Below are 55,984 nucleotides of genomic sequence, written 5' to 3' on the forward strand. Positions count from 1 at the left end.
AGCCCGAGGCCGGGCAGCTGACGGTCCTGTCCGCCGACGGGCTCGCCCCGCTGGTCACCGCGCCCGTGGGCCGGGTCCCGATCACGATCCGCACCACCCCGGACGGCGACCGCGCGTTCGTCGCCAACCTCCGCTCGGGCACCGTGCACGTCGTCGATCTCGCCGATGGCTCCGTGCGAACGGTCCTGGACATCGACCCGGGGGACCCCGACACCACGCAAGGCGCCCACGGCATCGCCTACCTCCCCTGACGCGCCCGCAGCTCTCACCGAACGGAGCACGCTTCGATGACTCGCAGTCCCCAGGAGACCTTCCGTGACCACGTCCGGGCGCTCGACTCCGGCGACCTCGACGCGACCGCCGCGAACTTCACACCCGACGCCGTCTTCGTCACTCCTGACGGCGTCCTGCACGGACGCGACGGTGTCAAGCAGGGCATCGGCGCCGTCCTGGCCGATCTCCCGGACGCGCAGTGGAGCCCCAAGGCGCCGCTCTTCGCCGACGACGTCCTGTTCCTCGAATGGGCAGCGACCGCGGGCGAAGCGCGCGTCGAGGACGGCGTGGACACCTTCGTCTTCCGCGACGGCCTCATCCGCGCCCAGACGTCCGCTACACCCTGCTGACCGGCCCTGCGGCCTGACGGCACGGCGGCCCGGCGGCCCGGCGTCGACGATCGAGACGCCGGGCCACCAGCCACACACCACGAACACCGGGTGCGGCTCGCGCACGAGTGAACCGCACCTCTTCACGTACCGGAAGGACGGCCAGATGACGCAACGACCGGCCTCCCCGATCCCGACGCCCACGCCCACGCCCCCGCACCCTCGAGGCGTCACACTCGTCATCAGCTGGGCCGTCGACCCAGGCAAGGAAGAGCAGTTCGAAGCCCTTACTCACGAGATCGCGGCCCACGCGCGCCAGTTCTGCGGCCACGACGGCGTCACGTGGTTGCGCCCTCCTGCAGGCCGGGGGATCTACCACAGCGTCCTTCGCTTCACCGACGAGGAACGTCTCACGCAGTGGGTCCGCCTGCCTCAGCGTCAGGAATGGCTGCAGCGCGTCCACGACATCGCTCACGAAGTGTCCGCATCACCCCCGCAGACCACGGGAACCGAGACCTGGTTCAGCCTGCCCGACCAATCGGTCAAGGCGCCACCGAAGTGGAAGGCCACGCTCGTGACGATGCTCGGCGCCTACCCCGTGGCCTTCGGCATCAACTGGCTCCTCGCCCCGCAGATCACGGACTGGCCCCTACCCCTGCGCGCGCTGGCCTTCCCTCTCGTGGCGGCCCCGCTGCTGACCTTCCTGATCATGCCCTGCCTCAGCAGGCTCTTCCGGAACTGGCTCTATCCGGACGCCCACCGCTGACAAGAGCAACCCACTCCAGCCCACACCCACCACGGGCAGCGGGAGGTCGTCCCTACACTGAGCTGCCGCACCTCGCGTACCGGTGGCGGGCGCCGCGGGCAACGAAAGAAGGAAGAACGCGTGCCGAGCCTGGACCTGCTGGCCACATTCCTGGAGATCTACCGGGCAGGCTCCCTCTCCGCAGCCGCGCAGAGGCTGGGCGTGACCCAGCCCGCCGTCACCGGCCAGCTCGCCCGCCTGGAGGACCAGATCGGGGAGCCGCTCTTCATCCGCTCCCGCAAGGGCGTCACCCCCACACCGCGCGCCGCGGCCCTCGCGGCCCGCGTGAGCCTGCACCTGGACGGTCTCCGTGACGCCCTGGGCTCAACGGAGACCGAGCCGGCACTGCGCGGAACGGTACGCATCGGTGGCGCGGCCGAGATCATGACCCTCCGGGTGCTGCCCGCGCTCGCCCCGCTCACCGGCCGCGGACTGCACCTGCGTGCGGCGTTCGGCCTGGCCCAGGATCTCCTCACCGAACTGGCCGCAGACCGGCTCGACCTGGTCGTCTCCGCCATCCGGCCCCCACACCAGGAGCTCTTCGCCGTCCCCCTGGTCGACGAGGAGTTCCTCCTCGTCGGCCCGCCGTCCATGGCCCGCACCGTGGACGACGACCGGCTGCGCACCGCCCCGGCCGACGCCCTGGCCGCACTGCCGCTGGTCACCTACGGAGAAGAGTTGCCGATCCTGCGCCGTTACTGGCGCAGCGAGTTCGGTCACCGCCCCGCCAACCCCGTCGCGCTCGTCGCCCCCGACCTGCGTGCGGTCCTGGCGGCCGTCGAAGCGGGCGCCGGGATCTCCGCGCTACCGCGCTACGTGGCCGAACCCGCCCTGGCCGCAGGCCGCATCACCCAGCTCCACCACCCCGAGGCGCCTCCGCTCAACACCATCTACCTCGCGGTACGCCGCGGCGCGCCGACCAACCCGGCCCTCACCGTCGTGCGCGAGCGGCTCACTGACGCGGCAGCTGGTTGGGGAGGGCTCTGAGCCGGCGGTGGCGCTGGACTCGCGTCACGGCGTGAGGGAGGTGAGAGTGCCTCCTTCGACCTTCAGGGCCGCGCCCGTGGTCGCCGAGGCGCGGACGGAGCTGGTGAACAGGATCAGATCGGCGACCTCGGACGGCTGGATAAGGCGCTGGATCAGCGACGTCGGCCGGAACCGGGCGATGAACTCGCGCTGCGCGGCGTCGAATGTCTCCGCCTCGGGGATGAGGGCGGTGATGTACTCCTCGATGCCTTCCGTGTGCGTGGGGCCGGGAAGTACGGAGTTGACGGTGACACCGGTGCCGGCGGCGGCCTTGGCCAGGCCGCTGGCAACTGCCAGCAGGGCCGTCTTGGTCATGCCGTAGTGGACCATGTCGAGCGGTGTGTCGATGGCCGTCTCGCTCGAGACGAACACGATGCGGCCGAACCCGCGCTCCATCATCCCGGGCATGTACTGGCGCGCTAGCCGGACACCGCTCAGGACGTTGACCTCGAAGAAGCGACGCCACTCCTCGTCCTGGATCTCCAGGACCGGGGTGGAAGCGAAGATGCCGGTGTTGTTGACCAGGACGTCAACCTCCGGTACCGCCTCCAGAAGCGTCTGAGCGCCCTCGGCGGTAGAGACGTCGGCGGCGGCGGTGACGATGTCCGCACCCGGCACCCGGGCGCGTATGCCGTCAGCGGCCGCCTTGAGCCGGCCCTCGTCGCGCCCGTTGAGAACGGTGCGGGCCCCCGCCCGGGCGAAGGCTTCCGCGGTGGCCAGGCCGATGCCCAGCGTCGAGCCGGTGACCAGGGCGGTACGGCCGGTGAAGTCGATCTGCATGAGTCTTCCCTTGGTAGTGCGGCGCCCCGAACCGGCAGCGCCCGGCGACCCGACCGATGAGACGGATCGTTCTCTCCGAGAATGAGACGGAACGTTCTCTCTGTCAAGCCGTTGCTGAAAAGAACGATCCGTCTCATAATGGGTCGGAGGACTTTCGCTCACCGAACAGGAGGCCCCAGGTGCGACGATCGGCCGAGGAGACGCGACGGCACATCCTGGACGTGGCCGGCGACCTGTTCTACTCCCGTGGTGTCCGCGCCGTCGGCATGGACCTGGTGATCGGCACGGCAGGCGTGGCCAACGCCACCCTCTACCGCCAGTTCGCCAACAAGGACGAACTGGTCACCGCCTACCTGGTCACCCGCAACGAGCACTGGTGGGAGCGGCTCCACGAGGCGGCGGCAGCGGCGCCGGATCCCCGTGCCCGCATCAAGGCCCTGTTCGACCTCACCCGTCAGGACATGGCCACGCCCGGCTACCGAGGCTGCGCCACACTCAATATCACCAGCGAGTTCCCCGACGCGGACCATCCCGCCCACGCCGCAGCCGTCGCGCACAAGGCCGAGGTGCAGACCTGGCTCAGCGAACAGCTCCGCGAAGCCGGCGACGCGGACCCCGACGACACCGCCGGCAAGCTCCTGGTCATCCTCGACGGCGCCCAAGTCCTCGCAGCGGCCATGGCGACCGACGCCCCCGGCGACCACATGATCCAGCTGGCGGAACAGCTCCTCGACGCGCAGCTGCCCGCACCTCGGTGACGGATGACGGCGGTCATCACTCCGGTCCGGCGGTGCGGAAGGCGAGACGGCGGGTGCCACGCCGCCGGCACTTCCTCAGGCAGGAGGCGGCGCAGCGCCGCGTCAAGGATGCGTCGTCACTATCGCCCGCGCGGTGGGCATACCCACGATTGAGCGGGTCATGGATGCCTGGGCCGCGGGCGTTGATGAGGTTGAGTGGTGGTTCGGCAACGGAGACCACGCAGACGCTACCGCCTGAGCAACTCAGCGGGCGGCCCAACCTCCCGTCCCGGCACCTCGCGGAGAAGCAACCCCCGCGCCCGCGGTGGTGGTTCGTTGATTGCAGGTCATCACCCACTTCGCCGACGCCGCGCTCCGCCTCGGAACCGTTCCGGCGCTCGCCACCCTGCCCGCCCACGCGGCCGCCGTCTACGCCGCCGCCCTGGACCTGACGACCACCGAACCGCCGCTGCCCGTGCCCGAGTACACGGTCGCCGCCCTGTGGCACGGCGCGGCGACCGACGACCCCGCACACCTCTGGCTCCGCGAGGTCGTCGTCGGAGCCGCGGACCTGACTCGCTGGTGCGGCGGTCTCCGCGGTGGCTCTCCCGTCAACTCTGCCGCGGCGGCAGGGCCTCCCGTATGGCCCGTGCGGTGGTGGTCGGGTCGTACCCGTCGGGAACCCCTTCCACCAGGATGATGTCGCCCATGATGTGCCGGGAACGCAGCGGTGCGATGTCCTGGTAGGCGGGTGAGTCCCACCACGCCCGCGCCTCGGTGATCGAGGGGAAGCCGATCACCACGACCGCCCCGGGCCAGTCGCCCTCCTTCGTCTCGTGCCGCGTGCCGTGCACCAGGAAGCGTCCGCCGTACGGCTCGAAGGTGCCGGTGATGCGCTCGATGTACTCGGCGATCTCCGCATGCGGGGCGGCGTCCTGAAGGTGGGCTATGGCGTAGGCGGTCATGTCGTCCTCCGAGTCGGTCGGGCTCTTGCACGGGCAACCTTGCCCATTCGGACAGGGCGGGGTCGATGACCTGTCAGGTAATGGAGGGCCGGGTGGCAGGAATGGTGGCCGGAGCCCGGGGCACACGAATCGCCGTATGGCTCATGTGAATGACAGTGACGAGGGAGGCTCACGATGCTCATGGCACACCCTGCGGTGCTGAAGAACCTGATCGCACAGTACGAGACCCTGCGCATCCTGCATGCCGAGGAGGGAAGCCCTCAGGTGCGCCAGAGGATGGACGACCTCGCCTACACGTTGTGCGTGGCGACCGGCACCCGTGACGTCGACGCCGCTCTCATCGCCGCCCGCCACCAGCTGCCCGGCGCCCGCCCCGAGGACGACTCCCTGCTCACCGCGTGAGCGATTGCTCCCATTGGGCCGAGCACGCTCGCGCCCTGCGCCTCTCCGATGCCCTCGGACGCCACACTTGACGAACCGCGGTATCCACTCGCGTACGAAGGGACTCGCCCGCCCATGCACATCGACCTGACAGGACGCACCGCACTGGTCACCGGCTCCACACAGGGCATCGGCGCGGCCATCGCCGTCGCCCTCGCCAGGGCCGGGGCCCGCGTGGGCGTCAACGGCCGCGACGAGCAGCGGCTGGCCGGCAGCGTCGAGTCGTTGGCCGGGGAAGCGCCCGGCGCCGACCTGGTGCCGGTGGCCGCCGATGTCACCACGGATGCAGGCGCGGCCCGGGTGGTGGAGGTGCTCCCGCAGGTGGACATCCTGGTCAACAACCTGGGTGTCTTCGGTGCCGCCGACCCGTTGGAGATCTCCGACGACGAGTGGCGGCGCTACTTCGAGGTGAACGTGCTCGCCGCCGTACGGCTGACCCGGCTGTATCTGCCGGGCATGACCGAGCGCGGCTGGGGCCGCGTCCAGTACGTCGCCAGCGACTCGGCGATCGTCATCCCCGCGGAGATGATCCATTACGGGATGTCCAAGACCGCGCTGCTGGCGGTGAGCCGCGGATTCGCCAAGAAGGCGGCGGGCACGGGCGTGACGGTGAACTCCGTCATCGCGGGACCCACGCATACCGGCGGCGTCGAGGACTTCGTCTACGAACTCGTCGACCGGGACCTGCCCTGGGACGAGGCGCAGCGTACGTTCATGCGCCGGCACCGCCCGCAGTCCCTGCTCCAACGGCTGATCGAGCCGGAGGAGATCGCCCACATGGTCGTGTACCTCAGCTCCGAGCAGGCATCGGCCACGACGGGAGGAGCCCTTCGTGTCGACGGCGGATACGTCGACTCGATCCTGCCCTGACCGCCTGCCCCCGGCCCACCTCGGATGGGCCATGACAGAACTCGGTTGGTTCGTCCGTCGGTTCGTGGTGATACTCCGGCATGAGCAGAATCGCTGAGGTCATCGTGCTGGCGCAGGACGCGGACGAGGTCATGGAGCCGCTGACACGGCGCGACGACACCCGCACCTGGAGCGGCGTCTTCTTCGAGATGCGGCCGGGCGGAAACTGGGGGTTCGGCTGGGGCGCGGAGTTCGTGTCGATGCGCGGCAGGTCCGGGCTGCTGAGACACCTGGAGTCGCTGCCGTGGCCTCGCCCGGAGACGGTGCAGGTGCTGATCCATGACGAGGAGGACGACTGCTTCGGGTTGTGGATGATCCACGACGGCAAGCTGGTGGAGATCCCCCTTCCCCGGACCCGGCGGGCCTACTGGAACGGACCGCACAACGACGAGTTTCCCCCCGACCCCGGAGTCCTCCACAGAACGGACGGCCACCCCATCGACTGGCCGGAGGAGACCGACGGCGATCCATCCCGGCCGCCGGCCTGGTGAGGGCAGGGTTGACCTGCCTGTAATGGCGCCAAGCTCTGAAGTTCCTCAATTGACGCTTGGCACGGTGATCACACGGGGCATCCCCCACGCACGGAACACACGCACGACAAACGCACGACAAACGGGGGTGCACATCATGGAGTTCGTGACGATCGTGGTCATCGTCCTCATCGCGGTGGTCGTCTCATCGGCACGGGGCGGCCGCCGGTCCTCGCGGAAGCGGTCCTGGGGAGGCGGCGACAGCGGCGGACACGGCTGTGGGGGCGGCGGCTGGTCCTGCGGGGGTGGCTCCTCCTGCGGAGGCGGCGGAGGAGACTGACCCGGGCCTGGGTGGACTGACGGCGCGTCGGCCCGTGCGCCGGTGCGGTCCCGGGGCAGCATGGTCGAGCGGCTCCGCTCAGCCCGGTCGCGGCGCCGGAAGGAGACGACCATGCTTCGGACACGGCTGTGCGACGTACTCGGTATCGAGGTGCCCGTCATCGGTGCACCGTACGGGCCCTATGAACAGGTCGACCTCGCCGCGGCCGTGTGTGGGGCGGGAGGCCTCGGCAGCCTGGGCACGGCGTTGCGCCCGGTGGCCGATCTGCGGCGCCAGTGGGCCCGTATGCGGGAACTGACCGACCGGCCCTTCGCGATCAACCACACCCTCCGGCCGCTGAACGAGGAGGCGTTCCAGGCGACGCTCGACGAGCGTCCGGCTGCCGTCTCCTTCCATCTCGGGGTGCCCGCCGATCTGGTCCGGCGCGCGCACGACGCGGGCATCCTGTGGATCCAGCAGGTCATGGACGTCCAGCAGGCCGAACAGGCCGTACGCGCGGGCGTGGACGTCATCATCGCCCAGGGCGGCGAGGCGGGAGGCCAGGGCGGCGAGGTGGCCACCATGGTGCTGGTTCCGCAGGTCGTGGACGTTGCGGGCGAGACGCCCGTCGTCGCCGCCGGCGGGATCGCCGACGGCCGGGGGCTGGCGGCCGCGCTCGCCCTGGGCGCGCAGGGCGTGGCCATCGGCACCCGCCTGCTCGCCTCGGTGGAGATGGGGATCGCCGAGGAGTGGAAGACCCGGATCGTCGCCGCCGACGCACGCGACACGATCAAGGTGGCCCACAGCGACAGGTTCATGCCGCCGTTCTCCCGGCCCGACGCCTACGGCTTCCCCCGGTCGCTGCGTACGCCGTTCCTCGAAGACGTCGAGGAACATCCCGAGCAGGTGCGACCCGCCGAGGTGGGTCCCCGCATCGTGGAGGCCTTGCTCACCGGACGGGGGCACGAGTTCGTGCCGTTCACCGGGCAGTCCGCGGCCCTCGTCCACGACATCCTTCCGGCCGCCGAGATCGTACGGCGGATGGTCGAGGACGCGGCGACGATCCTGCGCCGGAACGCCACGGTCACGCCGTGACCGGTGAGCAGCGCCACGCGTGAGAGACCCCTCGACGTCAGTGGCCGACCTTCGTCGCGATGCCGGCGATCCGTCCTTGCGCGTCGAAGTCCACCTCGATCGCGTCGCCGCCGGGCAGCTCGGCGACGATACGGTCGCCCTCGACGCGCTGGGGCACGCCGTGGTGGTCGAAGTACCCGCCGACGACCTGCCGAGCCGCGTACCCGATCAGTCCGGCACCGGTGAGCAGCGTCCGCGGCAGTGACACGGGATCCAGGCCGGTGCGCGGCACCCGTGTGTCGTCGGGCAGGAAGTAGACCTGCGTGGCCGGTCCCGCCGGAACGCCGATGTACCCGGGTGCTTCGGCCACTCCCATCCCGGTGAAGGCGAGCAGCTCCGCCGCGTGCCGCGGGTCGTCGAAGCCGGACAGCGGCAGGACCTCCTGGGTCAGCTCGGGGATCCCCTGCGCCCGCCCGTATCGCTCGACCGCGCCGGCCAGGGCGACGACTTCGGTGCCCTGAAGGCCCGGGTTGGCCCAGCCCCACATCCAGGACTGCTCGTCCATGTCGTACGTGCCCAGCACGGCCACGCGCAGTTCCAGGCCTCCCTGCCGGTACAGGCAGGACGACAGGTCGGCGGTCCACGGGCCTTCGGGCAGGAACTCGGTCAGGGCGTCGAGTTGTGCCGCGCCCCAGGCGGCATGCCGTTCGGCCTCCAGGAGGAACGGGTCGCTGAATCCACTCACCATGCCCTGACCCTACGGGGCGGCCACAACTGCCGACCGATCAGGGGTCCCGACTGCGGTGAACACGGACTGCCGGTCCTGTGCGTAATCCAGGAGCCGTTGGAGGCTTCGGCCGTACAGGATGGCCTTGTGAACCATGTCCTGTGCGGACTCGCCGCCAACCCGTCCCTTCCGTCCCGGCTGATCGACCGGCTGATCGACCTCGCGGACGCCGACCTCGCCGCCGACCTCGCCGCTCGCCCGGACCTCACGCGCGCGCAGGTGTGTGCCCTGGCTGCGGGGAGCGAGGAGGCCGCCGTACAACTCGCGTACGAGGGTCGGCTGACGGCCGCCGACATCGACCCCCTGACGCGGCCGCACGCCGCACTCGCCCTTCTCGATGTGGGTGCGGGCCCGGCCGAGTGGGCGCGTATGTTCGCGTCGGATCCGGACATCGGTCGCCGGGAGAAGCTGGCCGCCTGCCGTGCCCTGCCGGCCGATGTGGTGGAGACCCTCGCCGCCGACCCGGACGTACGCGTCGTCGCGGAGCTCGCGTTGTGGACGACGCCCGACGTCAGCGCGCGGCTCGCAGGGCATCCTCACGCAGAGGTCCGGCGGGCGGTGGCGGCGAACGAGGCGACACCGCCGGCCGTACTGGGCATGCTGATCACCGGAGAAGGACTCGCTCCTGCCCGACGGTGTCTGGTCTGCGACCGCGAAGAGACGCCGTTCGTGCACGATCCCCACTGTCCGCGGCTCGACTGCGACCTCCGTGCGGGCGCCTCCTGCGACGGCTCCCACCAGTCCACCGTGTATGAGACACAGCAGATGGCGCTGCGGAACCCGGCCACACCGACCGAGGCCGTCGTGCGCTTCGCCGACCACCCCTCGGCGCTGTTGCGCACCGAACTCGCCGCCCGGCCCGACCTGCCGCCGCACGTCGCCGGACGCCTCGCCGGTGATCCGATTCCGGGCGTCCGCGCCACCCTCGCCGAGAATCCGTTCATCGACGATGCCCTCATGCGCGCACTGGCCGACGACCAGGGCCCCGACGTGCAGCGTCACCTGGCGCACAACCCGCATGTCCCGCTGGACGTACTCACCCGCCTGGCCGGTGTCACCCGGATCGGCCCGACACTGCTGCCACGCGTCGCCGCCGCCTCTGCGGTGGAGATCGCGGAGCCGGCCGCGTCACGGAACCCGGCTGTGCGCATGCTCGTGGCAGCCCGCCGTGATCTGCCGGCCGAGATCCGCGACGCGCTCGCCGCCGATCCTGACGCGAAAGTCGTCAAGTCCGTGGCACCGCACCCGGGACTGTCCGACGCCCGGCTGCGCGCCATGGTGGACCGGCATGGGTCACAGGTCGTCGCCAGGGTGGCGGCCAACCCGGACGCGTCGCCCGCACTGCTCGAAGACCTGTCTCGTCGCCAACCCCCGGTGAAGAAGGCGCTCCGCGCAATCGCCCGGCACCGTAACGCGACGGCCACGGCACTGCTCGCCTGCCTCACGGACGACCGGGCCAGGCCCATAGCCGCCGGACACCCCACACTGCCGCCGCAGACCATTGTCGAGCTGCTCGGCGACAATGACGGGCAAGTGGCCCAAGCGGCGGCCGCCAACCCGTCCCTGCCTGTCTCCGTGATGGCGACGCTGGTGCCAGAGGCGGGGAGTATGGCCTTTCCCGCCGGACAGGATCACCGCCAGGTCTGATCCGGCGGGACATGACAGCTGTATGCCTTGGGAGCGTGGGTTGGTGGGTGCCGTGCACGAGCCGTTTCTGATGTCCGTCGAGGACGGCTTCGCCCAGAGCCACGGCAAGGTGGTCGTCGCGGCGGGCCGGATCGCACGTGGGCGAGTTGGCCGAGGCGACGAGGTGGAACTCGTCGGCTTCGGCAGCGACCTGGTGGCTCAGGTCACCGACATCGACGCGGGCGGTCTGCGCGTCGACGAGGCCAGGGCGGGCATGAACGTGGGCCTCGTGCTGGGAGGTGTGGCCACGGGGGCGGTTGAGCGAGAGCAGGTGCTCGCGGCGCCGGGTTCGATCGAGGCACACGACGGCTTCGTTGCGGACATCGCGGTGCTACCGGAAGAGGAGGGCGGTGCCGAAATGGTCAGTGGTCAGCGTCTTCACTTCTCCATCTGTGCAGCGGCCGTGGGCGGCGTGGTGACGCTGCCCCATGACATCGACCTGCTGCGCCCGGTTCATCAAGAGGCGTGACAGTCATGCTCGAACGGCCCGTCGCACTGGAAGTAGGCCAGTCCTTCGCTTTCCGTCACCACGGTCGCGCCGCCGGATCCGGGACGGTGACCCAACCCCTGCGCACACACCCCCATCCGGTTCGGCGTCCGAACTGACCGCATTCAGCCGTACTATCGCTATCTCACACAGCATGGCAGCATGTGCGGCCAACCGGCCTGAGGAAAGGTTCGAACGTCATGCCCGAAAACACCACGGATTCCAGCAACCTGGCATCGCAGTACGCCGCTCAGGTGACCACCGACCTCGAGCGCAATGTCAAAGAGCAGGAACGCATCAGCGGTGAAATCGCAGCCCTGCAGGAGCAGTTGGCCGGACTTCAGCGCGACCACACCGTACTGATGAACATGCAGCAGGCGCTCGGCCTCACGCCCGCGCTCACCGAGACCGCGCCGACCGCCGACGCGCCCGTGGTACCCGCTCCCCGTAAGAGGGGCTCCGCTTCCGGCCGGACGGCCAAGCAGACGCGAGCGAAGAAGACCACCACGGCCGCGCCCGGCAAGGGCAAGTCCGGCAAGCAGGCCACCCGCAAGGCTCCCGCCGTCGCCGCCGAGAAGGCGGACAAGCCCACGCTGGTCGACCTCGTGCGCAGCCACCTCACCGGACTGAGCGAACCCCGCTCGGCCGCGGAGGTCGCCTCCGCGCTCGAACAGGCCCATCCCGAGCGGAGCATCAAGACGACCGTCGTCCGCACGACCCTCGAAGGGCTCGTCGCCAAAGGCCAGGCACAGCGCACCAAGCAGGGCAACTCCGTGTTCTACACGGCCCCCGAGAAGGCTGAGCAGGAGTCCCAGGCTGAGGCGCCCACGACGCCTTGAGCAGCCCGGCGTCACAGGCCGGTGCGCAGGAAGGGCGTCCGGCGTCCGTACCCGAGAATTAGGTTGCCCGCCGTCGGAGGCCTGATGAGGATGGGCCCGAAAGATCGTCAACCTCGTGAGGGCCCATCCATGCACGTCACCGTGCCCACCACAGCAGGCCCGGTCCGCGGGCGCCGGACGGGAGACGTCACGGTGTTCGCCGGGATCCCGTACGCGGCCCCGCCGTTCGGACCGCGGCGGCTGCAGCCGCCCGAGCCTCCGGAGCCGTGGTCGGGGGTGCGGGACGCCTTCGGCTACGGCCCGTCCGCGCCCCAGCCCGGTTACCTTCCCGCGATGGCCGCTCTCCTCGCGGAGGCCGAGGAGCAGGGTGAGGACTGTCTGAACCTCAATGTGTGGACACCTGCCCCGGGCCGTACCGGCGGGCGGCTTCCGGTGATGGTGTGGATCCACGGCGGGGCGTTCCGCAACGGAGCCGGTTCGCTGCCCGCGTACGACGGGGCGCGGCTGGCCGCCGACGGCGTCGTGTGCGTCACCCTCAACTACCGGCTCGGCGCGGAGGGTTTCCTGCTGCTGCCCGACGGTACGTCCAACCTCGGTCTGCTGGACCAGATCGCCGCGCTGGAGTGGGTCCGGGACAACATCGCCGGCTTCGGCGGCGACCCGGACAACGTCACCGTCTTCGGCCAGTCCGCGGGTGCCATCAGCATCACCGCGCTCATGACCATGCCGAGGGCCCGCGGGCTGTTCCGCCGCGCGATCACGCAGAGCGGTGCCGGGCACCACAGTCACCCCGAGGACATCGCCCGGCGTGTCACCGAGCGGCTGGCGGCCCTCGCCGGCGCCGAGCCGACGGGTGAGGGGCTGGCCGCCGTACCGCCCGAGCGGCTCGTCGCCGCCGAGCGCGCGCTGGGCCGGGAGATCGCGCAGGCGGAGGACCCCGGGCAGTGGGGCGAGTCGGCGGGCGGCGGCACCACGGTGCTGCCCGTGGTGGACGGGATCACGCTCCCGCAGCGGCCGATCGACGCCATCGCCGGCGGAACCGGCGGGGACATCGATCTCCTCACCGGCACGACGACCGAGGAGTTCCGTCTCTTCCTCGTCCCCCTGGGTATTGCCCCGCACATCACGGACGAGGTGCTGCACGGCTTCCTCGCCGGGCTCGGGCTCGACCCCGCCGAGGCCCGTCGCGTCTACGGCGCCGCGTGTCCCGGCGCCGCCCCCGGCGATCTGCTCTCCGCGGCCATGACCGACCACGCGTACCGGATCCCCGCCCTGCGGGTGGCCGAGGCGCGGGCCGCGTGCGGGGCGGAGACGTTCGTGTACGAGTTCGCGTGGCCGTCGCCCGCCCTGGACGGTGCCCTCGGCTCCTGCCATCTCGTGGACGTGGGCTTCGTGTTCGGCAATCTCTCCGATCCGCTGCTCGGTTCCGACGCCCCGCAGGAGCTGTCCGACCGGATGCGCGAGGCGTGGATCTCCTTCGCCCGGACCGGCCGCCCCGGCGGGAGCGCCGCGTCCGGCGGTTCGCTGCCGCCCTGGCCGGCGTATGCCGAACGGCGGTCCGTCATGCGGCTGGGCGACGGCGCACCTGCCGTGCACGACGACCCCTCGGCCGGGACACGCGGACTCTGGGACGGTCTCCGTCTCCCCCGGCGGGCCCCGATCCGCGCCTGACGGACGGCCGTCCGGGACATACGTGGTGCGGCACCCTGCGGTCCTGCGGGATACGCGGTGCCGCACCGGAGGTGCGGGTGCCAGAGGTTCTCCCAGCCCGTCAAGACCAGCGCATCCAGCCGGAGTCGTGGCACCGCTCGGTCCGCCGCGCGCCCGCGGCGTCCGTCCTCACGCCCCCGCGAACGGGCTGCCCGCCCCTGGAGCGGACCCACCATGATTCATAGCCTCCTGGTGGACGCCCGCTCGCACGCTGGGAGATCCGCCCATGGTCCAGGCACTGACCGTCGCGGTGATGGCCGCAGCCTTCCTCGCCGGCCTGGTCGCCCACGGCTACCGTCACCGACGGGCCGCCGGCGACGGGGACGACAGCTCGGTCAGTGACCTGATCAGCCCCCTGGAGACGCTGGCGGTGGTGCTGGTCGCCTTCGTCATCGTCGTCGCCGCCGAATCCTACGGAACGGCCCGTCAGGCCGCCGACACCGAAGCCAGCCGGATCGACCACCTGTACGAGGTCGCCGACTACGCCCCCGAACCCGAGCGCCGGCACATCCAGGCCGCCGCGATCTGCTACACCCGCGCGGTACGCGCCCACGAATGGCCGCTGATGACCGAGGGCGGTGGCGCGTCCCCCGAAGTGTCGGTGTGGTCCTCCCGGTTCCGTGCCCACTTCAAGGAGCTGGCCGCCCTTCCCGACGACCGGTTCCAGCTCCTCGTCAGAGCCGACGACGACCGGTCCAAGGCCCGCCACGCCCGTATCGGGGAGGCCACGCCGGCGATCCCACCCGTCGTGTACTGGTTCATGGTGATCTCCCTGGCCGCGACCATCGGTGCCTTCGCATTCGGCCTGCCCGCCTCCCGTACCCGCGGCCACCTGGTCCTGCTGTCCGCCCTCACCGTCCTCTTCACCGGCTCCCTGCTGCTGATCCAGGACATCGATCGGCCCTTCGACGGCCAGATCCGCATCACGGACGCGGCGATGAGCGAGGCCGCCGCCGACATCACCGCCGACTTCCGCCACGACCACCCCGGCGCCCGCCTGCCGTGCGACGCGAAGGGGAACCCTCACTCCGGCCGAGACCGGCGTCCGTGACGCTCAGTGTGTGGCGCGCGGACCATGAACACGTCCACCGGGTCCTCGGTCTCCACGCTGAACCCGTGCCGCTCGTACAGCCGCCGGGCCGGGCTGCCCTGCAGGACGTTCAACCGGACCGGGGTGTCGGTGCGGTCGCAGCGCTCCAGCAGCATGGTCAGGACAGCGGAACCGATGCCCCTGCCCTGGAGGCCCGGGTCCAGGTAGAAGTGCTCCAGCCACTGGGCGTCTTCCGCCGGCCGCAGTGCCACGCAGCCGGCCAGAGCGCCGTCCACCTCGATCACCCAGGTGTGAGCCGGGGTAAACCCGTCCCGCAGCCGCTGCCGGACGCGCTGCTCGTCGTACCGTCCAAGACGTTCCAGATCCGCCTTCAGCACCACGGCCCGCAGCTCGGCCACCGCCTCGACGTCCGCGGCCGAAGCCGGCCGTATCGCCCAGTCCGCCATGATCGCGATGCTATCGCCGCATGGGCATGGCAACTCCGGGCCGTCGCCGAGGTTTGGCTCCACAGGTGAAACCTGCTCGACGATGACGAGCGTGCCCTGGCTGCCGGAGCGCACGGCATGCTCCACGCCCGCCTCGACGACGTACATCTCCCCCGCACGCAGTTCGATCTCAGTGCCGTTGGCCAGCAGACGCAGTGTGCCGTCCAGCACCAGCAGTGCCTCCGCCGTGTCATGGGATTCCGGTTCCAACGGGCGTCCGTCCATGCGCAGCACCTTCAGCCCCGTACGTCCGACCTGCCCGAGCAGGAGTGAACTCCAGGCCTCGGGCAGGTCGGCCGCTGTCTTCCGTAGGTCGACAACCTTCATGGCATGCCTCCTGGTCGTGATCAAGGAATGCGGTGACGTTATGACAGGGGGGCGCGGTGTTGGTCGACCGTCAGGTAAAACCTCCGGCTGTCCCTCCTGCCGCCTGGCATGATCAGCGCGTGATCACTGAAACGGCGCTGCCGATCCGTACGAGGTATGTCCTGTTCGATGTCGACGGCACGTTGATCGACGCGGTGGACAACCAGCGCCGCGTGTGGCGGACGTGGGCGCAGCGGTACGGGCTGGATGCCGACCAGGTCTACCGGGTGGCTCTGCGGACCCGGCCGATGGAGACGTTCGCTCAGGTCGCCGCGGAGCACGATCCGCGTGAATGCCTGGCCGCGCTGCACGAGTTGGAGGACGAGGACGTCCGGTCCGGCGTCTACGGGGCCTTCGACGGCGCGGCGGAGTTGCTGCACCGGCTGCCTCCGGGTTCGTGGGCGCTGGTGACCTCGAACTACGAGCACCGGGTGCGCGGCCGCTTCCTGCGGACGGGTCTGCCGATGCCGGAGGTGATCGTGGACGCGGCCGCGGTCGAGGAGGGCAAGCCCTCGCCCGTCCCGTATCTGCGCGCCGCCGCGCGGCTGGGTGCCGCGCCGGAGGACTGCCTGGTCGTCGAGGACGCCCCGTCCGGGGTGGAGTCCGGGTTGCGGGCCGGGATGACGGTGTGGGGCGTGAACACCGCTGCCGCCGTGGAGGGCGTGCATCGCCACTTCACGGAACTGCGTGAGGCGGTGCCTCACGTCCTGGCCTTCTTGTCGGGGCCTCGGGGGAACGCGGCGGCCTGAGCGCGGGCGCGGGCGTGGGAGATGGCTCAGCCGAGGACGAGTGGCAGTCTCGCGGCCAGTTCGCCGAGTTCGGTCTGCTCCGCGTCGGTCGGGACACGCCGCCCGGTGCCGACCAGCAGGGCGTCCCGGTCGGAGAACGACGCGGGGAACGCGGCCCCGGCGATCTTCTCCAGCATCTCGCGTGACCGGGCGAGCCCTTCCGCGGGTGGTCCCGCGACGTGCGGGAGGTACGCGGTCAGGTCGAGGTGGTGCAGCGTCCACTCCAGGACGTACGCGGAGAGGTAGTCGCCGGCGGTGAGGACTTCGCCGCGGGTGCCGACCCGGAGGCCCGGGTCGGCGAGTCCGGCCGCGCGACCGGCGGCGGAGCCGACGTCGTCGAGGTGGAACTTCAGCAGCCACGGCTCCTGGTACGCGGCGGCCAGCCGTACGATCAGCGCGTCGAGCGGGTCGTCACCGGTCGGCGGTGTCTCCGCGACCTCCCAGTAGGTCACCGCGTCACGGGTCGGTTCCGTATCGGCGGGGGTCACCAGGGTGATCAGGACGTCCTGCGCGTCGATGACCAGGTGGCACACCAGGTCCCGCACGAGCCAACCCGTACAGCCGGACGGCTGTGCGAAGTCCTCGTCCGAGAGCTCCGCGACCGCCGTGCGCAGCGCCGTCCACGAGCGTGAGAAGAGATCCACGTCGGCACGGTAGTGCGGTGCCGGAAGGGCGGACAAGCGGATATGCCTTCCGGGTCACCGACTCCCGTGCGGGGCGCGCGAGGCCGTCACCGCTTCGCCACGAGGTCCCTGAGCGCGATGTTCAGTTCCAGGACATTCACCCGGGGCTCGCCGATGAAGCCGAGGGTGCGGCCTTCGGTGTGTTCCTCGACGAGCTTGCGTACCTCGGCGACGGGCAGCTGGTTCCGGAGGGCGACCCGGTGCACCTGGAGGTCGGCGTACTGCGGGGAGATGTGCGGGTCGAGTCCGGAGCCGGAGGAGGTGACCGCGTCGGCGGGGACCTGGGACGGCCTGACCGTGTATCCGGGCACCGAGTTGTCCCTCACGACCTTGGCCTTGGCCTCCTTGACCCAGGTGATGAGTTCGGGGTTGTCCGCGCTGCGGTTGGTGGCCCCGGACAGGATGAGCCGGTATCGGGTGTTGATCGAGTTCTCGCCCAGCCCGTTGGCGGGGCGTGGCTGGAAGTAGTCCAGGCTGTAGCCCTGCTGGCCGATCAGGGACGAGCCGACGACCTTTCCGTTCGCCTCGATCTCGGAGCCGTTCGCCTTGTCGGGGAACAGTCCCTGGGCGATGCCGGTGACGACCAGCGGGTAGATGACGCCGGTCACCAGGGTCAGCGCCAGGAGGGCGCGCAGACCGGCACCGAGCAACCGGGCCGTGTTGGTGAGGGAGTTGTTCATGACGGTCAGCCGATTCCGGGGATGAGGGAGAGAAGCAGGTCGATGAGTTTGATGCCGATGAAGGGGGCGATCAGCCCGCCGATGCCGTAGACGGCGAGGTTGCGGCGCAGCATCTTGTCGGCGCTGACCGGCCGGTACCGCACGCCCTTCAGGGACAGCGGCACGAGCGCGACGATGACGAGTGCGTTGAAGATGACCGCGGAGAGGATCGCGGAGTCCGGCGAGGACAGGCCCATGATGTTGAGCTTGTCGAGGCCGGGGTAGACCGCCGTGAACAGCGCGGGGATGATCGCGAAGTACTTCGCCACATCGTTGGCGAGGGAGAACGTCGTCAGCGCGCCCCGGGTGATGAGCAGCTGTTTGCCGATCTCCACGATCTCGATCAGCTTGGTGGGGTTGGAGTCGAGGTCGACCATGTTGCCGGCCTCCTTGGCGGCCGACGTGCCGGTGTTCATCGCCACGCCGACGTCGGCCTGGGCCAGGGCCGGCGCGTCGTTGGTGCCGTCGCCGGTCATCGCCACCAGCTTGCCGCCCGCCTGTTCGCGCTTGATCAGCGCCATCTTGTCCTCGGGGGTGGCCTCGGCGAGGAAGTCGTCGACGCCCGCCTCCGCCGCGATCGCCTTCGCCGTCAGCGGGTTGTCGCCCGTGATCATGACGGTCCTGATGCCCATCCGGCGCAGTTCCTCGAACCGCTCCCGCATGCCCTCCTTGACCACGTCCTTGAGGTGGATGACACCCAGGACGCGGGCGCCCGCCGAGTCCTCGACGGCGACGAGGAGCGGCGTACCGCCCGCCGCGGAGATGCGGTTGGCGATACCGTCCGCGTCGTCGGCGACCGTGCCGCCCCGCTCCCGGACCCAGGCGATGACGGAACCGGCCGCGCCCTTGCGGATCCTCCGGCCGTCCACGTCGACGCCGGACATCCGGGTCTGCGCGGTGAACTCGATCCATTCGGCACCCGCCAGTTCGCCCTGGTGCCGTGCGCGCAACCCGTACTTCTCCTTGGCGAGTACGACGACGGAGCGGCCCTCGGGTGTCTCGTCGGCCAGCGACGACAGCTGGGCGGCGTCGGCCAGTTCGTCCTCCGTGGTCCCGCGCACCGGTACGAACTCCGCCGCCTGCCGGTTGCCCAGCGTGATCGTGCCGGTCTTGTCCAGCAGCAGCGTCGAGACGTCACCGGCGGCCTCGACCGCCCGCCCGGACATCGCCAGCACATTGCGCTGGACGAGCCGGTCCATGCCCGCGATGCCGATCGCGGAGAGCAGCGCGCCGATCGTGGTGGGGATCAGGCAGACCAGCAGCGCCACCAGCACGACCATCGTCAGGTGCGTGCCGGCGTAGGCGGCGAACGGCGGCAGGGTGGCCACCGCCAGCAGGAACACGATCGTCAGGGATGCCAGCAGGATGTTGAGCGCGACCTCGTTGGGCGTCTTCTGCCGCGCCGCGCCCTCCACCAGGTTGATCATGCGGTCGATGAAGGTCTCACCGGGCTTCGTCGTGATCCTGACGACGATCCGGTCGGAGAGGACCTTCGTGCCGCCGGTGACGGCGCTGCGGTCGCCGCCGGACTCCCGGATGACCGGCGCCGACTCGCCGGTGATAGCGGACTCGTCGACGGAGGCGACGCCCTCGACGACGTCACCGTCGCCGGGGATGACGTCTCCCGCCTCGCACACCACCAGGTCGCCGATCCTCAGGTCTGTGCCCGGCACCCGCTCTTCGCGGTCCCCCACGAGGCGGCGGGCGACCGTGTCGGTCTTGGCCTGGCGCAGGGTGTCCGCCTGCGCCTTGCCGCGGCCCTCCGCCACGGCCTCCGCCAGGTTGGCGAAGACGACGGTCAGCCACAGCCAGGCGCTGATCGTCCAGCCGAACCAGTCCCCCGGGTCGGTGAAGGAGAAGATCGTCGTCAGGACCGAGCCGATCCAGACCACGAACATCACCGGTGACTTGGCCTGCACCCGCGGGTCGAGCTTGCGGAAGGCGTCCGGCAGCGACCTGACCAGCTGCGTGGGGTCGAAGAGGCCCGCGCCGACACGGCCTTCCGGGGGCTTGTTCCCGGTCGGTGCGTCCTGGTGAGGCGCGAGAGTGGGAGTGGACACGGCGTCCTTCTGGTTCTCGATGTCGGTGGTCGTGTGCTTGATGTCGGTGGTCGAGTGCTCGATGTCGGTGGTCATGCCGCCAGCCCCTCGGCGAGCGGGCCCAGCGCGAGGGCGGGGAAGTACGTCAGACCGGTGATGATCAGGATGGCGCCGACCAACAGGCCGGTGAACAGCGGCTTCTCGGTGCGCAGGGTGCCCGCCGTGACCGGAACCGGCTGCTGCCCGGCGAGCGAACCGGCGAGCGCGAGGACGAACACCATCGGCAGGAAGCGGCCCAGCAGCATCGCGATGCCGAGTGTGGTGTTGAACCACTGGGTGTCCGCGTTCAGACCGGCGAAGGCGGAGCCGTTGTTGTTCGAGGCGGAGGTGTAGGCGTAGAGGATCTCGGAGAATCCGTGCGCCCCGCTGTTGGTCATGGAGTGCGGCGGCGTCGGCAGGGCCATCGCGAAGGCGGTGAGGACGAGCACCAGGGCCGGGGTGACGAGGATGTGGCAGGCCGCCAGCTTGATCTCGCGGGTGCCGATCTTCTTGCCCAGGTACTCGGGTGTACGGCCGACCATCAGGCCCGCGATGAACACCGCGATGACCGCCATGATCAGCATGCCGTAGAGGCCGGAGCCGACACCGCCGGGCGCGATCTCGCCCAGCATCATGCCGAGCATCGTGATGCCGCCGCCGAGTCCGGTGAAGGACGAGTGGAAGGAGTCCACCGCGCCGGTGGAGGTGAGCGTGGTCGACACCGCGAAGATCGAGGAGCCGCCGATGCCGAAGCGGACCTCCTTGCCCTCCATGGCACCGTGCGCCGACTCCAGGGCCGGGCCGTGGTGGGCGAACTCGGTCCACATCATCAGGGCGACGAAGCCCAGCCAGATGATGCCCATCGTGGCCAGGATCGCGTAACCCTGCCGGACCGAGCCGACCATCACGCCGAAGGTCCGGGTGAGGGAGAACGGGATCACCAGGATCAGGAAGATCTCGAAGAGGTTGGAGAACGGCGTCGGATTCTCGAAGGGGTGCGCGGAGTTGGCGTTGAAGTAGCCGCCGCCGTTGGTGCCCAGTTCCTTGATGGCCTCCTGCGAGGCGACCGCCCCGCCGTTCCACTCCTGCGGGCCGCCCATGAACTGGCCGACCTCGTGGATGCCGGAGAAGTTCTGGATCGCGCCGCAGGCGACGAGGACGACCGCGCCGACGGCGGCCAGCGGCACGAGGACGCGGACCGTGCCGCGCACCAGGTCCGACCAGAAGTTGCCGAGTTCTCCGGACCGGGACCGGGCGAAGCCGCGCACGAGCGCGACGGCCACCGCCATCCCCACCGCGGCGGACACGAAGTTCTGCACGGCCAGGCCGGCGGTCTGCACGACGTGGCCCATGGCCTGCTCGCCGTAGTACGACTGCCAGTTCGTGTTCGTCGCGAACGACACCGCGGTGTTGAACGCCTGGTCCGGGTCGATCGAGGCGAAGCCCAGCGAGCCGGGCAGCACGCCCTGGAGCCGCTGCAGGGCGTAGAGGAACAGGACACCGATCAGGGAGAAGGCCAGTACGCCGCGCAGGTACGCGGGCCAGCGCATCTCGGTGTCGGGGTCGGCACCGATGCCCCGGTAGATCCACTTCTCGACACGCCAGTGCTTGCCGGAGGAGTACACCCTGGCCATGTAGTCGCCGAGGGGGAGGTGGACGAGCGCCAGTGCGCCGAGGAGGGCGAGCAGTTGGAGCACGCCGGCGGTTACGGGACCCATGCTGCCCGCCGCGGTAACGGCTGATGTCACCGTCAGAACCTCTCCGGGAAGATCAGGGCGAGGACGAGATAGCCCAGCAGGGCGACGGCCACGATCAGGCCGACGACGTTCTCGGCGGTCACAGCTTCGTCACCCCCTTGGCGACGAGAACCACGACGGCGAAGACCGCGAGCGTGGTGACGACGAAGGCCAGATCGGCCATCGCGAACTCCTGGAGTGAGGTGCGGTGCAAACGGACGATCACAGCAAAGCCCTCCGTGGCCGGAAAGGACCGTCCGTTGACAGCTCTCTTACGCCGCCGCCCTCGGCTTTGACGGGACTTTGACGGCCCCGGCTCAGCGGTCGTCCTCGACGGCGAACACGTGCGTGAGTCCCGAACACGCGCGACCGAAACGCCAGGCCGCGCCACCCCTTCCGGACCCTGCATATATGCACCAGCATGAGGGGCCCTGAACGGGCGCACTGGGGGTGGAGATGCCGATCCGCACGTCGACGCAGGCCATCGAGTGGCTCGCCGCGGCTGCCACGGATCCTCGGGCCTGCAAACGGCAGTGGGATCAGCCACCGGGGACGGCGCTGCTACAGGCGGGCCGGTTCTGGGACGTGCTCAGCGTCCCCGAGGAACTCGGTCTGTGCGCCCTGGATCTGATCAGCCGTGTTCCGCTGCCCGCCCCCGGGCCCACCCTGGTGGACTGCGCGGCCCGCAGAATCGGTTTCTTCCTCCCACCGGACCCGGTCGGCCTGTGGACGGGTGCGGGGGTACGCCACGCCGGCCGGGGATCCTGGGTCGCGGTACCCCCGCCCTACCGGGCCGCCGACCGCCTGGAATGGCTGATCCCGCCCGACGGCACCGGCGTCCTGCACGACCCGGGGCGCGTGGAACTGGCCCTGCGCGAGGCGACCTCCGCCCTCGCCGTGCCGGCCGCCGCCAGTCGCCCGTGACCCCATCCCCCAAGGTGGAGCCATTCATGCCCGACGACACGGACACGCCACGACACGATCCCTACATCTCGGGAGCCCGGAGCAAGAGCGATCACACCGCGTCCGGGGACGCCCACACCGACGACTGCCGCTGGTGCGCCGCCCTCCGGGAGGCGGCCTTCCCGACGGAACAATCGCCACGACACGACCCGTACGTCTCCGGGATACGGGACGTCGCCGCTGACGGGGGCACCGGCAGCGGTTTCACCTCACGGGCGGATCCGCTCCGGACGACCCGGCCGCAGGCGACCGGACGCATGACCGGCCGGCTCGCCTGGCTGGCCGGACGCTGGACGAACCGCCGTGGCGGCTGACAGCCGAACAAGTTCGACTTTCAACATTCACTCGTTGATGATAGGAGGAGGAACACGTGATCGCTCGATGAAGGAGACGGTGTGACAGAGACGGCGGCGGTGAGGCCCGGCAGCCGGGTCTTCGTCGACAAGCAGAGCCCCGAGGCGTATCGCGCGCTGACCGCCACCGCGGAGGCCGTGAGGGGCGTGGCCGCGGCGGCGGGGCTGGACCGGATCCTCGTCGAACTGATCAATCTGCGCGTGTCCCAGCTCAACGCCTGTGCGTACTGCCTCAGCCTGCACACCCGGGCGGCATTGCGGGCGGGCGAGTCCACCCAGCGACTGGGCGTGCTGGCGGCCTGGCGCGACACCGAACTCTTCAGCCCCCGGGAGCGCGCCGCACTGGCGCTCGCCGAAGCCACCACGCACCCCGCGGACGCGACGGCGCAGGCCACGGCGTACGACGACGCCCGGTCCACGCTGTCCGACGACGAGATCTCCGCGGTGATCTGGGCCGCGATCACCATGAACGCCTTCAACCGGGTCTCGATCATGAGCAAGCACCCGGTGCGGAGCGGTTCCACGCTGCCACAGCAGTGAACCGGGCCGCGGCAGCAAGACCGGATGGCCTGCTCAGGCGTCGGGTGCCGCGTGGACGCGTCGTCCCTCGACGAAGGTCTCCAGCACGCGGGTGGCGGCGATCTCCTCGGTCGGGCCCGCGAACGGGTCCCGGTCGAGGACCACGAGATCGGCCGACTTGCCGACGGTGATGCTGCCGGTGGTGCCGTCGAGGTGGTTCACGTAGGCGCTGCCCGCCGTGTACGCGGCGATGGCGGTGCCGAGGTCGAGTCGCTGCTCCGGGAGGAAGGCGGGGGTGCCCTCGGGCGCGTCGGGCGCGATGCGGTTGACGGCGACATGGAGGGCCTGGAGCGGATCGGGGCTGCTGACCGGCCAGTCGCTGCCCGCGGCGAGCGTCGCGCCGGCGCGCAGCAGCGCGCCGAAGGGGTACTGCCGTGCGCCGCGTTCGGCGCCGAGGAAGGGCAGGGTCAGTTCGTCCATCTGCGGTTCGTGGGCGGCCCACAGCATCTGGAGGTTGGCGGTCGCGCCCAGGGTGCGGAACCGGGGGACATCGTCGGGGTGCACGACCTGGAGGTGTGCGAGGTGGTGCCGCGTGTCCCGCCATCCGTTGGCCGTGCGGGCGGCCTCCACGGCGTCGAGCGCCTCGCGCACCGCGCGGTCGCCGAGCGCGTGGAAGTGGACCTGGAAGCCGAGCGCGTCGAGTTCGGTGACGTACTTCCGCAGCTCGCCCGGCTCGACGAAGCTGATGCCGCTGCTGTCCGAGGCACAGCCGCAGGCGGTCAGGTACGGGTCGAGCAGGGCGGCGGTGTGGTTCTCGGCGATGCCGTCCTGCATGATCTTCACGGTGGACGCGCGGAACCGGCCCCAGCTCAACTCCTCGCGACGCGCGACGAGTTCCGGGATCTGCTCGGCGCCGCGCTCGCGGTCCCACCACAAAGCGCCGACCACGCGGGCGGTGAGCAGGCCCCGGTCGAGGGCGGCGCGGTAGGCGGGTGCCGGGTCGGTCATGTTGGTGTACGTGCCGACGATGGCGTCCTGCCAGGCGGTGACGCCGTGGGAGTGCAGCACGGCCTGGGCCCGCAGCAGGGCGGCGAGTTGTTCCTCCGGTGTGGGATCGGGCACCAGCCGGCCGACGAGGTGAACCGCGCCCTCCTGGAGCATGCCGGTGGGGTTGCCGTCGGCGTCGCGCTCGATGCGGCCGTCGGCGGGGTCGGGCGTACGGGCGTCGATGCCCGCGCGCTCCAGGGCCCGGCTGTTGACCCAGGCGCCGTGGTGGTCGCGGTTGGGCAGGAAGACGGGGCGGTCCGGGACGATCGCGTCGAGGGCGGCGGCGGAGGGAGAGCCGCCGGGGAACGCCTCCAGGGACCAGCCTCCGCCGGTGATCCACTCGACGTCCGGGTGCTCGTCGGCGTACGCCCTGATCCTGCGCAGGTACTCGGCCGGGTCGGCGGTGTCGCCGAGATGGCACAGGCCGAGTTCCAGGCCCGCGCCCTGCGGGTGGACATGGGCGTCCTGGAAGCCGGGCAGCAGCAGCTTCCCGGCGAGGTCGACGACTTCGGTGCGCGGCCCGATCAGCTCGTGCACCTCGTCGTGCCCGACGGCGACGACGCGTCCGCCGCGCACGGCCACGGCGGTGGCGCGGCTGCGGGCGGGATCGACGGTGTGCACGGGTCCGCCCGTGAGGACGAGATCGGCCGGTCCGGTGACCCGGGGATGTGACATGAGAGTGGACTCTATAGGGGTCGTATGGGCCGGGGGTCGTATGGGCAGGAGTTGTACGGGCAGGGCTATACGCGGGACTTACGCCCCGTCACCGCCCCACCAGGTCACGCTCCGGGCCGTCCGTCCGTGGCAGGAGAGTCGCGTGGCCGCCGTGATGGAGCGGGGTGTCCAGTTTGAGGCGGTTGACCTCGTGGCCGGAGCGGGCGTCGACGAGGTGGACCTCGCCGTGGCCGCCGCGGGTCACGGCCACCCAGTCGGCGCCCGGCGACGCGGCCACCGCCCGGCGTTGGACGCCCTCCCAGGGGGTGTTGCCGCGCCGGGGTGCCCCGTCCATGGCGGGGAGGGGGACGCGCGACGCGGCTCCCTCGGTGTCGAGCAGGATCAGCTCGTCGCCGTCGGGGTGGATGCGGGCGAACGCGGTGTGACTCCGGGACAGGGCCAGCCGGAAGACGAGTCCGGGGCCGAGTTCCGTGACGGTCGTGGTATGCGCGTCCAGGTCGTGGCGCCACGCCTGGTTGGTCCATTCCGGCCAGCGCAGCGGGTCCGCCGGGCCGCCGCGCAGGGTGGACCACAGGGCGCGCCGTCGCGGATCCAGCCGTAGGTACCAGCCGCGGGCGGGTGCGCCCCAGGGGATCACCGGCTCGGCGACCAGGGTGTCGCCCTCCCGCCGCGCCCGGTGCACCCCTTCGCCCGTGGCCGCGAATATCCGTGCGGCGCGCGGGTCCTGGGCGTCACCGTGCCCGTCGTCGGGCAGGGGCAGGCGGGCGTCGGGGGTGACGGGCGGGCAGCCGGGCGGTGCGGCGAGGAGATCGGCGAGGCGGTGTACGGCCAGGGCGCCCGGCTCCCGGTGCCGGAGGACGACGAGCGGCTCGTCCGGACCGAGCACCGTGACGCCGGGCTCGCCCGCGCGGGTGCGCACCCGGACGGCGTCCCCCGTGGCCAGATCCACGAGGGTGACCAGGTCCGACCACGGGGCGGAGTTCTTGCCGAGTCCGGTCGTGACGGCCACCCACCGGCCGGAGGGGTCGGCGGCGAGGTGCTCGGCCGGTACCGCCACGGGTATCGCGGCCGCGACCGGTCCCCGGCCGTACGGGTCGAGGACGAGCAGCTCGCCCCGGCGGTCGTCGACGCAGGCCACCCGCTCCCCCGGCAGGGCCAGGAAGCCGGCGTGCTCGGAGAGGTGACGGCCCGGCAGCCGACCCGCCTCGGCGCCGTCCGGCACGGTCAGGAGGTGGACGCACCCGTCCACGTGGTCGGAGACCAGGAGCAGCGGTTCGGTCGTCGTCATCGGCGGTCCTCCGTCGGCACATTGAGGCATGGATGAAAATGATTATCATGTATGGTCGGTGCGTTTCCGGACCACGAGAAGAAACGAGGGCACCGATGCTGCGCTCACCCTTGCGCGCCATACGCCGCGCACTGGCCGCTGTGATCCTGGGTTCCGTCCTGGTCGCGTGCGGCGCCTCCGCCGACACCTCGACCGGGAGCGGGGCGGGCGCCGGCGACGCGAAGGCCGCCGTCACCGATGTCACGGTGAAGCCCATCAAGGAGACACGGCGGTTGACGGACGCGCGCGGCGTCACCGTCTCCCTCAAGGACAAGCCGGAGCGCATCGTCTGCCTGGTGGCGCTCTGCGACGACATCCTCACCGAGCTGGGCATCGTGCCCGTGGCCACCAACAGCCAACTCCTCGCCCAGCCGGGCTTCCTGGGGGCCGAGAAGGCGAAGAAGGTCGCGGTGATCCCCGGCGGGTTCATCGCCCCCGAGGTAGAGGCCATCCTCTCCCACAAGCCCGACCTGGTGATCGGTCTCGAGGACACTCACGGCAAGCTCGCCCCCGCACTGAAGGGCGCCACCACGTTCTGGCCCATGCAGCCCACCAAGTGGGAGGACAGCGTCGGCTATCTGCGCGACGTCGCGGCCCTCACCGGCCGTACGGCGGAGGGCGAGAAGGCGGAGAAGACCTTCCGCACCAAGCTCGCCGAGGCCGAGCGGAAGAAGAGCGACAAGACCGCGCTGATCATCTACGGCAGCGACGAGAACTTCGGTGTCGCCACCCCCGGCACCGACGTGGCCGCCGGTCTGTTCCCCAAGCTCGCCGAGTACCCCTGGAAGTCCCGTGGCGTCGAGGGCAGTTACAGCCTCGAGGAGATCCTCGCCCAGGACGTGGACGTGCTGTTCGTCGAGACGATGAGCTTCGGCGAACCGGACGGCAAGCTGTCGGAGAAGCTGGCGAAGAACCCGCTGTGGGGCAAGATCCCGGCCGTCGAGAACGGCGACGTCCACGAGGTGAACTCCGAGGTGTGGGCCAAGGGGCGCGGCACCCGCTCGCTGGGCATCGTCCTCGACGAGGCCGTGGCCGCACTGCGGTGAGCACGCCCACCGAGACAGCCGCACCGGCGGAGGTCCGCTCCGCCGGTGCGCCGGAACGGCGGCGGCCGGGAGCACGGTCCGGGGCACAACTCGCGGCCCTGGCCGTCCTCCTCGTCGTGGCGTCGTGGTGCGCGCTGTGCCTCGGCACGCCTTACGTCCCCCTCCACCGGCTGTTCGGCGGCGACGAGATCACCCGGGTCGTCGTCACCGAGCTGCGGGTGCCCCGGCTGGTGCTCGCGCTCGTCGCCGGCGCCTGCCTGGGCGCGGCGGGACTGGTGCTCCAGGAGGCCCTGCGCAATCCGCTGGCCGTCCCCGAGATGCTGGGCGTGTCGTCGGGGGCGGCCCTCGGTGTCGCCGCGCCCCTGGTGCTGGCGGTGGCGGTGCCCGCCGCCGTCCAGCCGCTGCTCGCCGTCGGCGGGGCCGCGCTCGGCGGCGGACTGACCCTGCTGGCGGCCGGACTCGGGCGCAGCCCCTCCGCCGTACTGCTCACCGGAGCCGCGGTCGCCGCCGCGTTGCAGGCCGCGCTGCTCGTGCTCATGGTCATGGCCGACCAGCTCGACCTCCAGCTCATCTACCGCTATCTGCTCGGCTCGCTCTCCGCCCGCACCTGGGAGGACGTGACGGGGCTGTGGCCGTGGCTGCTGGTCGCGGTCCCCGCGCTCGTGCTGTGCGCCCCGGTGCTCGCGGTGCTGCGGCTGGGTGACGACGACGCCGAGGCGCTGGGCGTGCGGGTGCGGCGAGCGCGGTTCACGGCGCTCGCCGTCGCCGTCGTCCTGATCGCCCCGGTGACCGCCGTGTGCGGCCCGGTGGCCTGGGTCGGCTTCCTCGCCCCGCACCTGACCCGGCGTCTCAACCCCCGCTCCGACGCGGTGGGCTGGCTGCCCTGGTCGGCGGCGTGGGGTGCGGCCGTGGTGGCCGTCGCCGACGTACCGGCCCGGCTCGCCCTGGCGCCCGTGGAGACACCCGCCGGCGCCTGGACCGCGCTGCTCGGCGTCCCGGCCGGGGTGGCACTGCTGCGGAGGGCGCGATGAGCAGGACATTCGGTATGGCCCCTCACGGATCCGAACCCACCGGGAGGCCCACGAGGGCACGGCACACTCTGCGCTACGGCGTGTTGGCCGCGCTGCTCCTGCTGGCCGCGGCCGCCTCGCTGCTGGCCGGGCGGGCCATGTCCCCGGGCGTGGTCTGGGAGGTGCTGACCGGCGGGGGCGGCCCCCTGGACCGCCATGTGCTGTTCCAGCTGCGGCTGCCGCGCCTGCTGGTGTCCCTCGGCGCGGGTGCCTGCCTCGGGGTGGCCGGTCTGGTGCTCCAGTCGGCCCTGCGCAACCCGCTCGCCGGTCCCGAGGTCACGGGCGTGACGCCGGGCGCGGTGCTGGGCGCGGTCACCGCGACGGGGCTCGGCCTCGCGGGGTGGCAGTCGCCGTTCGCCGTGGTCGTCGCCGCGTGCGCGGGCGGCTGCGCCGGGGCGGGGCTGCTCTGGCTGCTGACCGGGCGCGGCCGGAGCGATCCGGCGCAGACCGCGGTGCACGGCGTCCTGGTCTCGGCGGTGCTCGGCGGGCTCACCGCAATGGTGCTGCTGGTCGCGCCGGGCGAACTGGGCAGTGTCGTGCAGTGGCTGGTCGGCAGCACCGAGGGCCGGGTGTGGGAGCACTGGCATCTGCTGTGGCCGTGGGCGTTGCCCTGGCTGGTCATGGCGTGGCTGCTGTCCGGGCCGCTGACTCTGCTGCGCTGCGGGGACGAACTCGCCGCCGCGGCCGGGCTGTCGGCCGCCCGTGCCCGGACGCTCGCCCTGCTGTGCGCGGTGGCGCTGACGGCGGGCGCGGTGGCCTCGGTGGGCGCGCTGGGCTTCGTGGGGCTGCTGGTTCCGCATGTCGCGGTGGCGGTGTTCGGAGCCGATCTGCGCGTCGCGCTGCCGGGCGCCGCGCTGTTGGGCGCCGTCGTGGTGTGCGGGGCGGACGCGGCGGCACAGGCGGCGTCACGGCTGCTGGCGTCGGTGGGCGACGCCGACCGGCTCACGCTGCCCGTCGGAGCGCTCACCACCTGCGCCGGTGCGGTGCTGCTGCTGATCGTCGTGCGCCGCACGCCGAGCGCGAGTTTCTAGTCGCGGCGGATCCGCCGGACGCGATAAGGACGTAAAGGACATGGCATGAGCGAACCCGTCGGCATCCGGGTCGAGGGGGTCCACTTCGGATACCCCGGCCGGCCCGTGCTGCGCGGCGTCGACCTGGTCGTCGAGCCGGGCGAACTGACCGCCCTGGTCGGGCTGAACGGCTGTGGGAAGTCGACCCTGCTGCGGCTCGCGGCCGGGCTGCTGCGGCCCGGCGAGGGACGTGTGCTGCTGGGCGGACACGACCTGGCCCGGCTCTCCCGGCGGGCCGCCGCCCGCCATGTGGCCCTGCTGCACCAGTCCGCGCCGGCCGTCCCCGGAATGACGGTGCGTCAGCTCGTACGTCAGGGGCGGTACGCCGCGCGCGGCCCGCTCGGCATGCTGCGCGAGGGCGACGACGCGGTGGTGCGGCGCGCGCTGGAGGACGTCGGCGTGGCGCACTGGGCCGACCGCCCGGTGGAGGCGCTCTCCGGCGGCGAGCGGCAGCGGGTGCGGCTGGCCATGGCGCTCGCGCAGGACACCCGCGTCCTGCTGCTCGACGAGCCGACCACCTACCTCGACCTGCACCACCAACTCGACGTGCTCCAGACCGTGGTGCGGCTGCGTGCGGAACGCGGCCTGACCGTCGTCATGGTGCTGCACGACCTCGCCCACGCCGCTCGCTTCGCCGAGCGGATCGTGGCGCTGCGGGACGGGCGCGTGGTGGCCGACGGGGCGCCCAAGGAGGTGGTCACACCCGGTTTCCTCGCGGACGTGCTGCGGGTCGCGGGCCGGGTGGGCCGGGATCCCGAGGGGGACTGGCCGGTGTGTTACCCAGATCACCCGCTCTCCAGCTAGCAAAACGATAATCATATTCATTAGTGTTCCTCACGTGGCGCTCAGCAGAACGCCGCAAACCCCTTGTGAAGGAGGAACGTTCGTGGAGAACGAGCAGGTCTTCGCGCCGATCGCCGACCCGGGTCAGCTGGCCCACGACTCGGCGTCCCACTCCAACGCCCTCGTCGAGAACCCCTTCGACGACACCGAGGAGTAAGCGAGGGCTCTCCCCTCACTCGCGGGCCCGTCCTCCCAGGGCGGGCCCGCTCCGACTTCCCGTCTCTTCGGCCCCGTACCGCTCCCCCTCCCGTCTCTCGGCCCCGTAGGAGAATCCACGTGTCCCGCAGCCAGCTCGCACCAGGTGTCGAGGTCGTCGCCGTAGACGGGCGCGGGCTGGCCGTCCGCACGGCCGACGGCGAGTTCCTCCAGGTCCGGACGGGCGGCGCGGACGAAGACGCGCTCCGCTCCCGGCTGGCGGGGGCGGACGTGCCCGGCACGGACGCCGAACTGGACCGGCTCGTCACGGCGTTCGGCGAGGCCGGCTATCTGACCGGCGCCACGGAGGCCGGAGGAGCCGTCCCATGGCCCACCGAGCGCCGCGGTGTCCTGCTGCTGGGCGATCCGGTTCTCACCGATCCGCTCGCCCGGCTGCTGCGGGCCGCGGGCGCCGAGCCCCGGACCGGCACGCCCGAGGAGTCCGTCGCCCCGGACGTCGCCGCCGTCGTCTGGTGCCTCGACGGGCCCGTGCCCGACGGTCTGTGGGACGACGCCGACCGGCTGCCCGAGCGGGGTGTCGCCTGGCTGCGCTGCCACCGTGAGGGCTGGCAGGCGTACGTCGAACCGGTGGCGGCCACCGCCGGAGACGTCACCTCCGCCGATCTGCGCGCCCGCCGCCTCGCCGCCACCCCGGCCCACCGCGAACTGGCCGCCTACTGGAGCGGACCCCGCACGACCGGCGCACCCGTACACATCACCGCCCCGGCGGCGGCACTCCTCGCCGCGCTGCTCGCCGACGACCTCACCCGGTGGGCCACCGACGCCCCGGACACCGGGGCCCTGCCCGCCCGCCGCCGCCTGCGCCGCGTCGACCTGCGCACCCTGACCGTGACCGAACACCCGGTCCTGCCCGTCCCCGACGTCGCGCGGATGCCGGTGGCCGCCAGGTGACGACGTACACGACGGCCGTGCGCGGCCTGGCCACCGACGTCCACGTCCCGGACGGCCCCGGCCCCTTCCCGGCCGTCCTGATCCGCACCCCGTACGACCGCCGGGCCCACCACGCCGAGCTGCGTGGCTGGGCGCGCCGGGGGTTCGCCGCCGTGGCGCAGGACGTGCGCGGACGGTACGCCTCGCCCGGTGAGTGGCGGCCCTACGAGCATGAGGCCACGGACGGCGCGCACACCGCGCGCTGGATCCGCAGCCGGCCCTGGAGCGACGGGCGCCTGGTGGCGTCCGGCGCCTCCTACGCCGCCCACTGTGCCGTCGCCCTCGCCCTGGAGGCGCCCGAGGACGCCCGCCCGGACGCCGTCATCGCCGCCGTGCCCGCCCTCGGCACCGCCGACACCGCCCGCGAACCCTCGGGCGTGGAGCGGCTGCTGGCCCGGGCCGGATGGTGGGCGGCGCACGGCGACCGGCCGGACTCGGACGACAGCGCGCTGGACAAGGCCCTCGCCACGGACCCGGGATTGCTGGAGCACCTGCCGCTGCTGGGCCTCCCCCAGCGGCTCGGCCGGGACCTGCCCTCCTGGCCGGAGGTGTGGCGCCGCCGCGACCGGGGACGGCTGATCGCCCGATCCGCCGAGGCCGAGGTGCCGCTGCTCGCCGTGGGCGGCCACCACGACCACTTCGCCGAGGACACCGTGGAGTTGTGGCGTCACTGGGGCGGCCCCTCGGCCCGCCTGCTGATGGGACCGTGGGGACACGGCCTCGTCGCCGCCCCCGGGCCCGACGCCGACCCCGCCCACCGCATCCGCCTCGGCGACCTCTACGCACGCTGGGCGCACGCCGCCCTCGCCGGGCGCCTCGTCGGCGGACGGGCCGGCGCGGTGGCGCTCGGCGGCAGCCCGCTGTGGACGGCGGCGGACACCGAGGGCGAGCCGTACGTGCCCCACCTGACCCTGCTGCGCGGGGCCGCCTTCACCGCCGACCCCGAACTCCCGGTGTCCTCAGTCGACTTGACAGTCCCGGTCGACGGAGAGCCCGACCGCTGCGTGCTCGTCACCGCTCCCCTGCCGCGTCCGCTGGACCTCCTCGGCCCCGCCCGGGTGCGGCTCCGCGCACGCGCCGGCACTCCGTCCGCCGACTGGGTCGCCCGGCTCGCCTTGCTCACCCCCGACGGGCATGCCGAACGGCTCGCCGTCGGGGTCGTCCGGCGCGGTGAAACCCCTGGAGAACAAGTCGAGTTCACCGTCCCGCTGGGCCGGCTCGCCCGGCGGCTGCGCGCCGGGTCCCGGCTCCGGCTGGAGATCGCCGGGCATCACTTCCCGGCCCACGCCCGCAATCCGCACACCGGCGAGGACCCGCTCACGGCCACCCGGCTCACCGCCTCCGCACGGGAGGTGGACCCGGCCCGCCTCGGACTCCGGCTGAGTGTGCTCCCCGCCCGCCCCACCCCGATCGATCCCGCGGAGGAGATTCTGCGATGACGCCGCTGCCGTTGGAAGCCCTGGTAGACCCGGTCTGCGGCATCGTCCGCAAGGTGAAGCCCGTCGAACACCCGGCGGGTGCCCCACCCCGCTACACGGCGATGACCGCCGAAGTCGCCGACGCCCGCAAGCTCGGTCTGTGGCCCGCCGACCGGGTCTCGCTCGGCACCGCCTTCGGCGACCCCGACACCGCCCGTATAGCCGCCATAGCCGAGGGGGTCGAACGCTACTGCGGCAACCGCGTCCCGCCGCCCGGCCACCCCGAGGCGCCGCTGCGCGCCACCGCCGCCGAACTGGCCCGCAAGGGCCTGCGGCGGTACGGGCCGGAGGAGCTCCCGGCGTACGCCGACTGGCAGTACGCCCGCCAGAAGTTCCCCTACCGCCCCTTCACCGAGGACACGCCCGCGCTGTGGACCCGCGGCACGGAACGGCTGCCCGGCGGGGAGACCGCCGAGGTGTGGGCGCCCGTGTCGCTCACCCACCTCAACTGGCGGCAGGGCGAGCTGCGTTCCCTGCCGCGCACCCACCACCTCAACTACGCGGGCATCGCCACCGGCCAGGGTTTCGACGACGCCGTCGAGCGCGGTCTGCTGGAGATCGTGGAGCGCGACGCGCTGGAGCTGTGGTGGCACCTCGACGGGCCCGCCCGCGGCATCGACCCGGACAGCGTGCCCGGTCTCGCCGACGACCTCGCCGGGTCCGGGCTCCGTGTGTGGCTCGTCGAGATGCCCTCCGAGTTCGCCCCCTGCGTGGCGGCCCTCGTCCACGACCCGCGACTCGGCCTGTACGCCGCCGGGTTCGCCTGCAAGTACGACCCGGCCGAGGCCGCCCGGAAGGCCGTACTGGAGGCCGTGCACACCTGGGTCTTCACCCAGGGTCTGACCGGCCCCGACGGCTGGGTCTTCCAGGCCGTCGACGCCGGGCTGCTCGCCAAGGGCCTCTATCTCGACCACCGGGAGGACCGCCGCTACCTCGACGCGTGCGGCGCGCACTTCGAGCACGTCAGGGACCTGGGCGCGCACGTCCAGGTGTGGCTCGACCCGCGGATGGCGTCCGAGGCCCGGCGGTTCACCGACCCCGCGCTCGGGGTGGTTCCCGTCGGCGCCGTCGCCCCCGGCAGCCGGGAGCTGATGGAGCGTGCGCTGGAGCGGGACGGCCACCGGGTGATGGCCTTCGACCTGACGACGGAGGACGTCGCCGAGACAGCACTGCGGGTCGCCCGCGTCCTGGTCTCCGGACTGCTGCCCAACGCCCCCGCCGCCTTCGGGTACTTCGGCTGTCCGCGCCTCGCCGACGCCGCCGTGGCCCGCGGCTGGCGCGGCGCCGCGCCGCACGCGCCGGAGGACTTCACGCTCGCTCCTCCGCCGCACATGTGAGCCGCGCCGTGGATCTGGTGACCGCCCTCGCCCGGGCCCGCAGCGCCGAGAAGCCCGGCCCCGACACCCCCGCGGGCCCCGCGGTCCCGGACTGGCCGGGCCCCGCACGTGAGCTGCCCCCGGCCGGGCCCGGACGGCTCGATCTGGGCCGGCTGCTGCGTCTGTCGCTGGCCGCCGCCGACCCCGCCGGGCGGCTGCGGCCCGTCCCGTCCGCGGGCGCGCTGCACCCGGTCGACGCCTGCCTCGTCGTGGGCGAGGGCTGCTCCCTGCCGCCCGGGAGGTACGGCTACGACCCGCTGCGCCACCGGGTCCACCACCTGGGCCCGGCACCGAGCGGCACCCCGGCCGGGGCGACCGTCGAGCTGACCGTCACCGCGCGGCGCACGGCGAGCCACTACGGCCACCGCGCCTGGCCCCTGCTGCTGCTCGACACCGGGCACGCCGCCGCCGCACTGCGGCTCGCCGCGCTCGCCCTCGGCACCGCCCCGTCGGCGCTCCGCCTCGACGGCAGCACCGAACGGCCGCTGGCCGCCGTCCACATACCGCCGCACGCCCGCCCTGTGGAGGAGCGGGACACCCCCGCACCGGCCGACCTGGCGGCCCGGCGCAGCGCCCCGCCGCCCCTGGCCGGCACGCCCGCGCGCGGCGACCTGCGCGCCGTACTCGCCACCGCGCGGGCGGCGGGGGCCGGGCAGCTGCGGTGGTGCGTGGCCGTCGGCGAGCCCGAGCCGGAGCTCGTCGAGACGGCGCCCGACGGCACCCTGCGGCGGCTCGCCGCCGGGGAGGCCCGGCCCACCCTCGCCGTCTGGGCGGCCGGGCAGCGCTGGATCGCCGACGCGGGCGCCGTCCTGCTCGGGTACGGCTGCCCGTCCGACGCCGACGCCGCACGCATCCGCCGCGACCATCTGCACGCCGGATACGCCGTGGGGTGCGCCCAGCTCACCGCCGTACGGCGCGGACTGGCCGCCCGACCTGTCGGCTCCTGGCAGCGGGCCGACCTGGGCGCGGCGCTGGGCGGCGAGCCCGAACAGAACTGGATCGTCCACGGCCTGGCCCTCGGGTCCGGCCGACCCGAGAAGAGGACCTCGTGATCGTCCACCCGGAGCTGCGCCACGCGGCACGGCACGCGCGGCGCACGCTGCTCGCGGCCACCCTCCTCCAGGGAGCCGTCACGCTCAGCTGGCTCGCCCAGGCCGTGCTGCTCGCCCAGGCACTCGCCGCCATCGCGCGCGGCACGACCGGCTCACTGCCCGTGCTGCTCACGGCGATCGTCGCCGTCGTGGCCGTCCGCGCCGGGCTCGGCTGCGCACAGCGGCGCACCGCCGCCCGCGCCGGCGCACGCGTCCGGATCCGGCTGCGCGACGAACTCCTCGCCCACCTCGGCCGGCTCGGCCCCGCGCATCTCACCACCGCCCGGACCGGGGCCGTACGCACCACCCTCGTCGACGGTGTGGAGGGCGTCGACGCCTACGTCTCCCGGTACCTGCCTCAGCTGATTGTCACCCTCGTCGCACCGCCCCTGCTGCTCGTCGCCGTGGCCGTGATCGAGCCGCGGGCCCTTCTCGGACTCGTCCCTGCCCTGCTCCTGGCCCTCGCCGGGCCGCGGGCGTGGGACCGGCTGCTCGCCCAGCGCGGCAAGGAACACTGGGACACCTACGAAGGGCTGGGCGCCGACTACCTGGAAGCGCTCCAGGGCATGCCCGCGCTGCGCGCCGCGGGCGCCGTCGGCCGCACCCGGCGGCGGCTGGAGGAGCGGTCGGCCCAGCTGCACCGGGCGACCGTCGCCAAGCTCCGTATCTCCCTGGTCGACACGGGCATCACCGACCTGGCCATCCAGGGCGGGACCGCGGCGGCCGCACTGCTGGCCTGCTGGTCGGCGGTGACCGGTGCCACCACGCCCACCGGCACCTACCTGGTGCTGCTCCTGGCCGGCGAGTGCTTCCGGCCCGTCCGCGACCTGGCCCGGGAGTGGCACGCCGGTTATCTCGGCGTGTCCGCCGCCGACGGACTCGCGTCCCTGCGCACCGCCGCACCCGCCGTCCCGGACACCGGACGGGAGCCGGCCGACTGGCCCGCGGCACCCCGACTGTCCTTCTCGGACGTCGAGTTCACCTACCCGGGCGCCGACGGACCCACGCTCCGCGGTGTCACCTTCACCGCCGAGGCCGGACGCACCACCGCGATCGTCGGCCCCTCCGGCGCGGGCAAGTCCACGCTGCTCGCCCTGCTGCTGCGCCACCACGATCCGCAGCACGGCCGGATCACCGTCGACGGCCGCGACACGGCCGGGTACGCCCTCGACTCCCTGCGGCGCGGTATTGCCGTCGTCTCCCAGGAGACGTACCTCTTCCACGCCACGATCGCCGACAACCTGCGCCTGGCCCGGGCCGACGCCACCGACGAGGACCTGGAGCGCGCCGCCCGCGCCGCCGGGATCCACGACGAGATCGCCGCGCTCACCGACGGCTACGCCACCGTCCTCGGCGAGCGCGGCGCGACCCTCTCCGGAGGCCAGCGGCAACGCCTCGCGCTCGCCCGCGCCCTGCTGGCCGACGCGCCCGTCCTCGTCCTCGACGAGGCCACCAGCGCCGTCGACGAACGCCGCGAGGCGGACATCGTCCGCGATCTGACGGCGGCGGCGCGCGGACGGACCGTCCTCGTCGTCGCCCACCGGCTGGCCGCCGTGCGGCACGCCGACCGCATCGTCGTCCTCGCCGACGGCCGCGTGGACGCCGTCGGCGACCACGACTCCCTCGTCGCCGCGGGGGGACTGTACGCCGAGCTCGCCGCGGCGGGCCGTACGCACGAGAAGGGGCTCGCCGCATGAGCACCGCCGACACCGCGCTTCCCGGACGCCGCACGACCACAGCCGACACCGCACTCCCCGCACGGGGTGCGCTGCGCGCGCTGCTGCCCGCACTCGCCGGGCACCGCGCCATGATCGTCCGCACCTGTGCCGCCGCCCTCGTCGAGCAGGGCTCGCTGGTCACGCTGGTCACGCTGGCAGCGCACACGGTCGGCAGCGCGATCAGCACCGGGCGCGCGCCCTCGGCCGCGACCGTCGCCGCGCTGGCCGCCCTCGTCGTGCTGCGCGCCCTGATGACCTGGCGGGAGATGGACCTCTCGCACGACCTGGCCTACCGCGTCCTGGCCGAGCTGCGGGTACGGGTCTTCGACGGGCTCGCCCGCAGCGCGCCCGCCCGGGTGGCGGGCCGGCGCAGCGGCGACCTGGCCGCCACCGCCATGGCCGACGTCGAGGCGCTGGAATTCTTCTACGCCCACACCACGGCCCAACTCCTCGCGTCGGGCGCGGTGTTCACCGGCGGCGCGGCGGTCCTCGCCACGGTGGAGCCCTGGCTGCTCGCCGCCCTGCTGCCGGTCGCCGTGCTGCTGGCCGCGGCGCCCTTCGCCGAGGCGCGCGGTCGCACGGCCCGGGGCGCCCGCACCCGGCAGGCCGCCGCCGAGCTGTCGGCCGACACCGTGGAGACGGTCGACGGCCTGCGCGAACTGCTGGCCTTCGGCAGGCTCGGCGAGCGCCGGACCCGGCTCGGCGCCAAGGGGAAGCGGCTCGGGGAGGCCCAGCGGGCCGAGGTCACCTGGGAGGCGGTGGCCGCCGCCGGGCGCGATCTGCTCATCGTCCTCGCCGTCCTCGGCGTGGTGGCCGCGGCGGCCCAGGCCGTGACCGCCGGGCGGCTGCACGGCGCCTGGGCCCCGGCGGCGATGGCGCTGGCGCTGTCCGTGCTGGGCCCGGTCGCCGAGTCGGCCAGGTCGCTGAGCCAGGCCATGGGCCTGCGCGCCGCCGCGGCCCGCGTCGACGCGGGCATGAAGGCCCCCACCCTCGCCCCCGAGCCCACCACGGCCCGGCCCCTGCCGCCCGGCCCGCTGGGCGTCCGGCTGCACGACCTGACCTTCGCCTACGGCGACCGTGCGGTTCTCCGGAACCTCGAACTCACCGTCCCGGCCGGGCAGACCCTCGCCCTCGTGGGCGCCTCGGGCGCGGGCAAGTCCACCTGCGCCCACCTGCTGGCACGCTTCTGGGATCCCACCGCCGGCGCCGTCCAGCTGGTCCCGGACTCCGGCGACCCCGTCGACCTTCGGGACCTCGCCGACGCCGACCTCCGCCGTGCCGTCGCCGTCGTCGGCCAGGACACCCCCCTCTTCCACGGCACCCTCGCCGAGAACCTCCGCCTGGCCGCGCCCGATGCCGACGACGACCGGCTCGCCGAAGCGGCGGCGCTGTGCGGCGTCGACCGCGTCGCCTCCCTGGACACCCTGGTCGGCGAACGCGGCGCCACCCTCTCCGGCGGCCAGCGCGCCCGGATCGCCCTCACCCGGGCGTTGCTCGCCGAGCCCCGGGTCCTCGTCCTGGACGAGACCACCGCCCATCTGGACAACACCGGCGACGCCGAACTCGCCGCCGCCCTGGCCCGAAGACACGAGCGGCGCACCACCATCGTCATCGCCCACCGCCCGGCCACCATCCGCCGGGCCGACCGTATCGCCGTACTCGAAGAGGGCCGTATCGCGGAGGAAGGCACCTGGGAGGAACTCACCTCCCGGCCCGACGGAGCCCTGACCCGCCTCCTGGCGGTCGCTCCGCGCTGAGGCCCGTACGGCCGACCGGCTAAGGCGCTCGATGGCCGAGGGCGAGCGCCGGTGGGGTCCAGTCGGCGTGGCGCGTGATGGCCCTGATCATGGCCCGGGACGGGGTCATGATCAGGGCCGTGTTGCGCAGGGCGACGGCCAGCGGGTGGGCCAGTTGCTGGCCCATGCGGCCGGCCTGGCGGGCGGCGCGCGCCACGGACTGGCTGCGCGGGCGGCGTTCGGCGTCGTAGCGGGCAAGCGCGGAGGGGACGGTGGGTTCGGCGGCGAGGGCGGCGGTCAGGGTGACGGCGTCCTCCAGGGCCTGGCAGGCACCCTGGCCGAGGTTCGGGGTCATCGCGTGGGCGGCGTCACCGAGGAGCGCGATCCGGCCGGTGGTGAACGTGGGCAGGGGGATGGCCAGTTCGTGGATGTCGTGGTGCAGGACGGCTTCGGGCCGGGTCGCGTCGAGCAGTGCGGGGATCGGGTCGTGCCAGCCCGCGAAGCGGCGGCGCAGGGCGTCCAGGGGGTCGGTGTGCCGTATGCCGGGCGGTGAGTTGAGTACGGCGTGCCATTCCGCCCGGCCGTCGGTGAAGGTGACGTGGCCGAATTCGGCGCCCCTGCCCCAGGTGAGCTCGAAGTCGTCCGCCAGGTCGACGGGGTGCTCGGTGATGGCGCGCAGGACCGTCGAGCCGCTGTAGGCGGGGCCGGGGTGGTGCGGGAAGAGCTGGGCGCGCAGGCGGCTGTTGACTCCGTCGGCCGCCACGACCAGGTCCGCCTCCAGCACCTTGTCCCGGGTGGTCACGCCGACCCGGTCGGGTGCGCCGCGGTCGACCGACGTCGCCTCGGCGCCGACGAGCAGGCACTCGGGCGGCAGCGCCTCGCGCAGCAGGCGGTGCAGGGCGGCTCGTGGGATGCCGACGATGGAGGTGCCCAGCGCACGTTCGAGGGCGGCTCCGTCCATCCGGGCCAGTCTGCGGCCCTTCGGGGTGCGGGTGCCTCCGGTGTACTGCGGGCGTGCCGCCGCGCGCAGCGCCTCGCCGACACCGAGGGCGTCAAGGGCGCGTACTCCGTTCGCGTGCAAGGAGATGCCCGCGCCCACGTCATCGAGGGCAGCGGCGCGTTCGACGACCGTGACCTCCCAGCCGATCAGCCGCAGGCCGACGGCAGCGGCCAGCCCTCCGATGCCTCCCCCGACCACCACAGCGCTGGTGCCCATGCCCGGCCCCCTTCGTCCGCCCCACGCAGGCTTTCTACAGATGTAGAAGAAGCGTACTCGACGCTCTCTACAGGTGTAGAAATAGGGGGTGCCCACCGATCGACGCACCCTCCTCGCCGACGCCGCCATCACCGTGCTCGCCGAGGCGGGGATACGAGGACTGACCCATCGCGCCGTGGACCAGGCGGCGAACCTTCCGTCCGGGACCACGTCCGCGTACTTCCGCACCCGTCAAGCCCTGCTCACCGCGCTGGTCCGGCGTCTGGTCGACCTCGACCAGGCCGAACTCCAGGAAGCCGGCAGTGCCATGCCGGTGCCACGTGACGCCGGGGAACTGGCGGCGCGTATCGCCGCTTTCGCCGAGCGCCGGCTCACCGGTGACGGCCGGCGGCGCTCCCTGGCCCGCTACGCGTGCGCCATCGAGAGCGTGCACCATCCCGAGCTGCGGGAGATCCTCGTCCCGCGCGAGAACGCGGCGCACGCCGCCGTGCGCGACTTCCTCGCCGCCCAGGGCGCCCGGGACGTCGAGGGACGGACCGTCACCCTGCTGACGTGCGTGGACGGAATGGTCTTCGACCGGTTGGTCAACGGTGGGCGGGTCGCCGAGGAGGAGGTGCGCGGGCTGGTGGCTGCCGCGCTGCGTTGAGTCGGCCGGCGTGAGGCGGCCCGGCTCAGGCGAGGTGCGGGAAGAGTGCGAAGAGCGCGGTGCGCGCGTCGGTACGTTTCACGTGGAACATGTCACCCTGTCCGGTTCGGGCCGGGGAAAACGGTCGACGGTGTAGCGGGAGAGCCGGCCGGGCGGCCACGCGGCGCGCGCGTGGCGGCCGTGGCGGCCATCGCGTCCGGCATGGGTCAGCCCGCGCCCACCGCCGACCTCTTGCGACGCACCGCGTACAGGCCGGTACCGAGGACGGCAGGCCCCCGGCGGTCACCGACGGTGCGCCGACAGTCGGGGGGGGGGAGCCGTCTCCCGGCTCGGCAGACGCGGCCACACACCGGGCCTCGCGGGGCGCGTACTGCCGGGCTCCGTGAGATCGCCGCTACGCTGGGTATCGGATGCCCGGCGCGGCGCACCGGCGGGCCGACGGACCTCAGGGCCGGGCGGCGAGCGGCGGGCGGCGGGCGGCGAGCGCGACGGTTCGGGAGGCACCCATGGACTACTACGATCTCGGCACGCACACCCGTCCGGTGACGACCACGTCCGCCGAGGCACAGCTCTGGTTCAACCGAGGCCTGGTCTGGACGTACGCCTTCCACCACGAAGAGGCCGTCCGCTGCTTCGAGGCGGCCGCCGCGGCCGACCCCGGGTGCGCCATGGCGTACTGGGGCATCGCCTACGCCCTCGGCCCCAACTACAACAAGCCGTGGGAGTTCTTCGACGAGAAGGACCTCACCCGGACCGTCGAACGCACCCACGCCGCCGTCGAGCGGGCGCACGAGAAGGCGGCCGGTGCCACGCCCGTCGAGCGCGCGCTGATCGGCGCGCTGCGTGCCCGCTACCCGCAGTCCCGGCCGGCCGAGGACTGTGCGGTGTGGAACGCGCCGTACGCCGACAGCATGCGCGCGGTCTACGACCTCGACCCCGACGACCTGGACGTCGCCACCCTGTACGCCGACGCCCTGATGAACCTGACACCCTGGCAGCTGTGGGACCTGCCCACCGGCGAACCCGCCGAGGGCGCCCGCACGCTCGACGCCAAGGCGGTCCTCGAACGGGCGCTCGGCACGCGGGGCGGGCGCGCCCACCCGGGCGTCCTGCACATGTACCTCCACCTGATGGAGATGTCCCCGACGCCGGAGGCGGCACTGCCGGTCGCCGACCGGCTGCGCGACCTGGTCCCGGACGCCGGCCACCTCCAGCACATGCCCTCGCACATCGAGGTGCTGTGCGGCGACTACCGGCGGGTCGTGTCGGACAACAGCGCGGCGATCGCCGCCGACGAGAAGTTCCACGCGCGGGCCGGGGCGATGAACTTCTACACGCTGTACCGGTCGCACAACTACCACTTCAAGATCTACGGCGCGATGTTCCTCGGCCGGTCCGAGATCGCCCTGGAGACGGCGGCCCGGTTGGAGGCGTCCATCCCGGAGGAGCTGCTGCGGGTGCAGAGCCCGCCCATGGCCGACTGGCTGGAGGGCTTCCTCGCCATGCGCGTGCACGTGCTGATCCGGTTCGGCCGCTGGGCCGACATCCTCGGCCTGCCGCTGCCCGAGGACCGCGAACTGTACTGCGTGACCACGGCGATGCTGCACTACGCCCGGGGCGTCGCCCTCGCCGCGACCGGCCGGGTCGCCGAGGCGGAGGCGGAGCGGGAACTGTTCCGCGCGGCGGTCGACCGGGTGCCCGGGACGCGCATGCTGTTCAACAACACGTGCGTCGACATCCTGGCGGTCGCCTCCGCCATGCTCGATGGTGAACTCGCCTACCGCAAAGGCGACTTCGACGCCGCCTTCGCCGCTCTGGAGCGGTCCGTCGCCCTGGACGACAGCCTCCCGTACGACGAGCCGTGGGGCTGGATGCAACCCACCCGGCACGCCTATGGTGCGCTGCTGCTGGAGCAGGGGCGGGTCGCCGAGGCCGAGGCGGTCTACCGGGCCGACCTGGGACTGGACGACACCCTGCCGCGCCCCTGCCGGCACCCCAACAACGTCTGGTCCCTGCACGGTTTCCACGAGTGCCTGGTCCGGCAGGGCAGGACCGCCGAGGCGCGAATCGTCGCCCAGCAGCTGAAGGTCGCGACCGCCCTGGCGGACGTCCCCGTCGAGGCGTCCTGCTTCTGCCGCACCGACACGACCGCGCCGACCACGGATTCGCAACCGCCGCACTGCTGCGGCACGGACGACTGACGCCTGCCCCTGCGTCCGGGGTATGCGCTGCCCACGGCGAGTGCGGGCCGGGGTCGCCGGGCGGGGCGCTGGAGGAACTGACCAATCGCAAACGCGAGGCCGTCGTCCTGGTCGCGCAGGGTCTGTCCGATGACGAGATCGCAGACCGCATGGTCATCAGCCCGATGACCGCGAAGACCCACGTCAACCGGGCGACGACCAAACTCGGCGGCCGCGACCACGCCCAACTCGTAGTCATCGCCTACGAGTCGGGCCTGGTCACACCGCGCGCCTCAGCGGCGGCCGGACAAGCCGGGTGTGCAGAGATCAGAGTCGGCAGCGGAGAACTTGAGGCGTCCTGGGCCACTGGACGACACCGGCACGAGCCGGCGGCGGGATTCGAACCCGCGTTACCCGCTTGGAAGGCGAAGTATCCGCAGCCTGCGCACCTGCACGACAGCGAAGCTACCGTCGGGCGGCGGAGCAACGCACCTGGTTTTCACGCTCCCTGGACGCGTCCGTGACGGCCACCTCCGATGGACCCGCGCCTCCCCGGCGCCGTGGAGCGCACCCGTGCACGGATATTGCCACTGCATCGGCCACCCCCTATTCTCGCCGCCCAGAAAGCGCTTTCCCAGTGGCGTGCGGGGCCGCTGTCGAAGCGAGCACGGCAGTGCGTACGAGCACAGCGGTGCGTACGGGCGACACCCGGCATTCGACGACGCATGACGAATGGGGAGACGAGGATGAGACGACCAGCGGCCCTGCGACTCTACGCGGCACTGGGCACGATGGCCCTGGCGGCGGCGACCGGTGCGGTGCTGTCGGCGCCGGAGGCGTCGGCGGCGGCCACCGGCAGCGCGACTGGCTATGCGACCCAGAACGGCGGCACCACCGGCGGCGCGGGCGGGCAGACCGTGCGGGCCACCACCGGCACCGCCATCCACCAGGCCCTGTGCGGCCGGGCCAGCAGCAGCACCCCGATCACCATCGAGGTCGAGGGCACCATCAACCACGGCAACACCAGCAAGGTGTCGGGCGCCAGCTGCAACACGGCGGACGGGGTGATCGAGCTCAAGCAGATCAGCAACGTCACGATCGTCGGAGTCGGCAGTGGTGCCGTCTTCGACCAACTGGGCATCCACATACGCGAGTCCAGGAACATCATCATCCAGAACGTGACCGTCCGGAACGTCAAGAAGTCCGGCTCGCCCACGTCCAACGGCGGTGACGCCATCGGCATGGAGAGCGACGTCCGCAACGTCTGGGTCGATCACGTCACCCTGGAGGCGTCGGGCGGAGAGTCGGAGGGGTTCGACGGCCTCTTCGACATGAAGGACAACACCCAGTACGTGACCCTGTCCTACAGCATCCTGCGCAACTCGGGCCGGGGCGGCCTCGTCGGGTCCAGCGAGAGCGACCTCTCGAACGGCTTCATCACGTACCACCACAACCTGTACGAGAACATCGACTCCCGCGCGCCCCTGCTCCGCGGCGGCATCGCGCACATGTACAACAACCACTACGTGCGCCTCAACGAGTCCGGGATCAACTCCCGGGCCGGCGCCCGCGCCAAGGTGGACAACAACTACTTCGAGGACTCCAAGGACGTCCTCGGCACCTTCTACACCGACGCGGCCGGTTACTGGCAGGTCAGCGGCAACGTCTTCGACAACGTGACCTGGTCCGCCCCCGGCAGCGAGAACCACCCGGCCGGGCCGAACCCGCAGTCCAACACCACCGTGAGCATCCCGTACTCCTACCGCCTCGACACCGCGAGTTGCGTGCCGGGCGTCGTGAGCCAGACGGCGGGCGCCAACAAGGGACTTCGGGTGTCGGACGGCAACTGCACGCCGCAGACACCGACCCCGGCACCGACCAGCCCCACTCCGACGCCCACGCCGACCCCGACCACCCCCGCACCGACGCCCACCCCGCCCGCCGGGACCAACCTCAGCATCGGAGCAGGCTCGGACGGCTCCAGCAAGGCGGACGGCACGAGCTACGGCAATGTGCGGGACGGCGACATGAGCACCTACTGGTCGCCGGCCGGCTCGACCGGCTCCGTCTCCATCAAGTGGGGCTCGCCCACCACGGTGTCCAAGATCAACATTCGGGAGACATCGGCGGCCGCGGGCCGCATCGGCTCCTGGCGGGTCCTCAACGCCGACACCGGGGCCGTCCTCACCTCCGGCAGCGGAGCGGGCGTCATCACCGTTCCCCGGACCACACTGAGCAAGATCACCTTCGAGATCACCGGTTCGAACGGCACACCGCAGGTCGCGGAGTACGAGACCTACGCCGGATAGCGAAAACGGTGCCGCCGCCCGTCCCATGGGCGGCGGCACCGCACGCTTACGTGTTCCGCGGGGCAGGAATCCCTCAGTTGACCTGGTCGGCCGGCTGTCGCGGGCCCGCGGTGGCGGCCGACGCGGACTCCTCGGCGAGCCGTTCCATGCCGCTGGTGGTCTTGAGCGGCTTCTCCTTGATGAAGAGGACGGCGACGAGAGCGAGCAGCGCGAACGGCGTGGCGACGAGGAACAGATCGGCGGTGGCGACCCCGTAGGCGTGTTCCACGATGGCGCGCATCGGCGCCGGCAGTGTGGTCATGTCCGGGACGCCGTGCCCGGCGGCCTGTCCGGTCCCGGCGGAGGCGCCCGCCTCCGCCATGCTCTTGGTGATCTCGTCGGTGACGCGGTTGGCCAGGATCGCGCCGAGCACACTGGTGCCGATGGTGCCGCCCATGCTGCGGAAGAAGGACAACACGGAGGTCGCGGCGCCCAGTTCGGCGGCCGGGACATCGTTCTGGGCGGCCAGCACCAGGTTCTGCATCAGCATGCCGACGCCGATGCCGAGGACCGCCATGTAGAGGCTCAGCAGGGCGAAGTGCGTGTCGGTGTCGATCGTCGAGAGCAGGGCCAGACCGGCCGTCATCACGGCGGCGCCCGCGACCAGGTACACCTTCCACCTGCCGGTCGCGCTGATGATCTGTCCGGCGATCGTGGAGGACACCAGCAGGCCCAGGACCATGGGCAGGCTCATCAGGCCCGCTACGGTCGCGGACTTGCCCAGGGAGACCTGGAAGTACTGGGAGAGGAAGACGGTGCCGCCGAACATCGCCACACCGACCAGCAGGCTGGCGACGGTGGTCAGCGTGATGGTGCGGTTGCGGAAGATGCCCAGCGGGATGACCGGCTCGGCGGCCCGCGACTCGACGTAGACCGCGGCGGCCAGCAGGACCACACCCGTACCGGTCAGCGCAGCGGTCTGCCAGGAGGCCCAGTCGAACCGGTTGCCCGCCAGCGAGACCCAGATGAGCAGCGCGCAGACCCCCGCGACGATCAGGAAGGCGCCCAGGAAGTCGATCTTCACGTCCCCGCGCCGTACGGTCGGCAGCTTCAGAGTGCGCTGGAGCAGCACGATGGCCAGCAGCGCGAACGGGACGCCGATGAAGAAGCACCAGCGCCAGCCAAGCCAGGAGGTGTCCACCAGCACGCCGCCGATCAGCGGCCCGGCCACGGTGCCGACGGCGAACACGGCGCCGAAGATGCCGGAGTACTTGCCCAGCCGCCGGGGCGGGATGATGGCCGCCATCACGACCTGGGCCAGAGCGGTGAGACCGCCCGCGCCGATGCCCTGCGCCACCCGGCTGAAGATGAGCAGGCCCACCTCGTGGGAGAACCCGGCCAGCAGCGAACCGACCACGAACATTCCCAGGGAGAGCTGGAGCAGCAGTTTCTGGTTGTAGAGGTCGGACAGCTTGCCCCACAGCGGCACGGTCGCCGTCATGGCCAGCAGTTCCGCGGTGACGACCCAGGTGTAGGAGGACTGACTGGCCCCCAGGTCGGCGATGATCCGGGGCAGCGCGTTGGACACCACGGTGCCCGCCAGGATGGCGACGAACATGCCGGCCATCAGCCCGGACATCGCCTGGAGTATCTGCCGGTCGGACATGGCGGTGGGTGACGCCTGTTCCGGCGCCGGTGTCGCGTTCACGAGGTCTCTTTCGGGTTGGGTGGCGGTGCGCATACGTCCGGACAGGGGCCGTTCGCGCGCGGCGCGCCGGGTACATACAGGGGGAAGAGCATCGACCTGACGGGTCGTCGGATGCGATGCCTGTCCTCAGCGCTCTCCGGCCGTCCGGGGCGGCGTGGACAGCCCGGCGGCGAGGTGGTCGAACGCCTCCTGGAAGACGTCCGCGAAGGCCCGTTCCTCCTGCCGCACGCACCAGTGCTCGAAGGCGACCCGGACGGCGGTCACGGCGACGGCGGCCAGCAGACGGGGATACAGGTCCAGGGCGCGCCTGCGGCTCTCCTCCTCGGCGGACGGTGCGGCACGGCCGCCCGCGCCGGTCCGTCCGGCGAGTGTCTCCGCCAGCTCGAGTTCGTCGGCGGCGTAGACGCTGAGGCTGCGGGCGAGCAGCCGGGGCGACCGGCGCAGCACCGCAGCGTGGAGCTGCCACAGCTCGTGCTGCTGCTCGACCTCCGCCAACTCCTCCGCCATGGCCCGGCGCAGCGCCTGGAGCGGGGTGAGGTCCGAGGGGGCGTCGAGGACCGCGCGGCGGATCCGGGCGCCGGACTCCGCGCCGATCATGACGAAGGCGTCGTCACGGGAGTCGAAGTAGTTGAAGAACGTCCGGGGTGACACCCCTGCCGCCTCGCTGATCGCCTCCACGGTGACGTTCTCCGCCCCGTGCTCCGCCGCCAGCCGGACCGCCGCTTCGACGAGGGCGGCACGCGTCGCCCTCTTCTTACGCTCACGCAGCCCGCTCTGCGGGGCACTCTCCTTCGCCACATTTTGCATGGTACGCAAACATGCAGAGCCTGCAAAATCCTCGGACTCAGCGCACCTCCGGCGAACCGGGCCCTCGCGTACGCCGAACACCCTCACGGCCCCACAATTCACGCACACTGCCCACACATTTCCATCACCTTCGGTAGGCTCCTGGCGCACCATTCGCACCACTGAGGGGGGACCTACCTCATGCGCAAGCGCTACGCGATATCCACCGCGGCGGCTTCCGCCGGTCTGCTGGCCGCCGTTGCCGCCACTCCCGCCCAGGCGGCCGAGTACTCGTCGGCCCTGAAGATCAAGGGCATCCAGTACGACGCGCCGGGCCGGGACGACAACCGGTGCAACGGCGGCAACACCAAGGACGAGTACCTGACGATCAAGAACTACTCGCGCAGCACGACCGTCAACCTCAAGGGTTACGTCGTCAAGGACGCCGCAGGCAACAAGTACGCCTTCACCGCCGACCACAAGCTGGAGCCCGGCGACTATGTGAAGTTGCGCGGCGGGCGCGGAACGGAATCCGACCGGTACAACGTCGCCTACCGCCAGAACTGCAACTTCATGTGGAACAACGACAAGGACACCATCTACCTGTACAAGCCGTCCGGCGCCCGCGCCGACGTGCACTCGTACACCAAGCGTGACCACGACCGGGACGGCAACGGCTACATCACGTACCACGGCTGACCCCGCCCGGCACGCCGCCCGCCGCGCGTACGCGGCGGGCGGTGAGTTCGGTTCGATGGACCGTCAGGCCATCAGGCCGTCAGGGGTAGGAGACGACCGTCGACGGGATGGTCGCGGTGCCCTCCGTGGGGGCACCCGTGTCGTTGATGACGTGGTCGAAGTGGCCGTTGCCGCCGAGTGAGACGGTGAGCAGGCTGTGGAACTTCACGCCGGGCTTCACCGGGGCCTTGAAGCCGTGGTCCTGGCGGATCGTCGGGTCGACGTTGTAATAGCAGTAGCTGCCCATGCCCCAGCCCTCGTGGGTGTCGACCGAGTCGTCGACCCGGTAGGCCGCGTAGCCCTTGGTGGTGCCGTTCTGGATGGCGGCCTGGTTCGGGGCGTCGTACGCCTTCTCGTTCTGGAAGAAGATCGTGCGGCCGCGCTCGCCGTACCACTCCACGTCGTACTTGTTGAAGTGCTCCACGAACAGACCCGTGGCCAGCACGTCGTCACCGTTGACGCGTACGCCGTAGTCGGCGCGGTTGGTCTCCCAGCCGACGCCCTCGCCGTGGTCGGCGCGCCACACCCAGGTGTGGTCGATGACGGTGTCGTCGTTGTTCACGACCATGCTGGTGGTGGCCTTGCCGGCGCCCGCCCCGCCGATGCGGAGGTACACGTCCTGGACGGTGGTGGGGTTGGCGGAGTGGTCGGCGGAGGCGTTCTGCGGGCCGACCTCCAGCAGGGTCGGGGAGCTGACCGGTCCGGCGTCGATCAGGAAGCCCGCCAGGCGTACGCCGTCGACGTCGGCGACGCGCATGGCGGTCACGCCGTTGTCCGGGATGATCGTGGCCAGGCCCAGGCCGAGCACGATGGTGTCGGGCCGGTTGATCTCGATGGTCCGGTCGACGTGGTAGACCCCGGGTGTGAAGAGCAGGTGCAGGCCCTGGGCCAGGGCCTGGTTGATGGTGGCCGCGGTGGTGCCGGGCTTGACCACGTAGAAGCGGCTGAGGGGGATGGACTGACCCTGCGGAGAGCCGCTCGCCCATGTGGTGCCGCGGGCGTTGGTGCGCTTGGCCGGTGCGAACACCTTGTACTCGGCGCCGTCCAGGTAGAGGAACGGCTTCTCGCGCGAGATCGGGGTGTTCGCCAGGGTGGTGTAGCGCGGTTCGGGGAAGCTGTTCGCCGGGGCGCCCTCGACGCCGGAGAAGACCTGGTTCCACACGGAGTTCGACCAGCCGCCGATGGCGCTGTCGCGCGTGTACCACTGCTGCTGCGAGTAGTTGCCGATCTGCCCGTCGATCTTCGAGTCGGCGATGTAGCCGCCGCTGGCCCAGCCGTAGCCGTTCGGGGCGAGGTTGAGACCGCCCTTCACGTGCATCCGGCGGAAGGACGAGGCCTGGGAGACCGCCCACCGGTTGGTGCCGCTGACCGGATTGACCGCGAGGTTCTCCGCGGCGCGCCAGAAGTTCTGCGTGGCGTTGCCGTTGAACCAGCCCGCGTCGACGGTGATGTCCCCGTTGATCAGGGTGTCGTCGGGCTTCAGGCCGAGGCCCGCGATCTGGGTGTAGAAGCCGATCTGGGCGTTGAGGTTGTGATAGGTGCCCGGCTTGAAGAGGAACGCGTGCCGGCCGCTGCCGAACTGCGCGGACTCCTGCTGCTTGAACACCGCGTCGAGCTTGCCCTGGATGTCGGGGGTCGACGGGTCGATGACGTGCACGTTCGGGCCCAGGTCGCCGCCGCCCGGCAGTGGGGTCGTGTCGCCGGTGCCGTAGACCTGGAACTCCCAGAGGGAGTAGCCGTAGCCGGTGGCTCGGGTCACGCCCTGGACGCGGACGTAGCGGCCGGTGCCGGTGACGGCGAGGTCGTCGGTGCCGCCGTCGCCAGACATCACCGACTTCACGGTGCGCCAGTCGGTGCCGTCGGCCGAGAGCTGGATGTCGTACGCCCTGCCGTAGGCGGCCTCCCAGGTGAGCACGACACGGCTGATGTCGGCGCTCCTGCCCAGGTCCACCTGGAGCCACTGGTCGTCGCTCCACTGGCTCGCCCAGCGCGTGCCGGTGAGGTTGCCGTCGACGGCCGCGGAGGCGGCGAAGGCGGCGCCCTCGGTCGACGACGCGGTCGCCGTCCTGCCCTGCGAGAGCGGCACGGGCTCGGCATGGGTCACGGTGGCCGGTACGAGCGCCAGCAGGGTTCCGATCAGGGAGGAGACCAGAGCGCCGGCGGTGGCGCGTCTGGCTGCGGGGGCGGAGCGCCGGAAGGCCGGCGGTATCCCGACTGGAGGCATGGGGGCTCCTCTTGGGTTGGCTGGACTGGATGAAGGGAGAAGAGTGTGGGAGAGCGCGGCACCCGCCGACGGCTCAGGACACGGCGTCGCGGTGAGCCCGGATGATCTCCGCGTACCGGCGCCCGCTGCTCTTGACGGTGCGCTTCTGCGTCGCGTATTCCACGTGGACCAGGCCGAAGCGCTTGTCGTAGCCGTACGCCCACTCGAAGTTGTCCAGCAGGGACCACGCGTAATAGCCGGCCAGCGGGGCGCCCTTGCGCAGGGCGCGGGCGCAGGCGGCGAGGTGGTCCTCCAGGTAGCGGGTGCGCTCGGGGTCGTGGACGGTGCCGTCGGGGGCGACGGTGTCCGGGTAGGCGGAGCCGTTCTCGGTGACGTAGATGCGGCGCACCCCGTAGTCGTCGGTCAGCCGCATCAGCATGCTCTCCAGGCCCGCCGCGTCGACGGGCCAGTCCATGCCGGAGCGCGGCACGCCGGGCACCCTGACCTCGCGGGCGTACGGCACGGGGCCGTCGGGGTCGTCGACGACGACCGCCGGGAAGTAGTAGTTGAGACCGTGCCAGTCCGTCGGGGTCGCCATCACCTCGAGGTCGCCGGGGCGTTCGGGCAGTTCGACGCCGTACAGCTCGCGCATGTCGGCGGGGAAGCCGCGGCCGTGGACCGGGTCGAGCCACCAGCGGTTGGTGTGTCCGTCCAGGCGGACGGCGGCGGCCGCGTCCTCGGGGCGGGCGGAGGCCGGTTCGACGGTGGAGTGGTTGGTGACCAGGCCGATCCGCGCGCCGGGCGCGGCGGCGCGGACCGCCTGGACCGTAAGGCCGTGGGCGAGGAGCAGGTGGTAGGAGGCCCGTACGGCGGCGGTGAGGTCGGTCAGGCCCGGGGCCATACGGCCCTCCAGATGGCCGATCCAGCCGGAGCACAGCGGCTCGTTGAGGGTGGCCCACTGGGTGACCCGGTCGCCGAGCCGGGCGGCGACGACGGAGGCGTAGGCGGCGAGGTGTTCCGCGGTGTCGCGTTCGGTCCAGCCGCCGCGGTCCTGGAGGGCCTGCGGCAGGTCCCAGTGGTAGAGGGTGACGGACGGGGTGATGCCGGCGGCGAGCAGTCCGTCGACGAGCCGGTCGTAGAAGTCGAGGCCCGCGGGGTTGACGGGCCCGTCACCGCCGGGCACGACCCGGGGCCAGGCCACGGACATCCGGTAGCCGTCGGTGCCCAGCTCCTTCATCAGGACGATGTCCTCGGGCCAGCGGTGGTAGTGGTCGCAGGCGATGTCGCCGTGGTCGTCGTTGTCCACCCGGCCGGGCGTGTGGCTGAAGGTGTCCCAGATGGACGGGGCACGGCCGTCCTCGGCCACCGCTCCCTCGATCTGGTACGCGGAGGTCGCGGTGCCCCAGGTGAAGTCGGCCGGGAAGGCCGCCAGGTCGAGGGCGTGCGGGGCTGCGGATTCGGACACGGGGAACCTTTCGGGAAGGGAGGCAGACGGACGTGCGGGAGCGGGCGCTACTTCACGGCGCCGGCGGTCAGGCCGGTGATCAGGTAGCGCTGGAGGAGCAGGAAGCCGGCGACGACCGGCACGCTCACCACCAGGGAGGCGGCCATGATCTGGTTCCAGTACACGTCGTTGAGCGTGGAGTAGCCCTGGAGGCCGACGGCGAGGGTGCGGGTGGTGTCGTTGGTCATGACGGAGGCGAAGAGGACTTCGCCCCAGGCGGTCATGAAGGCGTACACGGCGACCGCGACGATGCCGGGCACGGCCGCCGGGACGATCACCCAGAACAGCGCGCCGACCGGACCGCACCCGTCGACCCTGGCGGCCTCGTCCAGGTCACGCGGGATGGAGTCGAAGTACCCGATGAGCATCCAGATGGAGAACGGCAGCGAGAACGTCAGGTAGGTGAGGATCAGCGCGCCGCGCGAGCCGAAGAGGGCGATGCCGGTGGCGTTGCCGATGTTGACGTAGAGGAGGAACAGCGGCAGCAGGAAGAGGATGCCGGGGAACATCTGCGTCGACAGGACCGTGACGGTGAAGACGCGTTTGCCGCGGAAGTCGTAGCGGCTGACGGCGTAGGCGGCGAACACCGCGATGACCACCGAGCAGACGGTGGCGGCACCCGCGACGATCAGGGAGTTGGTGAAGTAGCGGGCGAGCGGGACGGTCTGCCAGATGTCGAAGTACGGCCGGACGGTGAGCCCCGAGGGGATCCACTGGAACTTCCCCGAGACGTCCGCCAGCGGTTTGAGCGAGCTGGAGACCATCACGTACACAGGCAGCAGGACGAACGCGGTCAGCGCGGTGAGGAAGATCCGCCGGGTCCAGAGGAAGGACCGCGGGGCGGACATCGGCGAGCGCGGGGGCCGCCGCTGCGAGGTGTCAGGCACGGGCCTTCCTTCCCCGGTCGGTGACGAGCAGATAGATCCCGGTCACGACGAGCAGGAACAGCAGCAGCAGGACGGACATGGCCGAGCCGGTGCCGAAGTTCCAGGTCTGGAACGAGGTCTGGTAGATGTGCAGCGAGATCAGGTCGGCGGACTCGGGGGCGGCCTTCCCGAAGAGCACGAACGGCGTGTTGAAGTCGTTGAACGTCCACAGGAACAGCACGAGCACGAGCACCTGGTTGACCGGGCGCAGCGACGGCAGGGTGATGTGCCGGACCTGCTTCCAGATGCCGGCGCCGTCCAGGGCGGCGGCCTCGTACAGGTCCCGGGGGATGTTCTGCAGCCCGGCCATCAGGGTCAGGAAGGCGAACGGCCAGCCCTTCCACACGGAGACGGTCAGCAGCGCCCAGAAGGCGTTGTCGCCGACGAGCCAGAAAGCCGGGGCGTCGCCGATGCCCAACTGGTCGTGGAGGACGTGGTTCACCAGGCCGTTGTCGCGCTGGAACATGAACACCCAGGTGATGACGGCGGCGTAGACGGGCAGCGCGTACGGGACGAGGAAGAGGGTGCGCAGCAGGCCGCGGCCGCGGAACCGCTCCTGCAGGAAGATCGCGGCGGCGGTGCCGATCAGCCAGCACAGGCCGACCGAGCAGACGGTGAACAGGCAGGTGGTCAGGAAGGACTTCAGCAGTGCCTGGCCGACGGGGGCGTTGAAGTCGACGGCCATCCGGAAGTTGCCGAGGCCGGACCAGGGGGCCGAGGACCAGTTGGAGATGTGGAACTGGGTGAGTTCCTTGAAGCTCATGACGATGCCCATGAGCATCGGCACGAGGTGGACGAGGAGTTCGAGGACGAGGGCGGGCAGGAGCAGCAGGTAGGGCAGTCCGATGTGGTGCGGCCGCCCGGAGCGGCGGGGCTTCCGCCGCGCTCCGGGACGGTTGTGCCGCCCCGCCGTCTTCGGCCCCGGCTCGTGGTGGCGGGATGCGACGGTCGTGGTCATGGCAGGCCCGCGCCTACTTCTCGGGCATCTGCTGCTGGGCCTCTTCGAGTTTCCGCCGCACCGACTCCGTGGTGACGGGACGGCCGGCGGCGGCGTCGGCGAAGAGGTCCTTGACGGCGGTGCCGACGACGGTCTCGAACTGGGACTCCTCCGGCACCTGCGGCAGGGCGGCGGCGCTGGTGGCGAGGGTTTCGCGCAGCACGGCTACCGCCGGGGTGCTGAACGCGGGGTCGGACTGGGCGCTCTTGACCGGCGGGATGGAGCCGTAGGCCTTGTTGAGGACCTTCTGCTCCTCGTCGCTGGTCATGAACTCCACGAACCTCAGGGCGCCGTCGAGGTTGTCGGTGTTCTTGAACACCGCCATGTTGATGCCGGCGACCATCGAGTTGACGGCCGTGCCCGGGCCCGGCTCGCCGGACGGGACGGGGGCGGGGGCGACGCCCCAGTCCTCGTCCTTCATGCCCTGGGCCTTGAACGTGGCCGAGGCGGTCTGCCACAGCACCATGCCGGTCCTGCCCTTGGAGAAGTCGCTCAGGGACTGGTTCTGGGCGTACTCCGCGTTGCCCGGCGCGACGATCTTGTGCTTGGCCATCAGGTCGACGTACTGCTTGACCGCGGCGACCGCGCCGTCGGAGGTGAAGTCCGGCTTGCCGTCGGGGGTGAAGAAGTCGGCGCCGTGCTGTTTGCCGAGGACGAAGACCTGGTGGATGTTGTTGGACAGGTTGGCGCCCTCGACGCCGATGCCGTTCTTGCCCTTGGCGGTGAGCTTCTTGCCGGCGGCGACGACCTCGTCCCAGGTGGCCGGCGGCTTCTCGATGCCGGCTTCCGCGAACAGCTTCTTGTTGTAGTAGAGGGCGTACGCCATCGAGTACAGCGGTACGGCCGCCGGGTCCTGCCCCTGGACGCCGGTCGAGCCGAGCGCGGACTCCACGAAGCGGTCCCTGCCGCCGATCCTGTCGAGGTTCCGCTCGTCCCAGGGCAGCAGCGCGCCACTGGCCTGGAGCGAGGCCGACCAGGTGTTGCCGATGTTGAGGACGTCGGGGCCCTGGCCGGAGGTGGTGGCGGTGAGGATCCGGTTCAGCAGGTCGGACCAGGGCACGACCTCCAGCTTCACCTCGATGCCGGTCCGCTTCTCGAACTTGTCGAGCTCCGGCTGGAGGACCTTCTTGTCGACCTCGATGTTCGCCCCCTGGTTGGAGGCCCAGTACGTGAGAGTCCTCGGCGAGTCGTTCGATCCTCCGCCGGTCGCCGAACCACCGCCGCACGCCGAGGCGGCGAGCGCGAGGGACAAGGTGACGGCACCGGTGAGTGCGGCTCTGAATCTGCGCATGCTCCTGGGACCCTTCCGGGGGATGGCATGAGGGAACCGGCACGGCGAGCGCCCCGCGACAGGCCACCGCGCCGACTTAATTTATGCCGTGAGTTAAAGGGCCGTGGGAAGTCCGCGTCAAGGCCCTTGCCGCGGGTACGCTCCCGCTCGACGACGCCGGATACGGGGCGAGGCGCCGTCGGGAGATGGCCGGAAGGTGCGTGACCTGCGGCGCGAGTGCGGCACCGGTGTTCCGCAACGGTTGTGTCGCGACGAGCGGTTCAGCCGCCCACCGGCGCTGTCCGCACTGTTGGCGGAGTCAGCCCGCTGCGGGCAGGGCCCGTTCGAAGACCACCATGGTGCGGCCGGGGCCGTCGTAGTCCTCGACGGTCCGGGCGTCGAAGCCGAGGCTGCGGTGGAAGGCGACGGAGGTGGTGTTCCCGACGGAGGTGATCGCCTTCAGTCGCCGTGCGCCCTGCCGTCGCGCGGCCTGTTCGAACGCCGCGTAGAGACGGCGTCCG

General features: G+C 71.8%; 54 protein-coding genes and 2 pseudogenes (2 of these 56 only partly in view). 34 read left to right on the forward strand and 22 right to left on the reverse strand.

Going from position 1 to position 55,984, the window contains the following annotated elements; translation table 11 throughout:
• The 4 genes from ACZ42A_RS24775 to ACZ42A_RS24790 form a co-directional block, all read left to right on the forward strand.
• Window positions 1-251 carry the 3' end of a YncE family protein gene (locus ACZ42A_RS24775; RefSeq protein ID WP_468529432.1) on the forward strand. It extends 778 nt beyond the left edge of the window, so only the last 251 of its 1,029 coding nucleotides appear in the window; its start codon lies beyond the left edge, outside the window; its stop codon occupies window positions 249-251.
• A gap of 36 nt (window positions 252-287) precedes the next feature.
• Window positions 288-623, forward strand: coding sequence for a nuclear transport factor 2 family protein (locus ACZ42A_RS24780; RefSeq protein ID WP_468529433.1), 336 nt, complete (start codon window positions 288-290; stop codon window positions 621-623).
• A gap of 145 nt (window positions 624-768) precedes the next feature.
• Entirely contained in the window at window positions 769-1,368 is a 600-nt protein-coding gene (locus tag ACZ42A_RS24785; protein WP_468529434.1) for an antibiotic biosynthesis monooxygenase, read from the forward strand.
• A 120-nt stretch (window positions 1,369-1,488) separates the two neighbouring features.
• Window positions 1,489-2,394, forward strand: coding sequence for a LysR family transcriptional regulator (locus tag ACZ42A_RS24790; RefSeq protein WP_468529435.1), 906 nt, complete (start codon window positions 1,489-1,491; stop codon window positions 2,392-2,394).
• A gap of 24 nt (window positions 2,395-2,418) precedes the next feature.
• On the opposite strand, the gene ACZ42A_RS24795 is transcribed toward ACZ42A_RS24790, so the two are convergent.
• On the reverse strand, window positions 2,419-3,213 hold the full coding sequence (locus ACZ42A_RS24795) for an SDR family NAD(P)-dependent oxidoreductase (protein WP_468529436.1): 795 nt from the start codon (window positions 3,211-3,213) through the stop codon (window positions 2,419-2,421).
• Between the two features lie 179 nt (window positions 3,214-3,392).
• Here ACZ42A_RS24795 and ACZ42A_RS24800 point away from each other — a divergent pair, with 179 nt between their 5' ends.
• Window positions 3,393-3,971 (forward strand): TetR/AcrR family transcriptional regulator, encoded by a 579-nt coding sequence (locus tag ACZ42A_RS24800; protein WP_468529437.1) that lies wholly within the window; start codon window positions 3,393-3,395, stop codon window positions 3,969-3,971.
• A gap of 590 nt (window positions 3,972-4,561) precedes the next feature.
• Here the strand turns inward: ACZ42A_RS24800 and ACZ42A_RS24805 are convergent.
• Complete coding sequence (locus tag ACZ42A_RS24805; RefSeq protein WP_468529438.1) at window positions 4,562-4,915, reverse strand: DUF1330 domain-containing protein; 354 nt, start codon at window positions 4,913-4,915, stop codon at window positions 4,562-4,564.
• A gap of 174 nt (window positions 4,916-5,089) precedes the next feature.
• Here ACZ42A_RS24805 and ACZ42A_RS24810 point away from each other — a divergent pair, with 174 nt between their 5' ends.
• The 4 genes from ACZ42A_RS24810 to ACZ42A_RS24825 all read left to right on the forward strand — a co-directional run bounded on the left by ACZ42A_RS24810 (window position 5,090) and on the right by ACZ42A_RS24825 (window position 8,149).
• Window positions 5,090-5,317, forward strand: a complete 228-nt coding sequence (locus ACZ42A_RS24810; RefSeq protein ID WP_468529439.1) for a DUF5133 domain-containing protein — start codon at window positions 5,090-5,092, stop codon at window positions 5,315-5,317.
• Window positions 5,318-5,431: 114 nt separating this feature from the next.
• Window positions 5,432-6,226, forward strand: a complete 795-nt coding sequence (locus ACZ42A_RS24815; RefSeq protein WP_468529440.1) for an SDR family NAD(P)-dependent oxidoreductase — start codon at window positions 5,432-5,434, stop codon at window positions 6,224-6,226.
• 80 nt (window positions 6,227-6,306) lie between these two features.
• Window positions 6,307-6,756 carry a hypothetical protein gene (locus tag ACZ42A_RS24820; protein WP_468529441.1) on the forward strand — a complete coding sequence of 150 codons (450 nt, stop codon included), beginning with the start codon at window positions 6,307-6,309 and terminating at the stop codon, window positions 6,754-6,756.
• A 430-nt stretch (window positions 6,757-7,186) separates the two neighbouring features.
• The gene (locus ACZ42A_RS24825) at window positions 7,187-8,149 is read left to right on the forward strand and encodes an NAD(P)H-dependent flavin oxidoreductase (protein ID WP_468529442.1); all 963 of its coding nucleotides are present in this window, start codon (window positions 7,187-7,189) and stop codon (window positions 8,147-8,149) included.
• Between the two features lie 37 nt (window positions 8,150-8,186).
• Here the strand turns inward: ACZ42A_RS24825 and ACZ42A_RS24830 are convergent, their stop codons facing one another.
• Complete coding sequence (locus ACZ42A_RS24830; protein ID WP_468529443.1) at window positions 8,187-8,876, reverse strand: DUF6882 domain-containing protein; 690 nt, start codon at window positions 8,874-8,876, stop codon at window positions 8,187-8,189.
• A gap of 126 nt (window positions 8,877-9,002) precedes the next feature.
• Here ACZ42A_RS24830 and ACZ42A_RS24835 point away from each other — a divergent pair, with 126 nt between their 5' ends.
• The 5 genes from ACZ42A_RS24835 to ACZ42A_RS24855 all read left to right on the forward strand — a co-directional run bounded on the left by ACZ42A_RS24835 (window position 9,003) and on the right by ACZ42A_RS24855 (window position 14,688).
• Window positions 9,003-10,562 carry a hypothetical protein gene (locus ACZ42A_RS24835; protein WP_468529444.1) on the forward strand — a complete coding sequence of 520 codons (1,560 nt, stop codon included), beginning with the start codon at window positions 9,003-9,005 and terminating at the stop codon, window positions 10,560-10,562.
• A 43-nt stretch (window positions 10,563-10,605) separates the two neighbouring features.
• Window positions 10,606-11,070 (forward strand): EF-Tu/IF-2/RF-3 family GTPase, encoded by a 465-nt coding sequence (locus tag ACZ42A_RS24840; RefSeq protein ID WP_468529445.1) that lies wholly within the window; start codon window positions 10,606-10,608, stop codon window positions 11,068-11,070.
• Window positions 11,071-11,288: 218 nt separating this feature from the next.
• Window positions 11,289-11,927 (forward strand): BlaI/MecI/CopY family transcriptional regulator, encoded by a 639-nt coding sequence (locus ACZ42A_RS24845; RefSeq protein ID WP_468529446.1) that lies wholly within the window; start codon window positions 11,289-11,291, stop codon window positions 11,925-11,927.
• Between the two features lie 141 nt (window positions 11,928-12,068).
• On the forward strand, window positions 12,069-13,598 hold the full coding sequence (locus tag ACZ42A_RS24850; protein ID WP_468529447.1) for a carboxylesterase/lipase family protein: 1,530 nt from the start codon (window positions 12,069-12,071) through the stop codon (window positions 13,596-13,598).
• Between the two features lie 265 nt (window positions 13,599-13,863).
• A complete protein-coding gene (locus ACZ42A_RS24855; protein WP_468529448.1) occupies window positions 13,864-14,688 on the forward strand; it encodes a bestrophin-like domain in 825 nt (274 codons plus the stop codon).
• Here ACZ42A_RS24855 and ACZ42A_RS24860 read toward each other — a convergent pair.
• The gene (locus ACZ42A_RS24860; RefSeq protein WP_468529613.1) at window positions 14,661-15,134 is read right to left on the reverse strand and encodes a GNAT family N-acetyltransferase; all 474 of its coding nucleotides are present in this window, start codon (window positions 15,132-15,134) and stop codon (window positions 14,661-14,663) included. The two genes, ACZ42A_RS24855 and ACZ42A_RS24860, sit on opposite strands and share 28 nt — an antisense overlap.
• A 90-nt stretch (window positions 15,135-15,224) precedes the next feature.
• Window positions 15,225-15,500: pseudogene (locus ACZ42A_RS24865) on the reverse strand (cupin domain-containing protein); the annotation flags it as partial.
• 119 nt (window positions 15,501-15,619) lie between these two features.
• On the opposite strand from ACZ42A_RS24865, the gene ACZ42A_RS24870 reads away from it, so the two are divergent.
• A complete protein-coding gene (locus tag ACZ42A_RS24870) occupies window positions 15,620-16,288 on the forward strand; it encodes an HAD-IA family hydrolase (protein ID WP_468529449.1) in 669 nt (222 codons plus the stop codon).
• Between the two features lie 26 nt (window positions 16,289-16,314).
• Here the strand turns inward: ACZ42A_RS24870 and ACZ42A_RS24875 are convergent, their stop codons facing one another.
• The 6 genes from ACZ42A_RS24875 to ACZ42A_RS24900 all read right to left on the reverse strand — a co-directional run bounded on the left by ACZ42A_RS24875 (window position 16,315) and on the right by ACZ42A_RS24900 (window position 21,769).
• On the reverse strand, window positions 16,315-16,971 hold the full coding sequence (locus ACZ42A_RS24875; protein WP_468529450.1) for a maleylpyruvate isomerase N-terminal domain-containing protein: 657 nt from the start codon (window positions 16,969-16,971) through the stop codon (window positions 16,315-16,317).
• 86 nt (window positions 16,972-17,057) lie between these two features.
• On the reverse strand, window positions 17,058-17,690 hold the full coding sequence (locus ACZ42A_RS24880; protein ID WP_468529451.1) for a potassium-transporting ATPase subunit C: 633 nt from the start codon (window positions 17,688-17,690) through the stop codon (window positions 17,058-17,060).
• A 5-nt stretch (window positions 17,691-17,695) separates the two neighbouring features.
• Entirely contained in the window at window positions 17,696-19,864 is a 2,169-nt protein-coding gene (gene kdpB / locus ACZ42A_RS24885) for a potassium-transporting ATPase subunit KdpB (RefSeq protein ID WP_468529452.1), read from the reverse strand.
• Window positions 19,861-21,525 carry a potassium-transporting ATPase subunit KdpA gene (gene kdpA / locus ACZ42A_RS24890; RefSeq protein ID WP_468529453.1) on the reverse strand — a complete coding sequence of 555 codons (1,665 nt, stop codon included), beginning with the start codon at window positions 21,523-21,525 and terminating at the stop codon, window positions 19,861-19,863. Before kdpA ends, kdpB begins: the two co-directional genes overlap by 4 nt.
• A 32-nt stretch (window positions 21,526-21,557) precedes the next feature.
• Window positions 21,558-21,647, reverse strand: a complete 90-nt coding sequence (gene kdpF / locus ACZ42A_RS24895; RefSeq protein WP_018566520.1) for a K(+)-transporting ATPase subunit F — start codon at window positions 21,645-21,647, stop codon at window positions 21,558-21,560.
• Window positions 21,644-21,769 (reverse strand): hypothetical protein, encoded by a 126-nt coding sequence (locus tag ACZ42A_RS24900; RefSeq protein ID WP_468529454.1) that lies wholly within the window; start codon window positions 21,767-21,769, stop codon window positions 21,644-21,646. Before ACZ42A_RS24900 ends, kdpF begins: the two co-directional genes overlap by 4 nt.
• A 230-nt stretch (window positions 21,770-21,999) precedes the next feature.
• Here ACZ42A_RS24900 and ACZ42A_RS24905 point away from each other — a divergent pair, with 230 nt between their 5' ends.
• From ACZ42A_RS24905 to ACZ42A_RS24915, 3 genes are all read left to right on the forward strand, one after another.
• Window positions 22,000-22,467 carry a hypothetical protein gene (locus tag ACZ42A_RS24905; RefSeq protein ID WP_468529455.1) on the forward strand — a complete coding sequence of 156 codons (468 nt, stop codon included), beginning with the start codon at window positions 22,000-22,002 and terminating at the stop codon, window positions 22,465-22,467.
• A gap of 26 nt (window positions 22,468-22,493) precedes the next feature.
• A complete protein-coding gene (locus ACZ42A_RS24910; protein ID WP_468529456.1) occupies window positions 22,494-22,820 on the forward strand; it encodes a hypothetical protein in 327 nt (108 codons plus the stop codon).
• 81 nt (window positions 22,821-22,901) lie between these two features.
• Window positions 22,902-23,399, forward strand: coding sequence for a carboxymuconolactone decarboxylase family protein (locus ACZ42A_RS24915; protein ID WP_468529457.1), 498 nt, complete (start codon window positions 22,902-22,904; stop codon window positions 23,397-23,399).
• Window positions 23,400-23,432: 33 nt separating this feature from the next.
• Here the strand turns inward: ACZ42A_RS24915 and ACZ42A_RS24920 are convergent, their stop codons facing one another.
• Window positions 23,433-25,100, reverse strand: a complete 1,668-nt coding sequence (locus tag ACZ42A_RS24920; RefSeq protein ID WP_468529458.1) for an amidohydrolase — start codon at window positions 25,098-25,100, stop codon at window positions 23,433-23,435.
• An 88-nt stretch (window positions 25,101-25,188) separates the two neighbouring features.
• Window positions 25,189-26,388 (reverse strand): hypothetical protein, encoded by a 1,200-nt coding sequence (locus tag ACZ42A_RS24925; RefSeq protein ID WP_468529459.1) that lies wholly within the window; start codon window positions 26,386-26,388, stop codon window positions 25,189-25,191.
• 95 nt (window positions 26,389-26,483) lie between these two features.
• Between ACZ42A_RS24925 and ACZ42A_RS24930 the strand changes: the two genes are divergently transcribed.
• From ACZ42A_RS24930 to ACZ42A_RS24980, 11 genes are all read left to right on the forward strand, one after another.
• On the forward strand, window positions 26,484-27,473 hold the full coding sequence (locus tag ACZ42A_RS24930) for an ABC transporter substrate-binding protein (protein WP_468529460.1): 990 nt from the start codon (window positions 26,484-26,486) through the stop codon (window positions 27,471-27,473).
• A 98-nt stretch (window positions 27,474-27,571) separates the two neighbouring features.
• Window positions 27,572-28,504 (forward strand): FecCD family ABC transporter permease, encoded by a 933-nt coding sequence (locus ACZ42A_RS24935; RefSeq protein WP_468529614.1) that lies wholly within the window; start codon window positions 27,572-27,574, stop codon window positions 28,502-28,504.
• Window positions 28,505-28,518: 14 nt separating this feature from the next.
• On the forward strand, window positions 28,519-29,574 hold the full coding sequence (locus ACZ42A_RS24940; RefSeq protein ID WP_468529461.1) for a FecCD family ABC transporter permease: 1,056 nt from the start codon (window positions 28,519-28,521) through the stop codon (window positions 29,572-29,574).
• 45 nt (window positions 29,575-29,619) lie between these two features.
• A complete protein-coding gene (locus ACZ42A_RS24945; protein WP_468529462.1) occupies window positions 29,620-30,417 on the forward strand; it encodes an ABC transporter ATP-binding protein in 798 nt (265 codons plus the stop codon).
• 82 nt (window positions 30,418-30,499) lie between these two features.
• Complete coding sequence (gene amiA, locus ACZ42A_RS24950) at window positions 30,500-30,613, forward strand: streptamidine family RiPP (protein WP_004004115.1); 114 nt, start codon at window positions 30,500-30,502, stop codon at window positions 30,611-30,613.
• A 119-nt stretch (window positions 30,614-30,732) separates the two neighbouring features.
• On the forward strand, window positions 30,733-31,563 hold the full coding sequence (locus tag ACZ42A_RS24955; RefSeq protein ID WP_468529463.1) for a hypothetical protein: 831 nt from the start codon (window positions 30,733-30,735) through the stop codon (window positions 31,561-31,563).
• Window positions 31,560-33,041 carry a CocE/NonD family hydrolase gene (locus ACZ42A_RS24960; RefSeq protein ID WP_468529464.1) on the forward strand — a complete coding sequence of 494 codons (1,482 nt, stop codon included), beginning with the start codon at window positions 31,560-31,562 and terminating at the stop codon, window positions 33,039-33,041. The genes ACZ42A_RS24955 and ACZ42A_RS24960 overlap by 4 nt, the downstream gene beginning before the upstream one ends.
• Window positions 33,038-34,417, forward strand: coding sequence for a YcaO-like family protein (locus ACZ42A_RS24965; RefSeq protein WP_468529465.1), 1,380 nt, complete (start codon window positions 33,038-33,040; stop codon window positions 34,415-34,417). The genes ACZ42A_RS24960 and ACZ42A_RS24965 overlap by 4 nt, the downstream gene beginning before the upstream one ends.
• Window positions 34,418-34,425: 8 nt before the next feature.
• The gene (locus ACZ42A_RS24970; RefSeq protein WP_468529466.1) at window positions 34,426-35,508 is read left to right on the forward strand and encodes a nitroreductase family protein; all 1,083 of its coding nucleotides are present in this window, start codon (window positions 34,426-34,428) and stop codon (window positions 35,506-35,508) included.
• A complete protein-coding gene (locus ACZ42A_RS24975) occupies window positions 35,505-37,244 on the forward strand; it encodes an ABC transporter ATP-binding protein/permease (RefSeq protein ID WP_468529467.1) in 1,740 nt (579 codons plus the stop codon). The genes ACZ42A_RS24970 and ACZ42A_RS24975 overlap by 4 nt, the downstream gene beginning before the upstream one ends.
• Complete coding sequence (locus tag ACZ42A_RS24980) at window positions 37,241-39,022, forward strand: ABC transporter ATP-binding protein (RefSeq protein ID WP_468529468.1); 1,782 nt, start codon at window positions 37,241-37,243, stop codon at window positions 39,020-39,022. The genes ACZ42A_RS24975 and ACZ42A_RS24980 overlap by 4 nt, the downstream gene beginning before the upstream one ends.
• A gap of 19 nt (window positions 39,023-39,041) precedes the next feature.
• Here ACZ42A_RS24980 and ACZ42A_RS24985 read toward each other — a convergent pair whose 3' ends face one another.
• Window positions 39,042-40,217 carry an FAD-dependent monooxygenase gene (locus tag ACZ42A_RS24985; protein WP_468529469.1) on the reverse strand — a complete coding sequence of 392 codons (1,176 nt, stop codon included), beginning with the start codon at window positions 40,215-40,217 and terminating at the stop codon, window positions 39,042-39,044.
• Window positions 40,218-40,305: 88 nt separating this feature from the next.
• On the opposite strand from ACZ42A_RS24985, the gene ACZ42A_RS24990 reads away from it, so the two are divergent.
• From ACZ42A_RS24990 to ACZ42A_RS25005, 4 genes and pseudogenes are all read left to right on the forward strand, one after another.
• Complete coding sequence (locus ACZ42A_RS24990) at window positions 40,306-40,863, forward strand: TetR/AcrR family transcriptional regulator (protein WP_468529470.1); 558 nt, start codon at window positions 40,306-40,308, stop codon at window positions 40,861-40,863.
• Between the two features lie 506 nt (window positions 40,864-41,369).
• A complete protein-coding gene (locus ACZ42A_RS24995) occupies window positions 41,370-43,064 on the forward strand; it encodes a tetratricopeptide repeat protein (protein WP_468529471.1) in 1,695 nt (564 codons plus the stop codon).
• A 65-nt stretch (window positions 43,065-43,129) separates the two neighbouring features.
• Window positions 43,130-43,333: pseudogene (locus ACZ42A_RS25000) on the forward strand (response regulator transcription factor); the annotation flags it as partial.
• Between the two features lie 456 nt (window positions 43,334-43,789).
• Window positions 43,790-45,352 (forward strand): pectate lyase family protein, encoded by a 1,563-nt coding sequence (locus ACZ42A_RS25005; RefSeq protein ID WP_468529472.1) that lies wholly within the window; start codon window positions 43,790-43,792, stop codon window positions 45,350-45,352.
• 73 nt (window positions 45,353-45,425) lie between these two features.
• Here the strand turns inward: ACZ42A_RS25005 and ACZ42A_RS25010 are convergent, their stop codons facing one another.
• Complete coding sequence (locus ACZ42A_RS25010) at window positions 45,426-46,997, reverse strand: MDR family MFS transporter (RefSeq protein WP_468529615.1); 1,572 nt, start codon at window positions 46,995-46,997, stop codon at window positions 45,426-45,428.
• Window positions 46,998-47,165: 168 nt separating this feature from the next.
• Window positions 47,166-47,846: a TetR/AcrR family transcriptional regulator gene (locus tag ACZ42A_RS25015; protein WP_468529473.1), complete on the reverse strand. Its 681-nt coding sequence runs from the start codon at window positions 47,844-47,846 to the stop codon at window positions 47,166-47,168.
• A gap of 180 nt (window positions 47,847-48,026) precedes the next feature.
• Between ACZ42A_RS25015 and ACZ42A_RS25020 the strand changes: the two genes are divergently transcribed.
• The gene (locus tag ACZ42A_RS25020; RefSeq protein ID WP_468529474.1) at window positions 48,027-48,524 is read left to right on the forward strand and encodes a lamin tail domain-containing protein; all 498 of its coding nucleotides are present in this window, start codon (window positions 48,027-48,029) and stop codon (window positions 48,522-48,524) included.
• 79 nt (window positions 48,525-48,603) lie between these two features.
• On the opposite strand, the gene ACZ42A_RS25025 is transcribed toward ACZ42A_RS25020, so the two are convergent.
• From ACZ42A_RS25025 to ACZ42A_RS25050, 6 genes are all read right to left on the reverse strand, one after another.
• The gene (locus ACZ42A_RS25025) at window positions 48,604-50,787 is read right to left on the reverse strand and encodes a discoidin domain-containing protein (protein ID WP_468529475.1); all 2,184 of its coding nucleotides are present in this window, start codon (window positions 50,785-50,787) and stop codon (window positions 48,604-48,606) included.
• Between the two features lie 73 nt (window positions 50,788-50,860).
• Window positions 50,861-52,231, reverse strand: a complete 1,371-nt coding sequence (locus ACZ42A_RS25030; RefSeq protein ID WP_468529476.1) for a GH1 family beta-glucosidase — start codon at window positions 52,229-52,231, stop codon at window positions 50,861-50,863.
• 47 nt (window positions 52,232-52,278) lie between these two features.
• On the reverse strand, window positions 52,279-53,118 hold the full coding sequence (locus tag ACZ42A_RS25035) for a carbohydrate ABC transporter permease (protein WP_468529616.1): 840 nt from the start codon (window positions 53,116-53,118) through the stop codon (window positions 52,279-52,281).
• 31 nt (window positions 53,119-53,149) lie between these two features.
• A complete protein-coding gene (locus tag ACZ42A_RS25040; RefSeq protein ID WP_468529477.1) occupies window positions 53,150-54,154 on the reverse strand; it encodes a carbohydrate ABC transporter permease in 1,005 nt (334 codons plus the stop codon).
• Between the two features lie 13 nt (window positions 54,155-54,167).
• Window positions 54,168-55,484, reverse strand: coding sequence for an ABC transporter substrate-binding protein (locus ACZ42A_RS25045; protein ID WP_468529478.1), 1,317 nt, complete (start codon window positions 55,482-55,484; stop codon window positions 54,168-54,170).
• A gap of 298 nt (window positions 55,485-55,782) precedes the next feature.
• Window positions 55,783-55,984: the 3' portion of a GNAT family N-acetyltransferase gene (locus ACZ42A_RS25050; protein WP_468529479.1), read on the reverse strand. The gene runs 251 nt beyond the window's last position; only the last 202 of its 453 coding nucleotides appear in the window; its start codon lies off the right edge, out of view — the gene reads right to left on this strand; the stop codon is at window positions 55,783-55,785.

It is taken from the genome of Streptomyces sp. NPDC030838 (assembly GCF_055572035.1).

Excerpts from the sequence above, each read along its gene's own strand:
- ACZ42A_RS24795 (WP_468529436.1), bottom strand. The coding sequence starts at position 3,213 with ATGCAGATCGACTTCACCGGCCGTACCGCCCTGGTCACCGGCTCGACG.
- ACZ42A_RS24965 (WP_468529465.1), top strand. The coding sequence starts at position 33,038 with ATGACGCCGCTGCCGTTGGAAGCCCTGGTAGACCCGGTCTGCGGCATC.
- ACZ42A_RS24780 (WP_468529433.1), top strand. The coding sequence starts at position 288 with ATGACTCGCAGTCCCCAGGAGACCTTCCGTGACCACGTCCGGGCGCTC.
- ACZ42A_RS24925 (WP_468529459.1), bottom strand. The coding sequence starts at position 26,388 with ATGACGACGACCGAACCGCTGCTCCTGGTCTCCGACCACGTGGACGGG.
- ACZ42A_RS25035 (WP_468529616.1), bottom strand. The coding sequence starts at position 53,118 with ATGTCCGCCCCGCGGTCCTTCCTCTGGACCCGGCGGATCTTCCTCACC.
- ACZ42A_RS24980 (WP_468529468.1), top strand. The coding sequence starts at position 37,241 with ATGAGCACCGCCGACACCGCGCTTCCCGGACGCCGCACGACCACAGCC.
- ACZ42A_RS25010 (WP_468529615.1), bottom strand. The coding sequence starts at position 46,997 with ATGTCCGACCGGCAGATACTCCAGGCGATGTCCGGGCTGATGGCCGGC.
- ACZ42A_RS24985 (WP_468529469.1), bottom strand. The coding sequence starts at position 40,217 with ATGGGCACCAGCGCTGTGGTGGTCGGGGGAGGCATCGGAGGGCTGGCC.
- ACZ42A_RS24845 (WP_468529446.1), top strand. The coding sequence starts at position 11,289 with ATGCCCGAAAACACCACGGATTCCAGCAACCTGGCATCGCAGTACGCC.
- ACZ42A_RS24860 (WP_468529613.1), bottom strand. The coding sequence starts at position 15,134 with ATGGCGGACTGGGCGATACGGCCGGCTTCGGCCGCGGACGTCGAGGCG.
- ACZ42A_RS25040 (WP_468529477.1), bottom strand. The coding sequence starts at position 54,154 with ATGACCACGACCGTCGCATCCCGCCACCACGAGCCGGGGCCGAAGACG.
- ACZ42A_RS24930 (WP_468529460.1), top strand. The coding sequence starts at position 26,484 with ATGCTGCGCTCACCCTTGCGCGCCATACGCCGCGCACTGGCCGCTGTG.
- ACZ42A_RS25005 (WP_468529472.1), top strand. The coding sequence starts at position 43,790 with ATGAGACGACCAGCGGCCCTGCGACTCTACGCGGCACTGGGCACGATG.
- ACZ42A_RS24825 (WP_468529442.1), top strand. The coding sequence starts at position 7,187 with ATGCTTCGGACACGGCTGTGCGACGTACTCGGTATCGAGGTGCCCGTC.
- ACZ42A_RS24785 (WP_468529434.1), top strand. The coding sequence starts at position 769 with ATGACGCAACGACCGGCCTCCCCGATCCCGACGCCCACGCCCACGCCC.
- ACZ42A_RS24815 (WP_468529440.1), top strand. The coding sequence starts at position 5,432 with ATGCACATCGACCTGACAGGACGCACCGCACTGGTCACCGGCTCCACA.
- ACZ42A_RS25015 (WP_468529473.1), bottom strand. The coding sequence starts at position 47,846 with ATGCAAAATGTGGCGAAGGAGAGTGCCCCGCAGAGCGGGCTGCGTGAG.
- ACZ42A_RS25025 (WP_468529475.1), bottom strand. The coding sequence starts at position 50,787 with ATGCCTCCAGTCGGGATACCGCCGGCCTTCCGGCGCTCCGCCCCCGCA.
- ACZ42A_RS24830 (WP_468529443.1), bottom strand. The coding sequence starts at position 8,876 with ATGGTGAGTGGATTCAGCGACCCGTTCCTCCTGGAGGCCGAACGGCAT.
- ACZ42A_RS24995 (WP_468529471.1), top strand. The coding sequence starts at position 41,370 with ATGGACTACTACGATCTCGGCACGCACACCCGTCCGGTGACGACCACG.
- ACZ42A_RS24945 (WP_468529462.1), top strand. The coding sequence starts at position 29,620 with ATGAGCGAACCCGTCGGCATCCGGGTCGAGGGGGTCCACTTCGGATAC.
- ACZ42A_RS24810 (WP_468529439.1), top strand. The coding sequence starts at position 5,090 with ATGCTCATGGCACACCCTGCGGTGCTGAAGAACCTGATCGCACAGTAC.
- ACZ42A_RS24820 (WP_468529441.1), top strand. The coding sequence starts at position 6,307 with ATGAGCAGAATCGCTGAGGTCATCGTGCTGGCGCAGGACGCGGACGAG.
- ACZ42A_RS24920 (WP_468529458.1), bottom strand. The coding sequence starts at position 25,100 with ATGTCACATCCCCGGGTCACCGGACCGGCCGATCTCGTCCTCACGGGC.
- ACZ42A_RS24855 (WP_468529448.1), top strand. The coding sequence starts at position 13,864 with ATGGTCCAGGCACTGACCGTCGCGGTGATGGCCGCAGCCTTCCTCGCC.
- ACZ42A_RS25045 (WP_468529478.1), bottom strand. The coding sequence starts at position 55,484 with ATGCGCAGATTCAGAGCCGCACTCACCGGTGCCGTCACCTTGTCCCTC.
- ACZ42A_RS24910 (WP_468529456.1), top strand. The coding sequence starts at position 22,494 with ATGCCCGACGACACGGACACGCCACGACACGATCCCTACATCTCGGGA.
- ACZ42A_RS24905 (WP_468529455.1), top strand. The coding sequence starts at position 22,000 with ATGCCGATCCGCACGTCGACGCAGGCCATCGAGTGGCTCGCCGCGGCT.
- kdpA (WP_468529453.1), bottom strand. The coding sequence starts at position 21,525 with ATGGGTCCCGTAACCGCCGGCGTGCTCCAACTGCTCGCCCTCCTCGGC.
- ACZ42A_RS24880 (WP_468529451.1), bottom strand. The coding sequence starts at position 17,690 with ATGAACAACTCCCTCACCAACACGGCCCGGTTGCTCGGTGCCGGTCTG.
- kdpB (WP_468529452.1), bottom strand. The coding sequence starts at position 19,864 with ATGACCACCGACATCGAGCACTCGACCACCGACATCAAGCACACGACC.
- ACZ42A_RS25020 (WP_468529474.1), top strand. The coding sequence starts at position 48,027 with ATGCGCAAGCGCTACGCGATATCCACCGCGGCGGCTTCCGCCGGTCTG.
- ACZ42A_RS24805 (WP_468529438.1), bottom strand. The coding sequence starts at position 4,915 with ATGACCGCCTACGCCATAGCCCACCTTCAGGACGCCGCCCCGCATGCG.
- ACZ42A_RS24940 (WP_468529461.1), top strand. The coding sequence starts at position 28,519 with ATGGCCCCTCACGGATCCGAACCCACCGGGAGGCCCACGAGGGCACGG.